The organism is Roseateles sp. P2_H4, from assembly GCF_056403315.1.
In genome coordinates this window covers 1-52,392 of sequence record NZ_JBFUFR010000043.1, presented here as the reverse complement: position 1 = coordinate 52,392, position 52,392 = coordinate 1, and the positions used below count along the sequence as shown (strand labels likewise).

Sequence of the window (52,392 nt, the reverse complement as noted above, 5' to 3'; positions counted from 1 at the left end):
GCTGGGCCTGTTCGGCGGCACGGTGTCCAAGCAGCCCGTCCCGCAGGCCCGGCCGGCACCGGCCTTCGCGCCACCGCCGCCCGCGGCGCCCGCAGCCATGGGCGGCATTCCCGCCGATTGGGACCCGTTCGCCGCCGCGCCACCGGCCAGGCAGGCCCAGGCCGCCCCATCTTCAGCCGGTGCACGCGCCCTCGGCCTGGACCTGGGCGCGGGCGCGCCGACACCGCTGATTCCCGACCTGCCCGCCAGTGGTGGCCGCGGCGGCGCGGCCGGCGATTCGCTGGACGCCCTCTTCGGCCTCGGCGCCCCGACGCCCGCCAGCAACAACCCGCTGGCCCAGTCCCTGCTCGGCGAGGCCGTGGCCCAGCCCAATATGGCCGGCCATGCCGACCCCTTGAAGGCCCTGGGCATGCTGCCCGCAGCAGCGGGCCAGGCCTTGCCGGACACGTCCTCGGAGCTGAACCGGCCCTTCATCCCGCCGAATGCGCCGGCCCCTTCTTCCTCGTCCGCGACGACGACGGGGCAGCGCCCCCGCCCGCCTGCTGCTTCCATGGCGGCCCTGAACGCCCTCGACCCCTCCGGCACGCTGTCAGGGGCCGTCGTGTCCTGGAACGACAGCGCCGGCGAAGGCCGCACCATCATCCGCGCCGGCAAGAAGGCCGAGGCGCCGGAGCAGGTCACCATCGCGCCGCCGATGACGACGATCGCGGCTACGCCGGCACCGCTGATGCCGCCGCCACCGCCCCCGGTGGCGTCGCATGCGCCGGCGGCACCGGTCGCCAGCGCGGCTCCCGCCGTGCCGGCCGACCAGGCCGCCCTGCTGGCCGCCTTCCGCGAGGGCCTGGGCATTCCGACCCTACCGGCCAGCGGCCTGACGCCGGAGTTCATGCGCCTGCTGGGCCAGCTCGTGCACGAGTCGGCCCGCGGCACGGTGGACCTGCTGGTCGCCCGCGCCGCACTGAAGCGCGAGGTGCGTGCCGAGTCGACCATGATCGTCGCCAAGGAAAACAACCCGCTGAAGTTCTCGCCGACGGCCGAGGTCGCCCTGGGCCATCTGCTGGGCCCGTCGGTGCGCGGCTTCATCCCGCCGCAGCAGGCCATGCGCGATGCCTTCGACGACCTGCGCGCCCACCAGCTCGCCTTCCTGGCCGGCATGCGCGCGGCCCTTGAAGGCCTGCTGCAGCGCTTCGACCCGGCCTCGCTGGAGTCGCGGCTGACGCAGAAGTCGGTGCTGTCCAGCCTGCTGCCAGCGGCGCGCAAGGCCCAGCTCTGGTCGGTGTTCCAGCAGGAGTACCAGCAGATCGCCGGCGAACTGTCGGACGACTTCCACCAGGTCTTCGGGCGCGAGTTCCTGCGCGCCTACGAAGCGCAGCTCGACGCGCTTCAAAACGAATCACGATAGAGAGGGCACTCGTGCAGATCGAGCTCGCATTGATGTCCGAACAGGGCGGCCGCGACTACAACGAGGACGCCTGCGGCCATTGGCATTCCGAGCGCTACCTCTGCTGCGTGCTGGCCGATGGCGCCGGTGGCCATGGCGGCGGCGACATCGCGTCCAAGCTCGCCGTCAGCCATGTGCTGCAGGGCTATGCCGGCCTGCCCGCCCACCACCCGCAGGCGCTGGAAGCCCTGCTCATCGACACCAACCGCGAGCTGCTCGCCCAGCGCGCCGCCAACCCGCAGCTGCGCAATATGCATTCCACGGTGGTCGTGCTGTCCATCGACCTGCAGGAGCGCAATGCGCTGTGGGGGCACTGCGGCGATTCGCGCTTCTACGCCTTTCGCGACGGCCGCCTGGCCCAGCGCACGCGCGACCACAGCCTGGTGCAGTCCCTCATCGACGGTGGCCTGCTCGACGAGGCCGGCGCCCGCGTCCACCCCAAGCGCAGCGAGCTCTATTCGGCCCTCGGCACCCAGGGCGAAGACCTGCACATCAGCGTGTCGCCCCAGCCCTGGCCGCTGGTCGGCCGCGAGGCGCTGATGATGTGCACCGACGGCCTGTGGGAATGGATGACCGACGAGKAAATCGCCTCGGCCCTGTCCTTCGCGCCGGACCCTCAGGCCTGGCTGAACGACCTCGCCCAACGCGTGCGACTGGCCGCGGCCGACAAGCCCAACCACGATAACTACACCGCCCTGGCCCTCTGGCTCGGGGCTGATTGAGGAGAAGCGTCATGCCTCAACATGTCTGCAAGGGTGCGCAGCTGATGTGCACCTTCGGCTCCAAGCCCAGCGCGCTGGAAGTGCTGCCGCTGAACAAGATGCAGACCAGCAGCCAGCCGGCGGCCAACATCATGGACAACAAGCCCATGGTGAACATCCAGCCCTTCGGCCCGTGCAAGAGCATGGCCAACCCGGCGGTCGCCTCCGCCACCGCCGCCGCCACGGCCGCGGCCCAGGGCGTGTTCACGCTGACGCCCATGCCCTGCGTGCCGGTCTTCCCCGCGCCCTGGGTGCCGGGCGCGCCGACGGTCATGCTGGCCAATATGCCGGTGCTGAACAACACCTCCAAGCTGATGTGCGCCTATGCCGGCGTCGTCAGCATCGTGTCGCCGGGGCAGGTGACCGAGATGGTGCCCTGAGCGCAGGCGTCGGGAACCGCCCCGCACTGTCGGTCACTCAGCGTCGGTCCAATTCCACCCATCGTTGAGGAGACTTTGAATGGCCGACCTGTCCATGCCCTACCCGCCCGAACTCACCAAGGCCCTGTGGGACCGCAACAAGGGCGTACTGGCCAAGCTCTTCGTCGGCAAGACCGACGTCGGCGCCGCGCTGGCGGCGGTGGAGCTGGAGTTCAAGCGCGGTGGCTATTCCGCCATCAAGCCGCACGACGGCGTGTTCGACCCGGTGGACTTCGCCGAATACAAGAAGGGCCTGCTCAGCGGCCTGACCAAGGCCGAGGCGGCCGTCAACAACAAGCTCGGCGCGCTCAAGATCATCGCCACCGCAGCGCACAGCGACTTCGCCAAGAGCAAGACGGTCCCGAAATCGGCCACCACCTACGTCAAGGGCATCCTGGACGCCATCACCGCCTTCAAGGTCGCCCTCGCGGCATTCCCTGACGACGTCAGCAAGGCGCTGGACAAGGACTTCCGCGAGCGCCTGCACAAGACCAAGGAATACGTCGCGACGATGGCCACGGCCAAGGCGGCGGCCGACCTCGCGGTCAAGATCATCAATATGGTCAAGACGGCCGAGGCCAATCCGACGGTGGCCAATGTGAACAAGGTCTTCGGCGCCGACGGCCCGCACCGCATGCTGACGACCAGCTTCAAGACCTGGGACCAGTTCGTGAAGGCCCAGTTCCCCAAGCTGGCCGCCAAGTTCTATGCGGGCAGCGCCATGTCGGACTACTTCACGCTGCCCCATCTGTCGGACATCGGCAATGAGACCAACAAGGCCGCGTCAGCCAAGCTGGAGGCCAAGGTCAAGGGCGGCGCCGACGAGAAGAAGGTCGTGACCCAGTTCCTGCTGGAATACAGCAAGTCGGTGCTGGAGGCGCAGAAGATGCTCAAGCACTTCGTCGAGATCGGCAAGGTGCTCGGCGGGGTTTAGCCCCTCGTCCGGTCTCGCCGCGCTGGACGCGGGCGCGCCCGACCGGTCCCCCGAGGGGACGGCGATGCATGCGGCGTCGAGCCGCATACACATCGCCACAGCGGGCCGGCTCGGTGAACTGGAGTCGGACACAAGCAGTCCCTGCGGACTGCTTGTGCCTACGGAAGGCCATGGGCCTCTGGCCCATGGCAGGCCCAGCGCTCGGCCCGAAACGCGATTTCCAGCCAGCCAGCACAAAAGCCGCCCTCGGGCGGTTTTGCTGCTTGCTCGCAGTCGGCTTACTTGCGCCCGATCTCCACGCGGCGGTTTTCGTCCGCCTTGGGCTTGGACGGGTTCTTGGGCTCGCTGGCGCCCACACCCTCGATGACCAGCAGCGCCGGGTCGGCCCCCTTGGCGACGAGGTAGTTGCGCACCGACTCGGYGCGCTTGATGGACAGGGCCTGGTTGGCCTGCGGGGTGCCGGAGGCATCGGCGTGGCCGATGACGCGCACCTTGCGCTCGCTGTTCTTCTTGGTCTTGAGCACGTCGGCGAAGACGTCCAGCTGCTTCTTCAGCGTGGCGGGCAACTCGGCCGAGCCGACCTTGAAGGAGGTCGCCGGCAGCGAATACTTGATCGCGGGCTTGAAGCCCATGCACTTGAAGCCCGAAGCCTCCAGTTCCTTGCACTTGTCGTCAGGGAACAGGCCTTCGTTGATGGCATCGGCCGTGGGCACGGTCTTGCCAAGGTCCACGGCCTCGGCGGCCGATGCCGCTGGAGGCGGAATCTCGGGCGTCTGGGCCAACGCGGACACACTCAGGGTGAGACCGCACAAGGAAAGAACCAAGAGGGGGCGAAACTTCTTCATGACGGGCACTCGGTCGGCTGGCGGGATTGAGCCGCAGATTGTGTGACCGCCAGCGCCGATTGGTTCCCGATGGAGCGGGGAACCAAGCGTCGCCGCCAGTCACTCAGTGCCTGATCGCAGGCCGCCGTGGCTGCTTACCGTTGTTTTCTCTTGCTCCCTTGAGGCGATCCCATCCATGACCTGGCGTGACCGAGTGATCTGGACGGAGGGCATGTTCCTCCAGCCGCAGCACTTCCAGCAGCACGACCGCCACTGGGAGCACCAGTGGCGCCAGCGCCTGCAACAGGCCGTGGCCTATGCCTGGGGCTTCGCGGCCCTGAGCCTGGACGATGCCTCCCTGCCCCTGGGCAAGGTCGGCCTCGCCGCCGCCCAGGGCCTGCTGCCCGACGGCACGGCTTTTTCCGCCCCGGGGGGTGACGCCGCGCCCGCGGCCCTGGACATCCCCGCCGACGCCCGCAACGAGATCGTCGTGCTGGCCGTCACCCTGCAACGCCCCGGCGTCGTCGAGACCGACGCCGAAGGTGCCGCCGGCGCCATGGGGCCGCGCTTCATGGCCGCCGAGGTCAATGTCGGCGACAGCAATTCCCAGCTCGACCGCGACGCCGCCCTGCAGATCGGCCGCCTGAACCTGCGCCTGATGCTGCAGCGCGACGCCGGCGAGGGCTATGCGACGCTGGGCGTGGCCCGCGTCGTCGAGCGCCGCGCCGACAACCGCGTCGTGCTCGACCCCAGCTATGTACCGCCCCTGCTGCATGCGCCGGCCCACCCGGTGCTGGACGGCTATGTGCGCGAACTCTGCGGCCTGCTGAACCAGCGCGGCGAGGCCCTGGCCGCCCGCCTGGCCGCCCCCGGCCGCGGCGGCGTCGGCGAGATTTCCGATTTCCTGCTGCTGGAAGCCGTCAACCGCAGCCAGGCCCTGTTCAGCCACCTGCGCGCGGTGTCGGTGCTGCACCCGGAGCGGCTGTACAGCGAATGCCTGACGGTGGCCGGCGACCTCGCCACCTTCCGCGACAGCCGCCGCCCCGCGGCCTATGCCGACTATGTGCACGACGACCTGGCCGCCACGTTCAGGCCCGTCATCGACGACCTGCGCCAGTCGCTGTCCATGGTGATGGAGCAGACCGCCATCCCCATCGAGCTGCAGGACCGTGCCTACGGCGTGCGCGTCGCCCTCATCCCCGACGTCGGCCTGCAGCGCACGGCCACCTTCGTGCTGGCGGTGTCGGCGCAACTGCCCGGCGACGCCCTGCGCGCCCGCTTCCCCACCCAGGTCAAGATCGGCCCGGTCGAGCGCATCCGCGACCTCGTCAACCTGCAGCTGCCCGGCGTCACGCTGCGCCCGCTGCCGGTCGCGCCGCGCCAGATTCCCTACCACGCCGGCCACAACTACTTCGAGCTGGAGACGCGCGGCAACGAGCTGTGGAAGCAGCTCGAAAGCTCGGGCGGCCTGGCCATGCACATCGCCGGCGAGTTCCCCGGCCTTGAGCTGGAGTTCTGGGCCATTCGTGCCTGACATCTTCTGATCGGCCCGCCCCATGAGCGATCCCAACAACGACGACCCCTTTGCCGCCTTCGGGCAGGACCGCACCGTCATCAAGCCGAGCGCGGGCCGGCCTGTCACTGGCCTGCACCAGCCCCAGGCCCCGGCACGGCCTGCCGCCGGCCAAGCGCCCGCCGGCGTTCCCGCCGGCCCGGCCGGCCGCGAGGCACCGATGGCCCTCGAAGCCCTCACCTCGGCCAGCATGAACCCGCTGGTGGCGGCCGCCATGCCGCTGCTGTCGGCTGCGCCCCGCGTGCGCCACAGCGCCCAGCACCCCAACCCCGCCGGGCTGAAGGACGCCCTGTCCGAAGGCATCCGCGCCTTCGAGGCCAAGGCCCGTGCCGAGGGCCTGCCCAACGAGCAGGTCATCGCCGGCCGCTACATCCTGTGCACCCTGCTCGATGAATCCGCCGCCAGCACGCCCTGGGGCGGCTCGGGCGCCTGGGCGGCGCAGAGCCTGCTCGTGCAGTTCCACAACGAATCCTGGGGTGGCGAGAAGGTCTTCGCGCTGATGGCCAAGCTGGCCGAGAACGTGCCGGCCAACCGCAACCTGCTGGAGCTGCTCTACGTCTGCCTGGCCTTCGGCTTCGAGGGCCGCTACCGCGTCGTCGACAACGGCCGCGCCCAGCTCGACGGCGTGCGCGCGCGCCTGGCGCAGATGCTGCGTCAAGGCAGCAACCCCGACCCGGCGCTGTCACCGCGCTGGCAGGGCGCCGAACCCGGCGAGGGCGGCCTGCGCCAGAAGCTGCCGCTGTGGGTGATCTGGGCCGCCATGGCCCTGCTGCTGATGCTGGTCTACATCGGCCTGCGCTTCAGCATCAATGGCGCCTCGGACGCCGTCTTCGCGTCGCTGCGCGGCTTCGACGTGAAGACTGCTGCCGTCGCCGCGCCGACACCGCCGCCCGCCGCGCCCCGCCTGGCCGGGCTGCTGGATCTCGACGTCAAGGCCGGCCTGGTGCAGGTCAATGACCTGGCCGACCGCTCCATCGTCATCATCAAGGGCGACGGCCTGTTCAACCCCGGCAGCGCCGAGGTGTCGTCGGAACTGCGGCCGCTGGTGCTGCGCATTGGCGAGGCGCTGCAGCGCATGAAGGGCCAGGTGCAGATCACCGGCCACACCGACAACCAGCCCATCCGTTCGCTGCGCTTCCCGTCCAACTGGCATCTGTCGCAGGCCCGCGCCGAGGCCTTCCGCAACCTGCTGGCCGAGCGAGTCGAGATCGGCCGATTGCGCGCCGAAGGCAAGGCCGACGCGGAAGCCGTGGCCGACAACGCCACCCCCGCCGGTCGTGCCAAGAACCGCCGAGTCGAAGTTACGCTGATGGTGCAGGACGGCCGCTGATCATGAAGAAATTCCTGTCCATCCTGTTCCACCCGATCACCCTCGGGATCTTCGGCCTGCTCGTCATCTCGGCCCTGGTCTGGTGGGTCGGCCCGCTGATCGCCTTTGGCGAGCACCGTCCGCTGGACACCAGCTTCGCGCGCTGGATCGCGCTGGCCGTCGTCTGGCTGCTGGGCGGCCTGCGCCTGGTCTGGACGCAGATGCGCCGCCGCCGCATCAATGCCGCCCTCGTCAAGGGCATGGGCGGCGGCCCCTCGGCCTCTGCCAAGGAAGAGGCGGTGCTGCAGGAGCGCYTCACTCAGGCCCTGACGTTGCTGAAGAAGGCACCGGGCACCAAGAAGGGCCTGTTCGGCGGCAACTCGCTCTATGACCTGCCCTGGTATGTCTTCGTTGGCGCGCCGGGCTCGGGCAAGACGACGGCGCTGCTGAATGCCGGCCTGAACTTCCCGCTGACGGAGAAGCTCGGCCAGGCCAGCGTGCGCGGCGTCGGCGGCACGCGCAACTGCGAATGGTGGTTCAGCGACGAGGCCGTCCTCATCGACACCGCCGGCCGCTACGCGACGCAGGACTCCGACAAGGAGACCGACGCATCGGCCTGGAACACCTTCCTCGACCTGCTGCGCAAGGCGCGCCCGCGCCGCCCCATCAACGGCGTGCTGCTGACCATCAGCGTGCAGGACCTGCTGGCCCTGCCGCCCGAGCAGCGCAAGGAGCAGGCCTCGCGCATGCGCGGCCGCATGCAGGAGCTGCAGCAGCGCCTGGGCGTGCGCGCACCGGTCTATGTGATGGTCACCAAGTGCGACCTGCTGGCCGGCTTCAACGAGACCTTCGGCCCGATGGGCAAGGAGGACAGAGACCAGGTCTTCGGCTTCAGCTTCCCGGTGGCGATGGCACCCGGCGAGGCCACGCTGGCCAATTTCGGCAGCGAGTTCGCGTCGCTGGAGAAGCGCCTGCGCGAGCGCCTCATCGAGCGCATGGAGGCCGAGAGCGACACCCTCAAGCGCGCCACCATCTTCGCCTTCCCGCAGCAGTTCGGCGGCCTCAAGGGCCTGCTGGGCGGCTACCTGGAAACCGTCTTCGGTGGCAGCGGCGCGCTGGATGAATCCCCGCGCCTGCGCGGCATCTACTTCACCAGCGGCACGCAGGAAGGCACGCCCATCGACCGCGTGCTGGGCGCACTGGCCCGCACCTTCGGCGTCGAGCGGCGCCTGACGCCACCGGCCGCCGCCAAGGGCCGCAGCTATTTCCTCAACCACCTGCTGCGCAAGGTCGTCTTCGTCGAGCAAGGCCTGGTGGGGCAGAACGCCCAGGTCGAGCGCCGCAGCGCGCGCCTACGTCTGGCAGGCTTCGTCACGCTGGCCCTCGTCACGCTGACGCTGGTGGTCGGCTGGGGCTTCAGCTATTTCGGCAACCAGCGCTACATCGCCGACATCGAGGCCAAGCTGCCGGCGCTGAAGGACACCATCACCGCCCTGCCGCCCACCAGCGGCAGCGACCCCTCCGCCCTGCCCGAAGCCCTGGCCGCCATCCGCGACGCGGCCCAGCCCCCGGGTTTCGCGCTGAACGACCCGCCACTGTCGCTGGGCTTCGGCCTCTTCCAGGGTGACAAGCTCGACGCCGGCGCCCAGGTCTCCTACCACCGCCTGCTGCAGCGCGGCCTGGCGCCGCGCGTCGCGGCGCGCCTGGAGGAGAGGCTGCGCACCGCCAACCGCGACAACCTTGAGTTCGCCTACGAGTCGCTCAAGGCCTATCTGATGCTCTACACACCCGAGCATCTGGACAAGCCGGGCCTGCAGGCCTGGGTGGGCCTGGACTGGGACGCCAACCTCGAAGGCAGCCTCGGCGCCGAGAAGGTGGCGCTCTTGAAGAACCACCTCGACGCGCTGCTGTCGCGCGGTGCCTTCGAGGTGGCCCAGCCGATGGACAAGACGCTGGTGGCCAGCGTGCGCGAGATGCTGGGCGCCTACCCGCTCGAGTACCGCATCTTCAGCCGCCTGCGCCGCGCCCAGATCGACGGCGACCTGCCGCCCTTCACGGTGGCCGCCGCCGCCGGCCCGCAGAGCCCCAACGTCTTCGTGCGTGCCAGCGGCCTGCCGCTGACCCAGGGCATCCCGGGCATGTTCACCAAGGACGGCTACAAGAAGGCCTTCCAGACCTCGGTGGACAAGACCGCCAAGCAGCTCGCCGAGGAAGAGGAATGGGTGCTGGGCACCAACCCCGCGACGGCCAAGCGCCAGGCGGCGGACAAGACCCTGGTCGAGCGCGTGCGCCGCCTCTACCTGGAGGAATACGTCAAGGTCTGGGACAACTACCTCGCCGACGTGCGCCTCGTGAAGCTCAACGGCCTGGACCGCGGCATCGCCGTGTCGCGCCTGGTGTCGGCGGTGGACTCGCCGCTGGCCGCCTTCCTGCGCGCCGCGTCCAGGGAGACGACGCTGATCGACCCGGTCACGAACGACAACAGCATCAACAAGGAACTCAACAAGCGCGCCGACGATGCCGTCTTCGCCAAGGGCGGTGAGCTGGCCCGCCTGGCCGGCAACCAGGCCAAGGCGCCGACGTCCATCTCACGCGACGGCCCGCTGGAGAAGATCGTCGACGACCACTTCGCCGCGCTGCGCCGCCTGGTGACCGGCACGCCGCCGCCGCTGGACGACGTGATGAAGATGTTCAACGAGGTCTATGTGCAGCTCAGCGCCGTGCAGGAAGCCTTGAAGAGCAAATCGCCGCCGCCCGCCGGTGGCGGTGGCGGCAAGCTCAAGGCCGCCGCCGGCCAGCAGCCCGAGCCACTGCGCGGCGCACTGGAGGCGCTGGCCGAGGCATCGGACAACCAGAGCCGCCTCGTCGAGCGCCAGAGCCTGACCGGCGAGCTGCAGCCCGTCAGCGAGTTCTGCTCGCGCGCCATCGCCGGCCGCTATCCGGTGGCGCAAGGCTCCAAGGTCGACGTGCTGCCCGAGGACTTCGGCCAGTTCTTCGCCCCCGGCGGCATGATGGACGACTTCTTCACGCGCAAGCTCAGCCCGCTGGTGGACGTCGGCACCAACCCCTGGAGCTTCCGGCCCACGGGGGACGGCAGCAAGCCGGTCTCGCCGGCGGCCCTGGCCGACTTCCAGCGCGCCACCCGTATTCGCGAGGTCTTCTTCCGCGGCGGCGGCAAGGCCCCGGCCTTCCGCGTCGACGTGCGCGTGCTGGAGCTGAACGACGGCCTGAAGGAGTTGACGCTGGACATCGACGGCCAGGTCAGCAAGTTCACCGCCGGCAGCAACCAGGCCGTCAGCCTGCAATGGCCGGGCGCGCGCTTGAGCTCGCAGATCAAGCTCAGCGGCCAGCCCGGTGGCACACCCATCACCTTCGATGGCCCCTGGGCGCTGTTCCGCCTCTTCGACCGCTTCGAGGTGCAGGGCTCGCCCCAGCAGCCCGAGCGCTTCGTCGTCGTCATCAACCTGGATGGCCACCGCGCCCGCCTGGAAGTGACGGCCAGCAGCGTCTTCAACCCCTTCCGGCTGCGCGAGCTGCAGCAGTTCCGCTGCCCGGGGGCGCTGTGAGTGCGGTCGCGGGTTGGTACGGCAAGTTGCCAGCACTCGGTGACTTTGCTTCGCGCCGCCTCACGCCCGAGTGGATCGCGCAATGGGACGGCTGGCTGGCCGCCGGCCTGCACCAGCTGCGCGTGGACGCACCGGACACCTGGCTGAACGACTACCTCGCCAGCCCGGCCTGGCGCTTCGCGCTGCTGCCGGGCTGCCTGCCCGAATCCGCAAATGGGGGCTCGGGCGAAGGCCTGCGCGTCGGCGTGCTCGTGCCGTCGGTGGACCGCGTGGGCCGCTACTTCCCTCTCGTCGTCGTCAGCGCGCCGCTGCCGCGACCGGTCGACGGCGCCCAGGTCGCGGCGCTCTGGCAGTGGGCGGGGCAGTTGGAAGAGATCGCCGTCCAGGCCCTGCAAGACGACTGGAGCGCCGAGGCCCTGGACGCGGCCCTCGCCAACGTGCCTCTGCCGGCTCTGCACGCTGCCGAAGCCGCCGTGCCCGCCGCGTTGGCCGGGCTGCTCAGCCAGGCCGCGTGGGACGGCCTGCAAGGCTGCTCCCTGTGGCTGCACGACAGCACCGATCCCAGCGTGCAGCCCGCCCTGCCCAGCGGCGCTGCGTTCGCTGCCCTCTTTCGACCTCACTGAGTAGCCCCATGCCCCACAGCGACTGGACCCCGAACTACGGCGACCTCGACACCACGCCGCCCAGCTGGGCGGCCAAGCGCCCGGTGCGCGTGGCACTGCTGGGTGACTTCGGCGCGGGCGCCGCGGCCGGCCGCCTGGACAGCGGCGACGACCTGGCGCGCCGCAAACCACGCAGCGTCGAGTTCGACTCCCTGGAAGACTGGCTGGGCCAGCAGGACATCACGCTGAGCCTGCCCATCGGTGCCCACGGTGCCCCCGTCGAGATCGCGCTCAGCGACCTGGAGTCATTCCACCCGGACACGCTGTTCCGCGAGTTGGACCTCTTCAAGAAGCTGGGCGATCTGCGCAAGCGCCTCAACAACACGGCCACGTTCGAGAAGGCCGCGGCGGAGGTCGCCAAGCTCAGCGGCACGAAGAAGAAGGCTTCGCGCGCCGGCCGCGGCGTGCGCGCCCGCGGTGCTGCGCCATCGGCCGGCGCCAAGCTGGACGACTTCGCCCGCCTGACCGGACGCGCGAGCGTGCCCGCGAGCGGTGGCGGCATCGACGCGCTTCTGCGCGATGTCATCGGCCCCTTCGTCGTGCTGTCGGCCAAGCCCGAGAAGGCGGGTCTCTTGAACACGCTGGACGCGGCAATCGCCGACGGCATGCGCGCCGTGCTGCATCAGCCCGACTTCCAAACCACCGAGTCGTTGTGGCGCGGCGTGGACTTCCTGTTGCGCCGCGTGGAGACCGGGCCGATGCTGCAGGTCCACCTCATCGACATCAGCGCCGAAGAGTTTGCCGCCGACCTGAGCGCCGATGACGACCTGACCAACAGCGGCCTGTACCGCCTGCTCGTCGATCAGCCCAGCCAGTCCAAGGATGGCGGCTACACCTACATCGCCGGCCTCTACCAGTTCGAGGCCACGCCGCCGCACACCGAGCTGCTGGGCCGCATGGCCAAGATCGCCAACGCCGCCGGCGCGAGCTTCTTCACCGCGATGGCGGTGGACGATCTCGCCAACCCCAAGAAGCCGCCTCATCCGCTGGTAGCCGAAGCCCTGGAGGCACTGAAGGCGCTGCCCGAGGCCAAGCGCCTCGTGCTGCTGGGCCCGCGCTTCCTGCTGCGCCACCCCTATGGCAAGCGCAGCGACCCGATCTCGTCATTCGCCTTCGAAGAGTTCACGATGGCCGATGGCCTGGGCGGCATGCTGTGGGGGCACCCTGCACTGCTTGCGCTCACCGCGTTGGCCGGTCAAGGCGGCACGCCGACGGTGACCGACCTGCCGTTCCACTTCTACGTCGATGCCGACGGCGACAGCACGGCCCTGCCCTGCACCGAACGCTTCATGTCGACGACTGCAGTGGCGGCACTGAGCAGCTGGGGCATCGGCGCACTGGTGGCCCACAAGGGCGAACCCAGCGTGCGACTGTCGGGTCTGACCGGTATCGCAGCTGCAGGTGCGGCGTCCAAGGCAGGCGCGCGCGCGGGCATCGAGATGAGCGTCAAGTCCAAGCTCGCCGAGCCCGAAGAGCGCAGTAGCTCACGGCGTGCGGCGGCCGGCGATGACGATGCGCCCGGTTCGGGTGACGACAGCAGCGATACCGACGACCTGCTGGCCGGCCTGGGTGGCTCCGGCAGCGATCTCGACGCGCTGCTGGCCGGCCTGGGCGGCGACGACAGCTCTTCTTCAGGCGATGCCGATGTCGCAAGCGACAGCGCCGCATCGTCTGATGACAGTATGGACATCGATCTTGACGCCTTGTTGAAATCATTGGGCTGAAGCCCTGAAAGGGAGACCGTATGGACGCCCTGCTCACCGAAACGAATTGGAAGGCCAAGGGTCTGCCGCTGTGCCTGATCGAGGAGAAGCCCAAGGCCGGGGACAAGAAGCTCCACGCCCTGTGCAAGACCTCGCCGGGCGACATCGCCCAGAACCTGGAAACACCATCCAGCCGCCCTGGAACTCCTGCCGCCCCTGATCTATGGCGGCCCGCTCGCGGGTCTCCAGCACGATGGCGGGGCGCAATGCCCGCCCCTATTTGCCCTCAACTGCAACTTCAAAAGGGACCTCAAAGATGAAAGCCGGATTCAAGCCCAAGCTGTGGACCAAGAAGGAATGGCTGGATGCCGACCCTTCTGACAAGACCAAGGGGTGCGGCGTCGAGGCGGCGCTGGACGAGTGGCAGAAGAACTGCAAGGGCGCGTTCGCGAGCATGAAACCGGAGGAGGCCGCCAAGGCCTCGATGACCGCGCACAAGCTCTCCGAGGTGTTGACCAAGGCCAGCAAGAAGTGCGACCCCAAGGCCCAGAAGGAAACGCTGATGGGCATCAACGAGTACAAGAAGCGCGCCGACGACTATGCCCATCTCGCCAAGCTCGCGGCGGTGGCCTTGGTCAACCGACAAAAGTTCAACTCCAGCATGACAGGCATAGACCCGGTCATGCAGGATAAGGACGCGGCGGCGCTGTTCAAGAAATATGCCGAGAAGGCGCAGATCTGGCCCGCCGCGCACACGCTGCAACTGTTCGAGCAGAAAAAGTACGAGGAGGCCGTAAGTCTGTACGGTGGCAAGAGTGGCAACGACGACGACTTCAACATCTCGCTCAACCACCTTGAGGTCTTGCGCGACACCTTCCGCAAAGAAGGCAAGGTCAGACATGAGCAGAAGGACATCCTGAGCGCCCTCCAAGCTGTTATCAAAAGCCAGAAGCAAATGCTCGGCGACGGGCGCATCTGGGAGAACCTCAAGTCCGGATCGGACTGGAAGAGCATGCTGAGCCAGCGCTTCCCGCTCAAGGAGTATCTGACCGCCTAGCAGCTGCGCGCGGCGGACCCCGGAGCGGGCGCTGCCGCCTCTCCGGCTGCCCCACTTCCATACTACTTGCGCACGTTGTCCAGATCCGGCGGCGGCGTGTAGCCCAGGTCGCGCGCGCGCGCCTCGAACTGCGAGGCCAGCAGCGGCTGGCCGGTGCTGCGGAAATGCAGGGCCAGCTCATAGCTGGCAATGCCGTTGCCCAGGGCCACGGCGAACTGCATCCAGCCCTCGTAGCGCGACTGCGTGGCTGACGCGCCGCCGCCGTAGCCACTGCCAAAGCTGGCACCACTGCCGCCGCCACGGAAGCGCCAGCCCATGCGGGCCGCCGCGTCCTTGTCGCCGCGGCCACAGCGCAGCAGGTCCTGGCGCTGCTCGGCAGGCATGTCGTCACTGAAGGCGAAGGCCGCGCGATACAGGCGCACATCGTTGCGCTGCAAGGCCTTGAGGGCGCTGCGGGCGCCGTCCCGGGCCACCTGCACGCCGGGTGCAAAGGGGCTCTCGGGCTTGGCCTTCAGGAAGGCCTCGGCCACCTGCAGCACCTCGGCCGGCCAGGCCAGCTTCTCCAGCCTCTTCAGCTCGGCTTCCTCGTCGATGTCGGGCACGGCCGGCGCGGGCGCGCCGGCGCGCTTGGGCTCCACGTTCAAGCGCACGCGGGTGTGGTCGGCGATGAAGGGGTCCTGGGCCAGCTGGCGGATGGCGGCCACGGGATGGTTGAGCATGGTCTCGCGCACATCGCTGCGCACCAGCTGCATCAGCTCGGGGAAGGTCGTCTGGTCGGACACGCTGCCCATCAGCTTGACGAGGGACCCCGTGTAGAAGGTGTTCTGCGTCTCGACGGCCGGCGCGATGGCCGGCTTGCCGGCGCCGGTGGAGAACGTGATGAGGCAGCCCGGGGGCGCCTCGACCTGGTTCAGGCCCACCAGCTCACCGGCGCGCAGGCCGGTGCGGCAGGCGTCGACGACGGCGATGACCATGCCGTCGCGGCGCGGTGGCAGGCGGCGCACCACGTCGGTCAGCAGCTGCACGCTGCCGGTCTGCAGCAGCTCGCCCTTGGCGGAAGGGTTGAGGCCGGCAGGCAGCAGCAGGTTGGACGCATCGACCTGCACGCCATGACCGCTGAAGTAGAAGAACACGGTCGCATCCGCCGGGCTGGCGGCGGCTTCGGCGATGAAGACTTCCAGCGCGCGGCGCGCCGCCGGCAGGTCCAGGTCCAGCGCCGACGTGACCTTGAAGCCGCGCCGCTCCAGCACGGCCTCCAGATCGCGCAGGTTCTTCGGGATGGGCGGCAGGTCGAAGGGCTGCGGATAGTTGCGGTTGCCCAGCAGCAGGGCCAGGCGGATCTCGGTGCTCGGCAGCGGCTCGGCAGCGACCGCCTCGGCCATCGGCAGCAAGGGCGCAGCCAGGCCGCCAAGCAGCGAACCGCACAGATGGCGGCGGGGCAGGGAGACGGTGGAGTCGGGAGGGGTCATGGCGCCAACTACTTGCAGCTGAGGACGGGCCGGGATGCGGGATCGCATTGCTCGGGCGGTTTCGCGCCTTCGCTGCCCTGGGTGGACGGCCGGCCGGGGCCGACCTCGGCGATGACGCCGGAACGCAGGCGCACCGTCACGTTCTCGGTGCGCACAGTCTCCTGGAAGCGGGCACGGCGGGCGTCCTCGGCGTCGCCGTTGATGGAGGACAGGGCTCCGGAGGCCGCCGGCGTCAGCGGCAAGACACCGTTATAGACCACCGGGATCTCCGTTGCCTGACTGGCCCCATCGTGGAAGAAGCGATAGGCCGGGCCGCCCGTGCTCGGCTGGCTGCCGACCTTGGGGCCGACGAGCACGACGGCGGTGGACCCTTGCGCGCCGGCCTTGGGCAGCACGGCCACATAGCCGGCGTTGGGGCCCGTCGTTCGGTTGCCGGTTTCGGTGCTGCCGACCTGGATCTGGATGGGCTGGCCGTTGACGGAGCCGAAGCTGCCGGGCGTGCCGAAGGCGCCGGGCGCCAGCTCCAGCGTCATGCCAGGTGCCGACAGGGCCTTGCCGAGCACGATCTCGTCGAAGGGCATGCGGGCGACGAGCTTGGCGTCGCCGGCGCTGGCGAGCTGGTCGGCGCGGATGTAGACGAGGTCGGCCTCGATGCCGTTGCCGCCCACCATCACCTGCTGGCCGGACACGCGCACCTCGGACTGCACGGCCTGTGCGCCCTTCGCGTTCGGCACCCAGGCCGTGTTGAAGCCGGCGCCGCTGAGCACCGAGAGCTGGCCCTTGAAGCTGTTGCCGTCCTGGGCCAGGCGCACCGAGCCGCCGCCGCTGGCCTGCACCTCCAGCCTGGCGCCCTCGGCCACGCTGATGGTGCTGGCGCTGCCCTGCTGCACGGTGGCCTCGGCGATGGCCAGCGGCTGGCCGGCGACCGGCACCTGGGCCGTGCCCAGCAGCGTGGCCTTGGCGTCGTCCGGCGCGGCCTTGGCCACCAGGGCCAGGCTGCCGCCACTGAGCTGCAGCTTGCCATTCAAGGCCAGGCGATCGGCCTCGATGCGACCGCCGCTCGACAGCGTCACGTCGCCGAGCTGCAGGCTGTCCTTGACCGTCACCAGGGCCTGGCCGCCGCTCAGGCCCAGCGGGGCGCCGGCGAACTGGTTGTTGCTGCGGCTGGCGTCGATCAGCGTGCCGGACAGCGTCAGGCCGGCGCCACTGGCCAGCGTCAGGCTGCCGGTGTAGACCTGCTCGGCCTTGGTGGTCAGGTTGCCGGCCAGCTTCACGCTGCCGGCCGCCTGCAGCGAGGCGATGGTCTCGTTGCCCCCCAGCTGCAGCTGGGCGCCGGCGGCGACCTGCACCGAGCTGGCATCGGAGAGGCGCTCGGCCGCCGTCGTGATGAGGCTGCCGCCCAGCACCTGGGTGGCGCCGCTGTAGTTGTTGGCGGCGCTGTTCAGCGTCACCTGGCCCTGGGTGATGACGAGGCTGCCGCGGCCGCTGATGGCCTGGTCCAGCACCAGCGCATCGCTGCGTGACAGCCGCAGCTCGCCCTGGTTCTGGATCTCGCCCGAACCCAGGGCGCCGTTGCCGCTCAGCTGCACGACGCCGGCTTCGATGGCGGTGGCGCCGCTGTTGCTGTGCGCGGCCGTCAGCGTCAGCGTGCCAGCGCCCTGCTTGATGAGGCCGCCACTGCCGCTCACCGCCCCGTCGAAGCGGCTGTCGGCGCCGTCGGCACCGGCGGCCAGGCTGGCGCCATTCAGCACCAGGGCACCGTTGCCGCTCAGCGAGGCGACGGTCTGGCGGGCATTGGCCTGCACCTGGCCCGGAGCCTCGATGACGAGGGCGCTGGCACCGGCCAGTGCCTGCGCCATGTCCAGCACCAGTGCGCCGCCCTGCACCCGCGTGCTGCCGGTGAAGAGGTTGGCGCCGCCCAGCGTCAGGCTGCCGTTGCCCGCCTTGGTGAGGCCACCGCTGCCGGCCATGACGCCGTCGAAGCGGCTGCTGCGGCCACTCGCACCGACGGCCAGCGTGTGGGTGTTGAGCTGCACCTGGCCGCTGCCGCTGAGCGCGCCGAGGTCGATGTTGGTCAGCAGCTCCAGCGTCGCGCCGCCGGTCACGTCGACGCCAGCCGTGGTCGGCACGACGGGCACGACTGCCGCGCCGGCGGCCAGGGGCCGCGCGCCGACGGCACCTTCGAGCTGCAGCGTGCCGGCCTTGCCGGCGAGGTCGCCAGCCAGCGTGTTGTGACCGGCCAGCGTGAAGACGCCCGCGCCCAGCTTGGCCAGGCCGCCGCTGCCGGTGATGTTGCCGTCCCAGCGCGTGCTGCTGCCATTGCTGCCGACGCCGAGCAGGGGCGCCTGCACGTCCACGGTGCCGGCGCCAGCCAGCGAACCGAGGTTGAGGCTCTGCTGCACCGTCAGCGTCGCGCCGCTGTCCACGCTCACGGCCGTGACGCCGTTCAGCGCCGTCGCACTGGCGAGGACGAGCTCGCCGGCGGCCACGCGCGTGGTGCCGGTGTGGCTGCTGTCGCCGTTCAGCGTGAAGCGGCCGCTGCCGAGCTTGGTCAGGCCGCCGCTGCCGACGAGGCTGCCGCCGAAGCTGGTGCTGCGGCCATCGGCGCCGGTGGCGAGGGTGAAGCTGCCGAGTTCGACACGACCCGCACCGGCCAGCGAACCGGCGGTCTGGTCCGTGCCCAGGGCCAGCACCGCACCGGCGGCGAGTTGCACGGCACTGGTCGACGACAGCGCCCCCGCGCCGTTCGCGCGCAACGTGCCGGCGCTGATGTCGGTGACGCCGCTGTAGTGGTTGCTGCCGGTCAGCGTCAGCGTGCCGCTGCCGCCCAAGCCCAGGCCGAAGCCGGCGCCGCCGTCGCTGATGGCGCCGCTGACGGTCAGCCCGCCCGCGCCGGGCAGGAAGCGGGTGAAGGCCTGCAGCGTCAGCGCGCCGGCCAGCGTGCCGCTGCCCGAGCTGTTCAGCACGCTGCCGCCCAGGGCCAGCAGATCGGCGCTCATCGCGGCACCGTCGCGCAGGTCCAGTTGGCCCGCCGCGCCCAGTTGCACGGCGCCCGTGCCGGCCTGGGCCGCGGGCCCCTGCAGCACGACGGTGCCCGATTCGATGCGGGTGCCGCCGCTGTAGCTCTGCGCCGTCGTCATCGTCAGGCTGCCGCTGCCGTTCATGACGAGCTCGCCATTCCCAGACAGCGGCCCCAGCAGGCTGATGGCGCCGGCGCCGCCGAGTTCGAGCCGCGTGGACACGCTGCTGGCGTTGATGGTGTAGTCGCCCAGGCTGGCCAGGCTGGCGGTGCCGGCGCTGGCGATCGTGAAGCTGGGCAGCTGGTTGTCGGGGTGGGTCAGCGTGATGTCGCCGCTGCCGGCCTTCAGCGTCGTCAGGCCCGACACGATCAGCGCGCCGCTCTGCTTGATGGCAGCGCCCGTCGCGGCGGTATCGGCCATCAGGCCGCCATAGTTGCCACCGCCGAGGTCCAGCGTGCCGGCGGCGGTGATGTCGAGCTGGGCCGCATCGCCGCTGACCTGGATGCCGTCGTGGCGCGTGGCATCGCCATCGCGCAGCTGCACGCGGCCGAAGCTGCCGCCGCCTTGCGCCTTCAGCTCGACGCGATTGAAGTCGTTGCCCGCGCCCTTGCTGGCCATGTCGACGGGCACGGCCGTGCCGCCATTGGCGATCAGCGTCATCAGGCCGCTGACCTCCAGCGGCCCGGTCAGCACGATGCCCTTGGCCGCGCCAGCGGTCAGCGTCGTGCTGTGGCCGCCGCCCAGCGTCAGCACGCCGCCGCTGTTGAGCGTCAGCGTCTTCACATCGCCGCTGAAGCTCAGGTCCAGCGCGCTGCTGATGTTGGCGCCGGTGAAGCTGCCTCCGTTCACGCCGCGCATAGTGATGCCACCCAGCAGCTGGTTGCCCGACTGGTCCAGCACCAGCGTCGCCTGGCCGCCGTCGGCGACGAAGTTGGCGATGCCGTTGACCGTCATCACCGCGGACTGGCTGATCTTGCTGCCGCGCGTGGTGGCCGTGAGCTCGCCGCTCGCCGTGCCGCCGCCCAGGTCGAGATCGCCGCCGGCACTGACCTTGAGGTCGCGCACCGCGAAGCTGCCCAGGTGCAGCGCGCCGCCGTTGGCCAGCGTCGCGTCGCGGCCCACCAGGCTGACCGCGCCGGTGAAGGCGTTGCCCGCCTCGGCGAGATCGATGTTGGCGCTGCCGGCGTTCAGCGTGGACACGCCGGCCACGCTCAGGCCGCCGGACGCTTGCGTGATGCCGGCGCCGCTGGCATTGAGGTCGCCGCCCACCGACCCCGTGCCCAGGCGCAAGCCACCGCCGGAGGAAGCCGACAGCCCCGCCACATTGAGGCTGCCCAGGTTCAGCGCCGCGCCGCTGGCGATGACGGTGGCGCCACCCCGCAGGTCCACGCTGCCGGCGAAGCTGTTGCCGGCCGAGCCCAGCGAGATGGGCGCACTGCCGGCGTTCAGGTTGGTCGTGCCGGTCACCGACAGCGCGCCCGACTGGCTGATGGCACCGCTGCTGACGGCCGTCAGCGTGCCGCCAACGGCGCCGCTGCCGAGGTCCAGCGTGCCCGTGACGCTCAGCGTCAGGCCCGCGGTGGACAGCGTGCCCAGGCGCAGATTGCCGGCGTTCGTGATCGAGCTGGTACCACCACTCAGGTTGACGCTGCCGTTCAGGTGATTCGCCTGCGTCATCGTGATGCCGGTGCTGGCCTGCAGCGTCGCATTGCCCGCGACGGTCAGGCCACCGGCGATCTGCGTGATGGAGCCGCCCAGGGCCTTGGCGGTCAGGGCACCGCTGAGGGTGCCGCTGCCCAGCACGATGCTGCCGTTGCTGGTGGCGTCCAGGCTGTTGAAGCTCAGCGTGCCGAAGTTCAGGCTGGGCTGGTTGAAGATGGTCACCACATTGCCGGTCAGGCTCAGGGCGCCAAGAAGCTGGTTGCCGCTGTTGGACAGCGTGATGTTGCCGCTGCCCGAAGTGAAGGCCGCCGCGCCGTTCACGTGCAGGGCCCCGGTCTGGCTGATGGCGCCATTGCCGCTGTGGGCGACGAGATTGCCGGCCACATTGCCCTGGCCCAGGTTCAGCGGACCGGAGGCGTTCACGGTCAGCTGGCTGACCGCCATATTGCCCAGGGTCAGGCCGGCCGAGGTCCGCACCTGCGCAACCCCGCCCTTCAGCGTGACGACGCCGCCCAGCTGGTTGCCGGCATGGCTGAGATCGATGTCGCCCGTGCCCGCGTCGACCTTCAGGGCGCCGCTCATGCTGAGGGCCGAGGTCTGGCTCACATTGCCGCTGGCCTTCAGGTCCAGCGAGGTGACGGCGACGCTGCCGAGCGCGAGATTGCCGTTGCCGCTGAGCTGGCTGACCCCGCCGGTCAGGCTGACCGCGCCGCCCCAGCTGTTGCTGACATTGGCCAGCGTGATGGCCGCGCCGCCGGCATTGAAGTTGGCGGTACCGCTCACGCTCACCGAGCCGGCGACCTGGTTGATCAGGCCGGTGCTTTGCGCGCTCAGGTTGCCGTTGATGCCGACCGCGCCCAAGGACAGCGCGCCCAGGGTGCGCAGTTGCGTCGTGCCGCCGGTCAGCTCGACCGTGCCGCCCAACTGGTTGCCGCTGTTGCTGAGGTCGATGGTCGCGCTGCCGGCATTCACCTTCAGGGCGCCGCTCATGACGAGGGCCGAACTCTGGCTCACCGCGCCGTTGGACTGAAGCTCCAGCGAATTGACATTGACGCTGCCCAGCGCGACGGCACCGGCGCCGCGCAGCTTGGCCGTGCCGCCGGTCAGGCCGACCGCGCCGCCCCAGTTGTTGGTCGATTCGTCCAGCGTGATGGCCGCGCCGCCGGCACTGAAACTCGCGTTGCCGCTGACGTTCAGGCCCGCCGCGGTCTGCGTGATCGCACCGCCGCTGTGGACGACCAGGCTACCCGTGATGTTGGCCAGGCCCAGGCCGACGCCATGCAGGGTGGTCAGCTGCGTGTCACCGCCGCGCAGGGTCACATCGCTCCGCAGGTCGTTGCTCGCCCCCATCAGCGTGATGGTCTGGCCACCGGCGTTGAAGTTGCTCGCGCCCAGCACGGTGATGCTGCCGAGGCTCTGGTTGATCGTGCCGCCGGTGCTCTGCACGTCGAGGCTGCCGCTGGCGGTGATGTCATGGCCCAGCGTGACCGACTGGCCGCGCAGCGTGACGTTGCCGCCGTGCAGCGTACCGAAGGTCGCGAACGGTCCGCTGCGGCTGGACAGCGTCAAGGCGGCGGTGCCGGTGTCGATGTCGCCCGTGCCGCTGGGCAGGTAGAGCACGCCGCCGGCATCCAGCACCAGGGCCTGGTTGGGCAGCACCTGGTTCAGCGAGAAGAGACGCAGGTCGTGCAACGTCGTCAAGGTGACGGCCGTGCCCGTGACCGTGACATCGCCCTGCAGGTCGTTGTTCGGATCGCCGAGGGTGATGACCGCGCTGCCCGCGTTCAGCGTCGTCGTGCCGGCCACGGTCAGCGCGCCGGTCTGGGTGATGGCGCCCTGAGTGGTGATGCTGAGATTGCCCGTGCTCGATGTACCGAGCGTCAGGGCGCTGTTGCCGAACAGCGTGCTGTCGGCGCCCATGAGGCTGACCGCATTGCCGAAGTGATTGGCCGGCTGGTTCAGCAGGATGGTCGAGCTGCCGGCCGAGACCGTGGTCGTGCCGGCGACGCTGAGGCGGCCACCGGTCTGGGCCACACCGCCCGAGTTGGTCGTCAGCTTGAGCCAGCCGCTGGCGGTGACGTCGTGGCCCAGGCTGAGACCGGTGTCGGCCGTCAGCGAGATGTTCTTGCCGTTCAGCGTGCCGAGCACGCTGAAGCTGCCACCGCTGGCCAGCGTCAGGTCGGCACTGCCGGTGTCGAGATTGACGGAGGCGCCGAGGTTGAGGTTGCCCTGGGCCTGCAGGCTCAGGGCCTGGTTGGCCGCCAGCGTCAGGCCGGTGATGCTGAGGTTGCCCGCCGAGCTCAGGTCCAGCGATTGGCCAGTGATCTGGACGCCACCGATCCAGACGTTGCTGGCGGCGCTCAGGTTGACGGCTCCGCCGACATGGATGTCGGTGGTGCCGTTGACGGTCAGCCCCCCGGTCTGGCCCAGTGAGCCGCTCGTGCTGCTGACCAGCAACTGGCCCCCGACGCTGCCGGGCCCCAGCGTCACATCGCCACTCGTGGTGCTGATGTCCAGCTTGCCGACAGGGCTCAGGTTGCCCAGCGTGACGCTGCCGGTGCCCGAACTGAGCAGGGCATCGCCGCCCACTGCGAGCAGGGTCGCCCCCTGCACGATGTTGCCGCCCGCCGTGGTGGCCGCATCGACCGAAGCGACGCTGCCATGGCCCAGATCGAGTTGACCGCTTGCCGTGCGCGCCTTCAGCGTGCCGGTATTCAGCGTGCCCAGCGTCAGCGGGTTGCTGCCGCCATTGCGCAGGTCGGTGGCACCGGCCGTGATGTCCAGCGTGCCGCCCAGGTTGTTGCCGCCGTTGTTCAGCGTGACATTGCCGCCGGTGTTGAGGTCGGCACCACCCGTGACGCTCAAAGCGCCGGTCTGGCTCAGCGAGCCGCTGGTGCTGCTGAACTTGAACTGGCCGCCGACACCAATCGCGCCCAGCACGGCATTGCCGCTGCTGCTGGTGATGTCCAGATTGCCCGTGGTGCTGAGATTGCCCAGCGTGACGCTGCCCGCACCCGAACTGAGCAGGGCGACGCCACCCACCGCGAGGGCGGTCGCGCCCTGCACGATGTGGCCGCCCGCCGTGGTGGCGGCGTCCAGCGACGCGACGCTGCCCTGGCCCAGCGTGAGTTGGCCGCTGGCCGTGCGGGCCTTCAGCGCACCGGTGTTCAGCGTGCCCAGCGTCAGGTTGTTGCCGCCGCCGTTGCGCAGGTCAACGGTGCCCGCCGTGATGTCGAGGGAGCCACCCAGGTTGTTGCCGGCGTTGTTCAGCGTGACGTTGCCGCCGGTGCTGAGGTCGGCGCCAGCCGTCACGCTCAAGGCGCCGGTCTGGACCAGCGAGCCGCTGGTGCTGGCGAACTTGAGCTGGCCGCCCACGCTGCCCGCCAGCGACACATCACCACTGCTGGTGCTGAGGTCCAGCTTGCCCGTCGGGTTCAGGTTGCCCAGCGTGATGGCGCCTGCGCCCGAGCTGAGGATGGCATCGCCCCCGACCGCCAGGCTGGTGGCACCCTGCGCGATGTTGCCGCCCGCCGTGGTGGCGGCGTCCAGCGACGCGGCGCTGCCCTGGCCCAGCGTGAGCAGGCCGCTGCCGGTGCGGACCTTGAGGGTGCCGGTGTTCAGCGTGCCCAGCGTCAGCGGGTTGCTGCCGCCATTGCGCAGGTCGGTCGCGCCGGCGCTGATGTCGAGCGTACCGCCCAGGTTGTTGCTGGCGTTGTTCAGCGTGACCGTGCCGCCGGTGTTGATGTCGGCACCGCCCGTCACGCTCAGGGCGCTGGTCTGGCTCAGCGCGCCGCTGGTGCTGGCGAACTTGAGCTGGCCGCCGACGCTGACCACGCCCAGCGCGGCGTTGCCGCTGCTGCTGGCAATGTCCAGCTTGCCCGTGGTGCTGAGGTTGCCCAGCGTGACGCTGCCCGCCCCCGAGCTGAGGAGGGCGACGCCGCCGACTGCCAGGCTGGTGGCGCCCTGCACGATGTTGCCGTTTGCCGTGGTGGCCGCGTCCAACGAAGCGACGCCGCCCTGGCCCAGCGTGAGCTGGCCGCTGGCCGTGCGGGCCTTCAGCGCGCCGGTGTTCAGCGTGCCCAGCACCAGGTCGTTGCCGCCGCCGTTGCGCAGATCGGTGGTGCCGGCCGTGATGTCGAGCGTGCCCCCCAGGTTGTTGCCGGCGTTGTTCAGCGTGACGTTGCCGCCGGTGCTGAGGTCGGCACCAGCCGTCACGCTCAAGGCGCCGGTCTGGCTCAGCGCGCCGCTGGTGCTGGCGAACTTGAGCTGGCCGCCCACGCTGCCCGCCAGCGACACATTGCCGCTGCTGGTGGCGAGGTCCAGCTTGCCGACGGAACTCAGGTTGCCCAACGTGATGGTGCCGGCACCTGAACTCAGGACGGCATCAGCGCCGACCGCCAGGCTGGTGGCGCCCTGCGCGATATTGCCGCTCGTCGTGGTGGCGGCATCCAGCGACGCGACGCTGCCCTGGCCCAGCGTGAGCAGGCCGCTGCCGGTGCGGACCTTGAGGGTGCCGGTATTCAGCGTGCCCAGCGTCAGCGGGTTGGCGCCGCCATTGCGCAGATCGGTCGCGCCGGCGCTGATGTCGAGCGTGCCGCCCAGGTTGTTGCTGGCGTTGTTCAGCGTGACCGTGCCGCCGGTGTTGATGTCGGCACCGCCCGTGACGCTCAAGGCGCTCGTCTGGCCCAACGAGCCGCTGGTGCTGGCGAACTTGAGCTGGCCGCCGACGCTGACCACGCCCAGCGCGGCGTTGCCGCTGCTGGTGCTGATGTCCAGCTTGCCCGTGGGGCTGAGGTTGCCGAGAGTGACGTTGCCGACGCCCGAGCTGAGGGTGGCGGCGCCGCCGACCGTGAGGCTGGTGGCGCCTTGCGTGATGTTGCCGCCGCCGGTCGTCACGCTCAGCGCGCCGCTCAGGCTGCCGGAAGGCAGCGAGACATTGCCGCTGCCGCCGCTGGCATCGATGGTCAGCTTGCCGCTCTGCACCGTGCTCAGCGAGACGGTGCCCGAGCTGGTCACCGTCATGTCGCCACTGGTCACGGCGCCCAGCGAGACCGCGCCGGTGGCATTCACGTCCAGCTTGCCACCGTGGGTGTTGATGGTGCCCGCCGTGGTGTCGACGCTGGCCGCCTGCAGGCTGACGTCGAGCACCGTGCCGGTCGCGCGGATCTTGCCGTTGCTGGTGAAGCTGATCGCGTTCTGGGCGATCAGACTGAAGCTCGTGGCGGCGGTGGCGTGGATGTCACCATCGATGGAGATATTGCCGGCCTGGCTGCCATTGCTGCCGGTCTGCACGATGACGTTGCCGATGGCCAGCGCGTTGTTGAGCACGGTGACATCCAGCACCGCGCTGTTGTTGGCGGGCTCGAAGGGCGAAGGCCCCGTCACGTCGCCGCCGCCGCCGGCGGTGTCGGTGATGGTCAGGTTGTAGGGGTCGAGCAGCCACTGGCCGGCACGGCCGCGCGGCGCACTGACATCCACGCCGCCGCGCGGCATGTTGAGCAGCTCACGGCCCGAGGTCTCGACAAAGCCGCCGTTGCCGCCCAGTTGGCCACCGCGGGCCCAGACCTGGCCCAGCATGTCGGTGCGCTGATCGGCCCAGATGGCGACGCGACCGCCGTCGCCTTGTTCGGTGGCATCGGCACGCAACTCGACGCCGGCGCCGACGAAGGTGCGCTGTGCGTTGTGCGCCGTGCCCTCGCCATGGAAGCCACCGCCGACCTGGATGTCGCCGCCGCCGAGGCGACCCGATGCGTCCAGCCGGGCGCCGTCCAGCAGGCCCACGCGCTGGCCCAGCACCGTGATGCTGCCGCCCTGGTCGCCGCTCGCGTCCAGGCGGCCCTTCACCAGGGTGTCGCCCGCCGTGCCGCCGTCGATGACGATGCGCCCGCCCTGCTGGCTGAAGCCGCGGGCCTGCACGATGCCGTCCATGTTCAGCACCTGGCCGGCCGCGCCGGCGCGGGCCTGGGCGCGCAGTTCGGCGCTGCTCTCGGCCTGCACGCGGCCGTTGAACTTCAGTGCGACGTCGCGGTCGTCGTCGTTGCGCAGATTGAAGAGAACGAGGCCATCACCTTCGACGTCCACCTGCACCGTGCTGGCCGCACCCAGGCCGACGCGCCGCGCCGCGACGCTGCCGCCGACATGGAGTTGGGGTGCCACGAGGGCGACCGTGCCACCGGGCGCATTGATGCTGCCGTCGGCCTGCAGCGCGCCGGCAACCGGGCCGGCCGAGAAGCGGTAGCTGCCGGCCAGGAAGTGGGTGTCGGAAAGGTCCAGCGTGGACGCGACCAGGCCGCCGGCGTCCACCTGCGAGCCGCGGCCGAAGACGATGCCGCGCGGGTTGACGAGGAAGACGCGGCCGTTGGCCTGCATCTGGCCGAGGATGAGCGACGGGTCGCCGCCGACGACGCGGTTGAGCAGCACCGCGTTGACGCTGGGCTGCTGGATGCGCAGCGTCTCGCCCGCGGCGATGGAGAAGCTCTGCCAGTTGACGATGGCCTTGTCGCTGCCCTGCTGGATGAGCCCGGGGCTGAGTGCGACCTGGCCCTGCACGATCTGCGCGCCCTGCGGCAGCGCATGGGCCGCCGGATAGGCGGCCGCGAGGCATAGGGCAAGGGCCAAGGGCTGCAGACGGCGCAAGACCCCCGCGGGCCGCTCCCTAGCCGGCCCGCTCTGGCGATGTGCTTGCGGCTCGACGCCGCAAGCATCGGCGTCCCCTCGGGGGACCGACAGCACTCGCTCGCGTTCAGCGATGCGAGGTTGGGCGAGGGGCTGCATCATTTCAGAAGCTCCAAGACCCTTGCGCGTAGAAGCGCAGCTTGCGGGCCTGGCTCTCGCTGCTGGTATGGCCGTGCGTGGGCGTCGCCAGGCTCATGCGAAAGGAGTACTCGCTGCCACGCGCCCAGACCATCGACAAGCCGGCGCCGCCCAGCCAGATGCGGTTCACATAGCCGGGCTCGCGCACGACGAGGTTGGGGTCGTGGCGGTACTGGATGAAGGCGCCGTCGTAGAAGGCCGCCAGCACCAGCTCGCTGGCCCATTTGCCGAACAGGCTGAACGGCGGCAGCCAGCGCAGCTCCAGGCTGGCGACGGCGCCGCTGTCGCCCGTGCCCTCGCCCGGCGCATAGGCACGCACGCCATTCGGGCCGCCGGCGCGGAACTGCTCGGTGGAATCGAGATTGGACAGCGCCCACTGCCCGCGCACCGTGAGGTAGGCCAGCAACCGGTTGCTGAGGACGTTCTGCAGCCGCGAGGCCGTGAAGCCGACCTTGCGAAAGCTGGCCGCATCGTCACCGCCGCTGGGCGCGCCGGCGGGAAAGTTGAGCCGGCCCTGGGCCAGGTTGAACTCGAAGGTATTGACGCTGCCGGTCAGCAGGCTGTCACGGAAGTCGCCGCTGATGCCGAGGCTGGCATCGTCGACGCGCTTCCTCGTCGACAGCGCCGCGACGTTGTCGACATAGCGCTTGGCGTCGACGGCGCCCAGCGCAAAGAGGTTGAGGTTGCGCGAGCGCACCCAGGGGTAGAGGGCGAAGACGTTGAGCGTCGTGCCGGTACCGTCCAGGCCGAGGGGGAATTCCTTCTTGTCGAGCTGGTAGCGCACCGCCGACAGCGAGACGCCAGCCTTGAAGCCGTCGGCGCCGATGGGGCTGGTGTAGCCCAGCAGCGCAAACATCAGGCCCCGGCTGACGGAGCTGAGCGCCGAGGCCGAGAGGCCGTCGCCGCGGCCCAGCGGGCTGGCCATGATGACCTGGGCACCGAGGCGCTGCAGGCCGATGAAATGCGAGCCGTTGAGGTCGCCGTCGACGCTGCCGCTGTAGCGCGCCTCGGCGCGCGGCGTGAACTCCAGGACGGCGGTGCCCGGCGTCGAGCCGGCCTTGACCTCGGCCCGTGTGACGATGCCGCGCAGGTCGTTGATGAGGAAGACGGTGCGCTCGACGGCGTCCACCGTCAGCACGTCGCCCGGCTTCAGGCGCGCGAGATAGGCCTGGACGATCTCGCGGTCGACCGGCAGGCCCTCGCTCCAGTTCAGCACCACGCGATCCAGCCGCCCCTCCAGCACGGCGATGCGCACCGTCTGGCCGTCGAAGACCTGCTCGGGGATGTAGGCATAGCCGAGGTAGTAACCGAGGTCGCGCTGCAGGAAGCGGGTCACCTCGTTGGCGGCGTTGACGAGGTCCTCGAAGCCACGCTCCTTGCCGACGAAGGCCGCCGTCAACCGCGGCAGGGCCTCGCGCAGGGCAGCCGGGGCATCGGGCGCCAAGCTGTAGGCGGGGACGTCGATCTTCAGTTCGTCGTCGGGCTTGCCGAGTTCGCGCGCCACCGGCGGGCGCTCGGGTGGCAGTTCGGCATTGCGAGTCACTTCCAGGGGCCGGGCCAGCTCGGCCGGCGTCGGCACGACCGGCGGCGTGCCGGCCGCCCAGGCCGACGCCCCGGCCAGCAGCTGCAAGGCCAGCAGGCTGAGGCGCAGGGACGAGCGTCGGCGGAGGCGGGAATCGGGCAGCAAGGTCGGGTCCGGAGCAGGGGGCGGCGGGCATGACCTGGCGGTCGCACCGTTGGTGAGTCACGGCGGCGGCGTTTGAGTTCCGCGCGAGTCCCGCAAATGAGCGGATGCCGTCCGACAGCGGGGTCAAGCCGGCCTGGGCACACTGGGCCCCATGTCGAGTCGCGCTGACCTGATCACCCGCCGCCCCGAAGGCCTGTACTGCGAGGCGGGCGGCTTCTACATCGACCCCTGGCGGCCGGTGGACCGCGCCGTCATCACCCATGCCCATGCCGACCATTGCCGCGAGGGGCACGGCGCCTATCTGGCGCATCGCGACGCCGAGGGGCTGATGCGCTCGCGGGTCGGCCCGGAGATGGCCTTCCAGGGCCTGAGCTACGGCGAGCCGTTACAACTGGGCGAGGTGACACTCAGCCTGCATCCGGCCGGGCATGTGCTGGGCTCGGCCCAGGTGCGGGTGGAGCACCGCGGCGAGGTCTGGGTGGTGTCGGGCGACTATTTCGTCAGCGGCGCAGGCGACGCCAACACCACCTGCGCGCCCTTCGAGCCAGTGCGCTGCGATGTCTTCATCACCGAAGCCACCTTTGCGCTGCCCATCTACCGCTGGGCGCCGCAGACCGAGGTGCTGGCCGAGATGCGCGCCTGGTGGGCCGATTGCGCGGCCCAAGGCAAGCACGCCCTGCTGATGGGCTACAGCCTGGGCAAGGCGCAGCGGCTGGTGGCAGGGCTGGCGACGGCCGACGCGCCAGGGCCGGTCCTGGTGCATGCGGCCGTCGCCCGGCTGAACGAGGCCTACCGCACAGCCGGCGTCGCTCTGGCCGACGTGGAGACCGTGACGCCGGAAACCAACTTCAAGGCCCTGCGCGGCGCCCTTGTCATTGCGCCGCCGGCCGTGCAGGACAGCCGCTGGGCCAAGGCCCTGGGCCCGCACAGCGATGCCTTCGCCAGCGGCTGGATGCGGCTGCGCGGCGCGCGCCGACGCCGCAGCGTGGACCGCGGCTTTGTCTTCAGCGACCACGCCGACTGGCCGGGGCTGCTGTCCGCCATCACCGCGACCGGCGCCCAGCGCGTCATCGTCACGCATGGCGACGAAGGCGCCCTGGTGCGCTATCTGGGCGAGCTGGGCTTGCAGGCCGAGACCTTCGCCACCGAATTTGGCGACGAGGGTGAGACATGAAGCGCTTCGTGGCCTTGTATCTCGCACTGGACGCCAGCACGTCGACGTTGGCCAAGGTGGCGGCGCTGAAGCGCTACCTGGCCGAGGCACCGCCGCGCGACGCGGCCTGGGCCGTCTATCTGCTGGCGGGCGGCACGCCGCGCCGGGCGGTGCCGACCGCCGAGTTGCGCGCCCTGGCCTGCGAGGCGGCCGCCCTGCCGGAGTGGCTGTTCGAGGCGGGATATGCCGTGACCGGTGACCTGGCCGAAGCGATTGCCTATGTGCTGCCCGACCCCGAGGACAGGCTCGACGAGCCATTGAGCGAGTGGATGGAGGGCCGCATCCTGCCGCTGCGCACGCTGGATGCAGAGGGCCGGCGCGAGGGGGTGCTGGCGGCCTGGCGCGGGCTGTCGGCGGACGAGCGCTTCATGTTCGTCAAGCTCGTCGGCGGCGGCTTTCGCGTCGGCGTCAGCAAGCTGCTGGTGCAGCGCGCGCTGGCCGAGTGGTCGGGGCAGGACGCCGCTGGCATCGCCCAGCGCATGATGGGCTACACCCACATCGACACGCCACCGACGGCCGAGCGCTTCCAGGCGCTGTTGACGGCGGACACGAGCGGCGCGCGCGGCGGCCAGCCCTACCCTTTCTTCCTGGCGCATGCACTGGCGGCCGAGCCAGCGACGCTGGGCGAGCGCGGCGACTGGCTGGCGGAGTGGAAGTACGACGGCATCCGCGCCCAGGTCGTCAAGCGCGACGGCCAGGTCTGGATCTGGTCGCGCGGCGAGGAATTGATCACCGAGCGCTTCCCCGAAGCGGTGGCCGCGGCGAGCACCTGGCCGGACGGCACCGTCGTCGACGGCGAGTTGCTGGCCTGGTTGCCGGACGAGGCCGAGCCGGCGCCGTTCGCGTTGCTGCAAAAGCGCATAGCCCGCACCAAGCTGTCGAAGGCCATCCTCGCGGAGGCACCGGTGCGGCTGCTGGCCTATGACCTGCTCGAAAGCGAGGGCGTGGACCGGCGCCAGGAGCCCATGCACATCCGCCGCGCGCGACTGGAGCAGTTGGGCATTGCGACGTCGCCGCTGGTCGACGCGACGGACTGGCCCGGCCTTGCTGCTGCGCGCGAAGGCTCGCGAGAGCGGCGCGTCGAAGGCCTGATGCTCAAGCACCGCGAGTCGGCCTATGGCATCGGCCGCACCGTCGGTGCCTGGTGGAAATGGAAAGTCGCGCCGCTGAGCGTCGACGCCGTGCTGATCTACGCCCAGGCCGGCCATGGGCGGCGGGCCAATCTCTACACCGACTACAGCTTTGCCGTCTGGAACCGCGCACCGCGCGATGCTGCGGAGGCGGAAGCTGCATTGGACGCGACGGGCGGCGAGCTGATGCTGGTGCCGTTTGCGAAGGCGTATTCGGGGCTGACGGACGAGGAGATCAAGCGCGTGGATCGCGAGATCCGCAAGACGACGGTGGAGAAATTCGGGCCGGTGCGGCGCGTGCGGCCGACCATGGTGTTCGAGCTGGGTTTCGAGGGCATACAGGCCAGCACGCGGCACAAGAGCGGCATCGCGGTGAGGTTTCCGCGGATGTTGCGCATCAGGGATGACAAGCCGCTGTGGGAGGCGGATACGCTGGAGTCGCTACGGACGTTGATGGAGGTGGTGAGTTGAACGGGGTTGCTTTGACGGCTGTCCTTTCGACTCGGTGCAATGCCGCGGGAATCTGCCCCGCGAGGGCGGGTAACTTTTCTCTGACGCGCCAGAGAAAAGTCACCAAAAGAGGAGCGCTCAATGCAATCCGCACTCGAGCGGGATCAGGCGCTCGCGACGCTCGAACTGGAGCGCGCCCCGACGCGAGCCGCTGCGCTCTCGCCCACCACTTGTGCCGAGCACCAACGATCGGATCTTCACGCCGCTTAAGTCGCGGCTGCACGCCGACGCCCGACAAATACCGAACAGCCGCGTCGCTCGGGCGACGCTGCATTTGGTTTTCTGGTGAGCACGGCGTGCAGCCGCGCGTCGGACGGGCAGCTGGTGCGATGGATGGTGCGCGTGACAAGTCAGACGCGAGAGCGCAGCGGCTCGCTTCTTGTCGCAATGACAGCGGATGTTTTCGCGCGCCGCTGATGGCGTCGTCGCGGTGGTGTGCGGTTCAGCGCCTCTTCTTTGGTGACTTTCTTCTGGCGCCGCAGAAGAAAGTTACCCCGCCGCCGGGCGGGACTCCCGGCACGGCACTGGCCCATCAAGCCACCGCTCCGAATGCCTAACCCCACCACCACCGAGTGGCTCCAAACCAAAGGATGGAAAGCCTTCCCCTTCCAGAAGACTGTCTGGAAGGAGATGAAGCAAGGCCACTCCGGCCTCCTCCACGCCACCACCGGCTCAGGCAAGACGCTGGCCGTCTGGCTCGGTGCGCTGCATGCGCTTGGCGATGCCGAGGCGCCGTTGACAGTCCTGTGGGTGACGCCCATGCGAGCCCTCAGCCACGACACCCTGCTGGCCCTGCAAGGCGCCGCATCGGCACTCGCGCCGGATTGGACGTTGGCCGCACGCACGGGCGACACATCGACGAGCGAGCGCGCCTCGCAGCAACGCCGCTGGCCGACCGCCCTCGTCACCACGCCCGAATCGCTCAGCCTGATGCTGTCCCGCGCCGATGCGCCGGACGTGCTCAAGCGCGTGCGCCTGGTCGTCGTCGATGAGTGGCATGAGCTGCTCGGCAGCAAGCGTGGCGTGCAGCTGCAACTCGCCCTCGCCAGGCTCAGACACTGGAACCCGGCCCTGATGACCTGGGGCCTGTCCGCCACGCTGGCCAATCTCGACGAAGCGCGCGACGTGCTGGCGCCCGATGCCGTGCTGGTGCGTGGCGCCATGGACAAGAAGATTGACATCGCCACCCTGCTGCCCAAGCGCATCGAGCGCTTCGCCTGGGGCGGCCATATGGGCCTGACCATGCTGCCGGCCGTCGTCGCGCAGATCGACCAGGCCGCCAGCAGCCTGGTGTTCACCAACACGCGCTCCCAGGCCGAACGCTGGTTCCAGGCGCTGCTGGACGCGCGCCCCGACTGGGCCGGGGCCATCGCCCTGCACCATGGGTCCATCGATGCCGAGCTGCGCCGCTGGGTGGAGGCGGCCATGAAGGCCGGCCAGCTCAAGGCGGTCGTCTGCACGGCGAGTCTCGACCTGGGCGTGGACTTCCTGCCGGTGGACCAGGTGCTGCAGATCGGTTCGGCCAAAGGTGTGGCCCGCTTGCTGCAACGCGCTGGCCGCAGCGGGCACGCGCCCGGGCGTCGATCGAAGGTCACCATGGTGCCGACGCACAGCCTGGAGATCGTCGAGGCGTCCGCGTTGCGCGCCGCCGTGCAGGCCGGCCGCATCGAGCCGCGTCATGCGCCGGCGGCACCGCTGGACGTGTTGGTCCAGCACCTGGTGACGGTGGCGCTGGGCGGCGGCTTCCGGCCCGAGGAGTTGCTGGCCGAGGTACGCACGGCGCCCAGCTATCGCGGCCTGAGCGACGAGGCCTGGCAATGGGCGCTGGCCTTTGTCCGCCACGGCGGCGAGAGCCTGCGCGCCTACCCGGACTTCCAGCGCGTCGTGCCCGACGAGGAAGGCGTTTGGCGCGTGCCCGATGTGCGGCTGGCGCGGCGCCACCGCAGCAATATCGGCACCATCGTGTCGGACGCCATGATGAGCGTGCAGTTCCTGACCGGCGGCCGCATCGCAACGGTGGAGGAGAGCTTCATTGCGCGGCTCAAGCCCGGCGATGTCTTCCTGCTGGGTGGCCGCGCGCTGGAGTTGGTGCGCGTCGAAGGCCTGACCGCCTATGTGCGAGTGGGCAAGCCAGGTCGCGCCTTGCTGCCGCGCTGGAACGGCGGACAGTTCCCGATCTCCGACACGCTGGCCGATGCAATGCTGGAGCGCTTCGACGAAGCGGCGCAGGGTCGCTATGCCGACAAGGAAATGCGCTTCGTCGCGCCGCTGCTGAAGCTGCAAGCCGAGTGGTCGGCTCTGCCCGGGCCGCAGCGGCTGCTGGCCGAGGTGCAGACTTCGGCGGACGGCCATCACCTCTTCCTCTACCCCTTTGCCGGCCGCACGGTGCACCTGGGCCTGGCGTGGCTGCTGGCCTGGCGCGTGGGCCGCGACACACCCGCCACCTTCACCGTCGCCATCAACGAGTACGGCATGGAGCTGCTCAGCGCCACCGAGATCGACTGGGCCGCGCGCCTGCCGCAATTGCTCGCTGCGGTGGACCGCGACACCTTGCGCCAGGAGGTGCTGGCCAGCATCAATGCCAGCGAGCTGGCGCGCCGGCGCTTCCGACAGATCGCGCGCATCTCGGGCCTGATCTTCCAGAGCCACCCCGGCGAGGTGCGCAGCCAGCGCCAGTTGCAGGCATCCAGCTCGCTCTACTTCGATGTCTTCCGCCAGCACGACCCGGGCAACCGGCTGCTGCACCAGGCCGAGGAGGAACTGCTGTCGGCCGAGCTGGACGAGGATTCATTGGCGCGCACGCTGGACCGGCTGGCTTCGTTGCCGCTGGACCTGCAGCGCCCAGCGCGGACCTCGCCGCTGGCCTTCCCGCTGTTGGTGGAGATGCTGCGCGAGCGCGTGACGACGGAGTCGCTGGCGCAGAGGCTCACGCGCATGCTGGCGGAGCTGGAGGTGGCAGCCGGTGGCGGCGCAGCGCCGCAGGACGTGGGGGAGCGGCTGGCCTTCGGGCAGGAGAGTGACAAGGCCGCCAAATCCGGCAAACGCGGTAGTGCTCGTCGGAGGCGGCGATGAGCCTGAGCATCGAGGCCGCTGGCGAGACCCTGTGGCTGCTGCCGGAAGGTGCGGTCTGGTGGCCCGCCGCGCGCACGCTGTTCGCCGCCGACCTGCATCTGGGCAAGGGCGCCGCCTTCCGCGCCCAGGGGCAGGCGGTGCCGGCCGGCACCAGCGCGCGAACCTTGGCGAAGCTCGAGGCGCTGATGGCGTCGTACGCTGCCGAGCGGCTCATGGTGCTTGGTGATTTCTGGCACAGCGCCGAGGGCCTGACACCCGCCCTGCTGGCTGACGTTGACGGCTTCGCACGCCGCGTGCCAACCACCCTCGTGCTGGGCAACCACGACCGACACATTCATCCGGCCGAGCTGCCGCTCCAGACAGTCAGCACGGCATTGGCGTTAGGCCCACTGACTGCCGCACATGAACCGCCGCCACCCGCGACGCCGGGCTTCACGCTGGCGGGACATTGGCATCCCGCCGTCGTCATCGCCAGCCGTGCCGGCGACCGCCTGCGGCGGCCCTGCTTCGCCCACTACCCGCACGCGCTGGTGCTGCCGGCCTTTGGTGGCCTGACGGGCGCGCTGACCCTGCGGCGCGCCGAACTCGCACGCCATGGCGCGCAGATCGCGGTGCTTGGCGACGGCGAACTGCATTGGCTGCCGCTGCGTCGCTGATGCGAGCCCTTGTCAGACCTTGTGCTGGGGCGGGCCCTTGGGCGCTTCACGCGCGGTGCCGTCATCCTGGCGCGCCGGCGCCTTGGCCTGCCTGGTCAAGGTCTGACCTTGGGTCGATTTGGTGGTGGCGAAGTCGCTGACCTTGTGTTCGACCGCGCCGCCGCGGTTACCGTGGGTCTTGGGCATGGGGACGTCCTTTCATGGAAGCGCCGTCCACTGTGCGCTCGCGGTCGCTGACATGCCGTCGGGCCGGGCGAGCCGCTGGCGTAGGCGGAGGCCGACGGCCCCAAAGAAAAAGCCCGCTCGAAGCGGGCTTTGCAGATCAGCAGAAGCTGAACTTATTCGACGGCTTCGCCAGCGGTCTCGCCTTCGGCGCGGTCCACCAGTTCGACGAAAGCCATGGGCGCGTTGTCGCCGACGCGGAAGCCCATCTTCAGGATGCGGGTGTAGCCGCCCGGGCGATTCGCGAAACGCGGGCCCAGTTCGTTGAAGAGCTTGCCGACGATGTCGCGGTCGCGCAGGCGGTCGAAAGCCAGGCGGCGGTTGGCCAGCGTGGGTTCCTTGGCGAGCGTGATGAGGGGCTCGACAACGCGGCGCAGTTCCTTGGCCTTGGGGACCGTGGTCTTGATGGCTTCGTGCTGCAGCAGCGAAACGCACATATTGCGCAGCATGGCAGCGCGGTGGGCGCTGGTGCGGTTGAGTTTACGGAGGCCGTTACGGTGACGCATGGTGCTATTCCTTTTTCACTTTGTTAATGCCAGCAGCCGGATCAGGTACTGCTGGTTGCACGATCAAACGCGCCAGAGCGCGTTTGTCATCCGATGACGGCCTTCAGGCCGTCTTTTCTGTTCGAGCGAAGCGGATTAACGCTTGTCCAGGCCTTGCGGGGGCCAGTTTTCCAGGCGGGCGCCGAGGGTGAGACCGCGGGAAGCCAGAACTTCCTTGATCTCGTTGAGCGACTTGCGACCCAGATTCGGGGTCTTCAGCAGCTCGGTCTCGGTACGCTGGATCAGGTCGCCGATGTAGTAGATGTTTTCGGCCTTCAGGCAGTTGGCCGAACGCACGGTCAGTTCGAGCTCGTCGACCGGGCGCAGCAGGATCGGATCGAAGCTGCTGGAACGCTGGGCCGGCTGGTCGAAGGCGTCGACCAGGTCGGTGCCTTGCAGCTGGGCGAACACGGCCAGCTGTTCAACCAGGATCTTGGCCGAAGCACGGATCGCTTCCTCGGGCGAGATAGCGCCGTTGGTTTCGATTTCCATGACCAGCTTGTCCAGGTCGGTACGCTGCTCGACGCGGGCGTTTTCGACGGCGTAGCTGACGCGCTTGACGGGCGAGAACGAGGCGTCGAGGACGATGCGGCCAATGCTCTTGGTCGGCTCGTCGCCGAAGCGGCGCATCGTGCCGGGCACATAGCCGCGGCCCTTTTCAACCTTGATCTGCATGTCCAGCTTGCCGCCTTGCGACAGGTGGGCGATGACGTGCTCGGGGTTGATGATCTCGACGTCGTGCGGAGTCTGGATGTCGGCCGCGGTGACGGGGCCTTCGCCTTCCTTGCGCAGGACCAGGGTCACTTCTTCACGGTTGTGCAGGCGGAAGACGACGCCCTTGAGGTTCAGCATGATGTGAACCACGTCCTCTTGCACGCCGTCGATGGCCGAGTACTCGTGGAGCACGCCGGCAATCGTCACTTCCGTCGGCGCATAACCCACCATCGACGAGAGCAGCACACGGCGCAGGGCATTGCCCAGGGTGTGACCGTAGCCGCGTTCGAACGGCTCCAGCGTGACCTTGGCGCGATGACCGCCCAGGGGCTCCACGTTGATGGACTTGGGTTTGAGCAAGTTGGTTTGCATGAGGTCTTTCTTTCAATACCCTCGGTTCGTTACACCGATAAGGCTGAGGACCAGCCGGGCAGAGCCTACGAAGGGCAAAAGCCCGGACGAGGAAACGCCGACCGCGCCCTTGCGGGCGTGGTCGGCGGGGGAAATCATTAACGCGAGTACAACTCGACGATCAGCGATTCGTTGATCTCGGCGCCGAACTCATCGCGGTCGGGAGCCTTCTTGAACACGCCTTCGAGCTTGGTGCCGTCAACAGCCACCCAGGCCGGCAGGCCGATGGAGTCGGCGAGCTTGAACGACTCGGTGACGCGCAACTGCTTCTTGGCCTTTTCGCGCACGGCGACGGTGTCACCGGCCTTGACCAGGTAGGAAGCGATGTTGACGACTTCGCCGTTCACCGTCACACCCTTGTGCGAAACCAGCTGACGGGCTTCTGCGCGGGTGGAGCCGAAGCCCATGCGGTAGACGACGTTGTCCAGGCGCGATTCCAGCAGTTGCAGCAGGTTCACGCCGGTCGAGCCCTTGCGGCGCTCGGCTTCGGCGAAGTAGCGGCGGAACTGACGCTCCAGCACGCCGTACATGCGCTTGACCTTCTGCTTTTCGCGCAGCTGCAGACCGAAGTCGGACGTGCGCTGGCCGGAGGTGCGGCCATGCTGGCCGGGCTTGCTGTCGAACTTGACCTTGTCGCTGATGGCGCGGCGGGCGCTCTTCAGGTAGAGGTCGGTGCCTTCACGGCGGGAAAGTTTGCCCTTGGGGCCGAGGTAACGTGCCACTTTGCGTGTCCTTGTTCAATCTGACGCCAAGCCTCATGGAGAGGTTTCCTGACGCGAGTCCAGCCGGTGTTTTTATGGGCTTGGACGGTGGGCTTGTGAGTCGTCGCTGAATCAGCTCGACTCAAGACTGAAGCCGGCGCGGCACAAAGTGCCCGCCGGCTCCGGGAAAACGCGCGATTATCGCACTGTCATCCGCTTCTGCAATATCCCTGTCACCTGAGGGTGAATAGGTGGGCTGCAGCGATTAGATGCGACGGCGCTTCTGCGGACGGCAGCCGTTGTGCGGCACCGGCGTCACGTCAGAGATCGAGTTGATGCGGATGCCGAGCGCAGCCAGGGCGCGCACCGACGATTCGCGACCCGGGCCGGGGCCCTTGATCTTGACGTCGAGGTTCTTGATGCCCTGCTCTTGAGCAGCGCGACCAGCCACTTCAGCCGCCACCTGGGCTGCGAAAGGCGTCGACTTGCGCGAGCCCTTGAAGCCTTGGCCACCCGACGAAGCCCAGGACAGGGCGCCGCCTTGGCGGTCGGTGATCGTGATGATCGTGTTGTTGAACGAAGCGTGGACGTGCGCAATGCCGTCAGCAACGTTCTTGCGAACCTTCTTGCGAACGCGCTGAGCCGCCGAATTGTTGGGAGCCTTTGCCATATTGACCTTCTTTCAGTTCGGGCAGCTTACTTCTTGCCGGTCGCAGCCGACTTGCGCGGACCCTTGCGGGTGCGGGCATTCGTACGGGTGCGTTGACCGCGCATCGGCAGGCCACGGCGGTGACGGAAGCCGCGGTAGCAACCGAGGTCCATCAGACGCTTGATGTTGATGGACTGCTCGCGGCGCAGGTCACCTTCGATGGTCAGCTTGTTGACTTCATCGCGGATCTTTTCGAGATCGCTATCGGTCAGGTCCTTGACCTTCTTGTCGAACGGAATGCCGCTGTTCGTGCAGATCTTCTGGGCGGTCGTACGGCCAATGCCGTAGATCGAGGTCAGACCGATCTCAGTGTGCTTTTGCGGCGGAATGTTGATACCAGCAATACGTGCCATGGTTGTCCTCTAGTCCTGTCGTGCGTGCTTGAGGGCTTAGCCCTGGCGCTGCTTGTGGCGCGGGTCGGTGCAGATCACACGCACCACGCCCTTGCGGCGGATGATCTTGCAATTGCGGCACATCTGCTTAACGGATGCCGAAACTTTCATGGTCTGCTCCTTGGCCTAACTTCTTTTGCGCTCACACGCGTCCGGGGGTTCAAACAGCTCACTTCGCCCGGAACACGATGCGAGCACGACTCAAATCGTAGGGTGTCAATTCCACAGTCACTTTGTCGCCGGGAAGGATACGGATGTAGTGCATCCGCATCTTGCCGGAGATGTGCCCGAGGACGACATGCCCGTTCTCCAACTTGACTCTGAACGTAGCGTTGGGGAGGTTCTCAAGAATCTCGCCCTGCATCTGAATGACGTCGTCTTTCGCCATGCCGTACGTTCAGGAGTGTGGTTGGAATCAATCTTGGTTAACGATCAGCTCCTCGCCCTCAGCTGGGCTTGAAGCTGGCCTTCTTCAGCAGTGATTCGTACTGCTGACTCATGATGTAACTCTGAACCTGAGCCCAGAAGTCCATCGTCACGACGACGATGATCAACAGGGAGGTGCCACCGAAGTAGAACGGAACGTTGTACTTCAGCGTCAGGAACTCGGGCAGCAGACAGACCAGCGTGATGTAAATCGCACCAGCCAGCGTCAGCCGCGAAAGGATCTTGTCGATGTGCTTGGCGGTCTGCTCACCCGGGCGGATACCCGGAATGAACGCACCACTCTTCTTCAGGTTGTCTGCAGTCTCACGGCTGTTGAACACCAGGGCCGTGTAGAAGAAGCAGAAGAAAATGATGGCTGTCGCATACAGCAGCACATAGATCGGCTGACCCGGGCTGATCATGCCCGCCAGGTCCTTCAACCAGCGCAGGCCATCACCCGTCGCGAACCAGCTCACCACCGTGGTCGGCAGCAGGATGATCGACGACGCGAAGATCGGCGGGATCACGCCCGACATGTTCAGCTTCAGCGGCAGGTGCGACGACTGGCCGCCGTAGACCTTGTTGCCGACCTGGCGCTTCGCATAGTTCACGAGGATCTTGCGTTGGCCACGTTCGACGAAGACCACGGCATAGGTCACCAGCACGACCAGCGAGATCACGACCAGCGCAGAACCGTAACCCATCGCACCGGTACGCACCAGCTCGAACAGGCCACCGATCGCACCCGGCAGACCCGCGGCGATACCGCCGAAGATCAGGATCGAGATGCCATTGCCCAGGCCGCGCTCGGTGATCTGCTCACCCAGCCACATCAGGAACATCGTGCCGGCCACCAGGCTGGACACCGCGGTCAGGCGGAAGCCGAAACCAGGGTTCAGCACGAGGCCGGCAGAGCCTTCCAGCGCCAGCGCGATCGACAGACTCTGGAACAGAGCCAGCCCCAGCGTCGCATAACGCGTGTACTGGGTGATCTTGCGGCGGCCGGCTTCGCCTTCCTTCTTCAGCTGCTCCAGCGTCGGCACGACGTAGGTCATCAGCTGCAGAACGATGGACGCCGAGATGTAAGGCGTGATGCCCAACGCGAACACGGTGAAGCGCGACAGCGCGCCGCCCGAGAACATGTTGAACAGGCTCAGGATGCCACCCGCCTGACCCTTGAAGAATTGGGCCAGCTGGTTCGGGTCGATACCGGGCACGGGGATATGCGCCCCGATGCGGTAGACGACCAGAGCCAGCAGCAGGAACACAAGCCGACGACGCAGGTCGCCGAACTTGCCGCTCTTGGCCAGCTGATTCGCGTTGGTAGCCACGCTGAGTCAGTTCCTTGTGGACTGGATTTAAGCGACCGAGCCGCCCGCCGCCTCGATGGCCGCCTTGGCGCCCTTCGTGACGTTCACGCCCTTCAGCGTGACCTTGCGCTCGATGGCGCCGGACAGGATGACCTTGACCGACTTGGCCAGCTGGGGCACCAGGCCGACAGCCTTCAGCGTCGACACGTCGATCTCTTCACCGGCCAGACCTTGCAGGTCCGACAGGTTGATCTCGACGCTGTACTTCAGCGTCAGCGACTTGAAGCCACGCTTGGGCAGGCGACGCTGCAGCGGCATCTGGCCGCCTTCGAAGCCGACCTTGTGGTAGCCACCAGCGCGGGACTTCTGGCCCTTGTGGCCGCGACCTGCGGTCTTGCCCAGGCCCGAGCCGATGCCACGGCCGACACGGCGCTTGGCATGCTTGGAGCCCTCTGCGGGCTTGATCGTGTTGAGTTCCATCGTCTTGTCCTTTGCGTGCGGTGCTTAGAGCACCTGCACCAGATAGGCGATCTTGTTGATCATGCCGCGCACTGCGGGCGTGTCTTCCAGGGTGCTTTGGCTGTTCAGCCGACGCAGACCCAGGCCGACCACGGTGGCACGGTGCGAGGCGCGGCAGCCGATGGGGCTACGCACCAGCTTGACCGTCACGGTTTTCTTGTCAGACATGTTGTGCTCCGCGATCAGTTGAAGATTTCTTCAACCGTCTTGCCGCGCTTGGCAGCGACAGAGGCCGGCGTCGTCGAACGCTTCAGAGCGTCCAACGTGGCGCGAACCATGTTGTAAGGGTTGGTCGAACCGTGGCTCTTGGTCACGATGTCGGTCACGCCCATCACTTCGAAGACAGCGCGCATCGGGCCGCCGGCGATGACGCCGGTACCGGCAGGAGCCGGAGCCATGATGACGTGAGCTGCACCGTGCTCACCCACCACGTTGTGGTGGATGGTGCCGTTCTTCAGGCTGACCTTGACCATGTTGCGGCGAGCCGACTCCATGGCCTTCTGCACGGCGACCGGCACTTCCTTGGCCTTGCCCTTGCCCATGCCGATGCGGCCATCGCCATCACCGACCACGGTCAGAGCGGCGAAGGACAGCGTACGGCCACCCTTCACAACCTTGGTCACGCGGTTGACCGCGATCATCTTTTCCTTCAGGCCGTCGTCGTTGCCTTCAGCCTGCGCGCCGCGGGGTTGAAACTTTGCCATTTCTTATTCCTTGATGCGTCAGAACTGCAGGCCGGCTTCGCGGGCTGCTTCGGCCAGGGCCTTGACACGGCCGTGATAGGCGAAGCCCGAGCGGTCGAAAGCGACCTTCTCGACGCCAGCAGCCTTGGCCTTCTCGGCGATCAGCTTGCCGACCAGCGTAGCCGCAGCGACGTTGCCGCCGTTGCTGTTCAGCTGTTCGCGGACCGACTTCTCGGCCGTGGAGGCTGCAGCCAGCACCTTGCCGCCATCTTCCGAGACGACTTGGGCGTAGATGTGCAGATTGGAGCGGAACACCGTCAGACGGGCCACGCGCTGGATCGCAATGCGAACGCGGGTCTGGCGCGAACGACGCAGGCGTTGTTCTTTCTTGGTCATCATGGCGCTGCTCCTTACTTCTTCTTGGTCTCTTTGATGGTGACCTTCTCATCCGAATAACGGATGCCCTTGCCCTTGTAGGGCTCGGGGGGGCGGAAGGCACGCACCTCAGCGGCGATTTGGCCGACGACCTGGCGGTCAGCACCCTTGATGACGATTTCCGTCTGGGTGGGGCACTCGACCTTGATGCCGGCCGGCATGTCCTTCACCACAGGGTGAGAGAAGCCGATTTGCAGGTTGAGCTTCTGGCCCTGGGCTTGGGCACGGAAGCCCACGCCGACCAGGTTCAGCTTGCGCTCGAAGCCCTTGCTGACGCCGTTGACCATATTGGCCAGCAGCGCGCGCATCGTGCCGCTCATCGCATCGGCTTCAGCCGATTCGTTGGCGGGCACGAAGCTCAGCTTGCCGGCTTCGTTCTTGACGGTGACGAGCTTGTTCGCGGGACGCACCAGCGTACCCAGCGAGCCCTTGACGCTGATCGAGTCAGCGGCGACGGTCACATCCACGCCTTGCGGGAGGTTGACCGGCATTTTTCCAACGCGGGACATTGTTTCGACTCCTTCGCTTAGGCGACGTAGCAGAGGACCTCGCCACCGATACCGGCAGCGCGGGCCTTGCGGTCCGTCATGACACCTTGCGGGGTCGTCACAATCGCCACGCCCAGGCCATTCATGACCTGAGGAATGTCGTGGCGGCCCTTGTAGATGCGCAGGCCGGGGCGGCTGACGCGCTCGATACGTTCGATGACCGGACGGCCAGCGTAGTACTTCAGCGCGATTTCCAGCTCCGGGCGGGCAGCTTCGCCGCGAACGGCGAAGTCGTCGATATAGCCTTCGTCCTTCAGGACTTTGGCAATCGCCACCTTCAGCTTGGACGACGGCATGGCAACGCTCGTCTTTTCGACGATCTGCGCGTTGCGGATGCGGGTCAGCATATCGGCGATGGGATCACTCATGCTCATTTGCGATTACTCCTATCAGCCGATTACCAGCTGGCCTTGACGACACCGGGGATGTCGCCCTTGAAGGCCAGTTCACGAATCTTGTTACGGGCCAGGCCGAACTTGCGGAAGGTGCCACGCGGACGACCGGTCAGTTCGCAGCGATTGCGCAGACGGGTCGGGTAGGCGTTACGGGGCAGCTTCTGCAGCTCGAGGCGAGCGACATAGCGCTCTTCATCCGACTTCTTGCTGTCGTTGATGATGGCCTTCAGTTCTGCGTACTTCTTCGCGAACTTGGCGACGAGTGCTTCGCGCTTCAGTTCACGTTGCTTGATGGAAGTTTTAGCCACAGATCACCTCAGTTCTTGAACGGGAACTTGAACGCAGCCAGGAGAGCCTTGGCTTCGTCGTCCGTCTTGGCAGTCGTCGTGATGCTGATGTTCAGACCACGCAGAGCATCCACCTTGTCGTATTCGATTTCGGGGAAGATGATCTGTTCTTTGACGCCGATGTTGTAGTTGCCACGGCCGTCGAACGAGCGACCGGAGATACCCCGGAAGTCGCGAACGCGCGGCAGGGCGATCGTCACGAAGCGGTCCAGGAATTCATACATCTGGACGCCGCGCAGGGTCACCATCGCGCCGATGGGCACGTTGTCGCGGATCTTGAAGCCGGCGATGGCCTTCTTCGACTTGGTGACCACGGGCTTCTGGCCAGCGATCTTGGTCAGGTCGCCAACGGCGTGGTCCATGACCTTCTTGTCGGCGACGGCCTCGCTCACGCCCATGTTGAGCGTGATCTTGGTGATGCGGGGCACCTCCATGACCGACTTGTAGCCGAACTTCTCGACCAGGCCGGGCACGATTTTTTCGCGGTAATGCGTTTGCAGACGAGCCATGACGGACCTCTTAAGCCTTGATCTCTTCGCCGGTCGACTTGAACACGCGCACCCGCTTGCCGTCGACGAGCTTGACGCCCACACGATCGGCCTTGCCGGAGGCGGCGTTGAAGATCGCCACGTTGGATTGATGGATAGGCATGGTCTTGTCGACGACGCCGCCGGTGGTGCCCTTCATGGGGTTGGGCTTGACGTGCTTCTTGACGACATTGATGCCGTCAACGACCACGTGGTCGACGTCGGTGCGGGCGGACACGGTGCCGCGCTTACCCTTGTCGCGGCCGGTCAGCACAATGACCTGGTCGCCGGTACGAATCTTGTTCATGGCTTACCTCAGACAGTGGGGGCTCAAAGCACCTCAGGTGCCAGCGACACGATCTTCATGAAGCGCTCGGTACGCAGTTCACGCGTCACCGGGCCGAAGATGCGGGTGCCGATCGGCTCCAGCTTGGCATTGAGCAGCACGGCGGCATTGCCGTCGAACTTGACGAGCGAGCCGTCCTGGCGACGAACACCCTTGGCGGTACGAACCACCACGGCGCTGTAGACCTCGCCCTTCTTCACGCGACCACGCGGGGCAGCTTCTTTGATGCTGACCTTGATGATGTCGCCAATGTGCGCATAGCGGCGCTTGGAGCCGCCCAGCACCTTGATGCACTGAACGGACTTGGCGCCAGTGTTGTCCGCGACATCAAGCCGCGATTGCATTTGGATCATGTCTGTCCCCAACTTGCCCCGAGTTGCAGCGAGCTGCGCGTCGGTCAGTCTTGGGCCCGTAAGTCAGTCAGCTTGGGCGTTGCGCCTGGGCTGCCCAACGGTTGAGGGCGGATCCGAAGCCAGCGTGGGCTCTTGCGTAGCAGGAGCACTGGCGTTCGGCGAAGCTGCGCATTATGCAGTGAGAACCCTTGGGCCGTCAATGCCTGTCGCAGAAGTTTTTGCTGAGGCCGGTTTGCCAGCCCCAGCGGCCTTCAGATCAGCCGGCCTTGGCCTGGCTCAACATCGTGGCCGCATCGCTGACCTCGAACTTGCCGGGGCCTTCGATGTTCAGCGTCTTGACGACGCCATCCTTGACCAGCATCGAATAGCGCTGCGAGCGCACGCCCATGCCCTTGGCCGTCAGGTCCAGCGTCAGGCCGGTGGCCTGGGCGAACTGGGCGCTGCCGTCGGCCATCATGCGCACCTTGCCAGCTGTCTTCTGATCGCGGCCCCAGGCGCCCATGACGAAGGCGTCGTTGACCGACACGCACCAGATCTCGTCGACGCCGGCAGCCTTGAGTGCCTCAGCGGATTCGACGTAGCCAGGCACATGCTTGGCCGAGCAGGTCGGCGTGTAGGCGCCCGGCAGGGCAAAGATGGCGACGGTCTTGCCGGCCGTGGCCTTCTCGATGTCGAAGCTGTTGGGGCCGAGCGTGCAGCCCTCGCCTTCCACTTCGATGAATTCCTGCAGGCTGCCTGCGGGCAGCTTGTCGCCAACCTTGATCATGGTGTCGCTCCTGATTGAGTGTTCTGAAAATGAAAAACCGGCGCGCCAGTTACCCAGCGTGCCGGTTGTGCAGCGGTCATGCGACCGGTGCTTCTTTAGACGATCTCGGCCTTCTCGACCAGGCGGGTCACAACCCAGCTCTTGGTCTTGGAGATCGGACGGCCTTCGCTGATCTCGACGACGTCACCCATCTTGTACTCGCCCTTTTCGTCGTGGGCGTGGTACTTGCGGGAACGGGCCACGATCTTGCCGTAGAGCTCGTGCTTGGCGCGACGCTCGACCAGGACGGTGACCGTCTTGGCGCGCTTGTCGCTGACCACGCGACCGACGAGGGTGCGCGTGTTCTTGGCTTGGACTTGGGCCTCAGTCATTTCGTGGCCTCCTTCTTCTTTTGTGCCAGAACGGTCTTGGCACGCGCGATGTCGCGGCGGGTCTTGCCCAGCTGGCTGTGGTTGGTCAGCTGCTGGGTGGCCTTTTGCATGCGCAGGCCGAAGTGGGCCTTCAGCAGGTCGGTCACTTCCTTCTCGAGGGCAGCGACGTCCTTGGTGCGGAGTTCAGTTGCTTTCATGGTGTCTTCCTCAGGTACCGACCTGGCGGGCCACGAAGGTGCAACGCAGCGGCAGCTTGGCAGCGGCCAGCGTGAACGCCTCGCGAGCCAGTTCTTCCGGCACGCCGTTAACCTCGTAGATCACCTTGCCGGGCTGGATTTCAGCGACGTAGTACTCGGGGTTGCCCTTGCCGTTACCCATCCGAACTTCGGCGGGCTTTTGCGAGATGGGCTTGTCCGGGAACACGCGGATGAAGATCCGACCGCCGCGCTTGATGTGGCGCGAGATCGCGCGGCGAGCCGCTTCGATCTGGCGGGCCGTCAGACGGCCGCGCTCGGTGGCCTTGAGGCCGAAATCACCGAAAGACACCGCGGCGCCTCGGGTCGCAACACCAGTGTTGCGGCCCTTCTGCTCCTTGCGGTATTTACGACGAGCGGGTTGCAGCATGCTTATTCTCCTTTGGCCTCACCACCGGCTGCGGGGACCTTGCGGACCACGCGCTTGGCAGCGGGCTTGGCTGCGTCACCCGTCGGGGCGGCGGCAGCGGGCTGATCTGCTCCGTCACGCGGGCCACGGTCGCCACCCGGGCGGCCACGGCCACCAGGAGCGCCCGGACGAGCGTTACGGCGCGGGCGACGATCGTCTTCGGCGCCTGCGGGGGTGTTGATGACCGGAGCCTCGCCATTGGCAAGACGGTCACCGCGGTAGACCCACACCTTGACGCCGATGACGCCGTAGGTGGTCTTGGCTTCGGAGAAGCCATAGTCGATGTCGGCCTTCAGGGTGTGCAGGGGCACACGACCTTCGCGATACCACTCAGTACGAGCGATTTCGATGCCGTTCAGGCGACCAGCGCTCATGATCTTGATGCCCTGGGCACCCAGACGCATCGCGTTCTGCATCGCGCGCTTCATGGCGCGGCGGAACATGATGCGCTTTTCGAGCTGCTGGGTGATCGAGTCGGCGATCAGCTGGGCATCGACTTCAGGCTTGCGCACTTCTTCGATGTTGACGGCGACGGGCACGCCCAGACGCTTGGTCAGCTCAGCCTTCAGCGCTTCGATGTCTTCGCCCTTCTTGCCGATCACGACGCCCGGACGAGCCGAGTAGATCGTGATGCGGGCGTTCTTGGCGGGGCGCTCGATCAGGATGCGCGAGACGGCAGCGTTCTTGAGCTTGGTCTTCAGGTAGTCACGAACTTGCAGATCTTCGGCCAGCATCGTGGCGAAGTTCTGGTTGTTCGCGTACCAGCGCGAAGCCCAATTGCGGGTGACAGGCAGGCGGAAGCCGGTCGGATGGATTTTCTGTCCCATGTTCTTCCTAACGCCTTAGTTGCCGACAGCCACGAAGATGTGGCAGGTGGGCTTGCTGATGCGATTGCCGCGGCCCTTGGCGCGAGCGGAGAAACGCTTCAGCGTGGCACCCTGCTCGACGTAGATCGAGGTGACCTTGAGTTCATCAATGTCAGCGCCGTCGTTGTGCTCGGCGTTGGCGATGGCGCTTTCCAGCGCCTTCTTGATGATCACGGCCGCCTTCTTCTGGGTGAATTCCAGGATGTTCAGCGCTTGGTCCACCTTCTTGCCGCGGATCAGGTCAGCCACGAGGCGACCCTTGTCACACGAGAGGCGAACGCCACGAACGATTGCTTTGGTTTCCATCGTTGGCATCCTTACTTCTTCCCGGCCTTCTTGTCGGCCGGGTGGCCCTTGAAGGTGCGGGTCAGTGCGAATTCACCCAGCTTGTGACCAACCATCTGGTCAGACACATAGACCGGCACGTGTTGCTTGCCGTTGTGCACGGCGATCGTCAGACCGATGAACTCGGGCAGGATCGTCGAGCGGCGCGACCAGGTCTTGATGGGCTTCTTGTCTTTGATGGCAACTGCCTTGTCGACCTTGGCCATCAGATGGTGGTCAACGAAGGGGCCCTTCTTCAGCGAACGAGTCATGGCCTAGCCCTTACTTCTTGCGACGCGAGACGATGAACGTCTGCGTGCGCTTGTTGTTGCGAGTGCGGTAACCCTTCGTCAGGGTGTTCCACGGCGACACAGGGACCTGGCCCTCGCCAGTGCGGCCTTCGCCACCACCGTGCGGGTGATCCACCGGGTTCATCGCCACACCGCGAACGGTCGGACGGATACCCTTCCAGCGGATCGCGCCAGCCTTGCCGTATTGACGCAGGCTGTGCTCTTCGTTGCTGACTTCACCGATGGTGGCGCGGCAGTCGATGTGCACGCGGCGAACTTCGCCGGAGCGCAGACGGATCTGGGCGTAGACACCTTCACGAGCCATCAGGACGGCAGAGGTGCCGGCCGAACGGATCATCTGGGCACCCTTGCCAGGCTGCAGCTCGATGCAATGGATGGTCGAGCCCACCGGGATGTTGCGGATCGGCAGCGTGTTGCCAGCCTTGATCGGGGCTTCCGCGCCGCTCAAGATGGTCGAACCCACTTCGAGACCGCGCGGGGCGATCACGTAGCGGCGCTCACCGTCGGCGTACACCACCAGCGCGATGTGGGCGGTGCGGTTCGGGTCGTACTCGATGGTCTCGACCTTGGCCGGAATGCCGTCCTTGTTGCGCTTGAAGTCGACGACGCGGTAGTGGTGCTTGTGACCACCGCCCTTGTGGCGAATCGTGATGTGACCGTTGTTGTTACGGCCCGAATTCTGGATTTGCGGCTCAAGCAGGGCTGCATGGGGCGCGCCCTTGTGCAGGTGCTTGTGCACCACCTTGACGACGCCACGGCGACCGGGCGAGGTAGGTTTGACTTTGACGATGGCCATTTACGCGGCCTCCCCGGAGAAATTGAGCTCTTGACCGGCCTTGAGGGCCACATAGGCCTTCTTGACGTGGTCACGGCGGCCGGCACGGCCACCAAAGCGCTTCGTCTTGCCCTTGACCTGGACGACGTTGACCGACTCGACCTCGACCTTGAACATCAGTTCAACGGCGGCCTTGATCTCGGGCTTGGTGGCGTCGCGCAGGACCTTGAACAGGACCTGGTTGTGCTTCTCGGCAACTTGCGTGGCCTTCTCGGACACGATGGGCGCGAGCAGCACGGAGGCCAGACGGCCTTCGGAATACTTGGGGGCGCTCATGCCAGCATCTCCTTGAGTTGCTCGACCGCAGCCTTGGTCACCAGCACCTTCTTGTAGAAGACCAGCGACAGGGGGTCGGCGTAGCGCGGCTCGACAACCAGCACGTTGGCCAGGTTGCGCGAAGCCAGCAGCAGGTTGTCATCCACGACGTCGGAGATGACCAGCACCGAGTCCAGGCCCATGGCCTTGAACTTGGCGGCCAGCAGCTTGGTCTTGGGGGCTTCGACCGAGATCGAGTCCACCACGGCCAGGCGGCCTTCGCGGGCCAGCTGCGACAGGATCGCAGCCATGCCGGCGCGGTACATCTTCTTGTTCAGCTTGTGCGAGAAGTTCTCGTCAGGCATGTTCGGGAAGATGCGACCGCCCCCGCGCCACAGCGGCGACGAGGTCATACCGGCGCGAGCGCGGCCGGTGCCCTTCTGGCGGAAAGGCTTCTTGGTCGAGTGATGGACCTGTTCACGGTCCTTCTGGGCACGGGTGCCTTGGCGGGCGTTGGCCTGGAAGGCCACGACCACCTGGTGCACCAGGGCTTCGTTGTAGTCGCGAGCGAAGATGGTGTCAGGCGCGTCCACCTTGGCGGTGGCCTGACCCTGCTCGTTCAGGAGCTCGAGCTGCATCAGTTGGCTCCCTTCTTGACTTTGACCTTGACGGCCGGGCGAACGACGATGTGGCCGTTCTTGGAACCCGGGACCGCACCGCGGACCAGCAGCAGTTGACGAGCTTCGTCAACGCGCACGATGTCCAGGTTCTGGGTGGTGACGGTTTCGTCGCCCATGTGGCCGGTCATCTTCTTGCCCGGGAACACACGGCCCGGGTCTTGCGCCATCGAGATCGAGCCCGGCACGTTGTGCGAACGGCTGTTACCGTGCGACGCGCGCTGCGAGCTGAAGTTGTGGCGCTTGATGGTGCCTGCGAAGCCCTTGCCGATGGACGTGCCCTGCACGTCGACCAGCTGGCCGGCGGCGAACAACGTCACCGGAACGGTCGCGCCAGCTTGGTACTGGGCGGCGACGTCGGCTTCGACGCGGAATTCCTTGAGGATTTCACCGGCTTCGACACCTGCCTTGGCAAGGTGGCCGGCTTCGGGCTTGGTGACGCGCGAAGCTTTGCGCGTACCGAACGCCACTTGGATGGCGCTATAGCCGTCGGTCTCTTGGGTCTTGACCTGGGTCACGCGGTTGTTGGACACGTCCAGCACCGTCACAGGGATGGCATCGCCATCGTCCGTGAAGATGCGCATCATGCCCACCTTGCGGCCCAGCAAACCGAGACGGTTGCTCAGACTCATGTTTTTCTCCAGCCCCGTCGGCTTGCGCCTCGGAAGCTATTGCGAACACCCGACATCGATTGGCCGGGCTGACCTGTGCAGCGCCTTCAAGAAGAGAACCTCTTGCGAAGCGCTGCGCGAATATCCGAGCAGGCATAGGCCAACCCGGAAAAGCTGGCGAGTATAGCCTGCGGGATAGTCCCGATGCAAGCGTTTGCCCTCGCCGGCGCAAAGAACAAGGCCCCGACCCTGTTGAGACAGGGTCGGGGCCTTGGGTTCACAAGCCCGAAGGCCTGGAATTACTGCAGCTTGATTTCGACGTCGACGCCGGCGGGCAGGTCGAGCTTCATCAACGCGTCAACCGTCTTGTCGGTCGGGTCGACGATGTCCATCAGGCGCTGGTGGGTGCGGATCTCGAACTGGTCGCGGCTCGTCTTGTTGACGTGGGGCGAACGCAGGATGTCGAAACGCTCCATGCGCGTCGGCAGGGGCACGGGGCCCTTGACGATGGCGCCGGTGCGCTTGGCGGTCTCGACGATTTCGAGGGCCGACTGGTCGATCAGCTTGTAATCAAACGCCTTCAGGCGGATGCGGATCTTTTGCTTTTGCATGACAGTTCCTTAAAGAGCAGGTGGTGAGCACCGGGCGGCAGCCGCCCAGCGCACGTCACGCATGGATTAAGCGAGGATCGTGGCGACGACGCCCGAGCCGACGGTACGACCGCCTTCACGGATGGCGAAGCGCAGGCCGGTTTCCATCGCGATCGGAGCGATCAGCTTGACCGTGATGCCGACGTTGTCGCCCGGCATGACCATTTCCTTGTCCTTCGGCAGCTCCACGGCACCGGTCACGTCCGTCGTGCGGAAGTAGAACTGGGGACGGTAGTTGTTGAAGAACGGGGTGTGGCGGCCGCCCTCTTCCTTGGACAGAACATAGATTTCTGCCGTGAAGTGGGTGTGGGGCTTGATCGAGCCGGGCTTGGCCAGCACTTGGCCGCGCTCGACGTCTTCACGCTTGGTGCCGCGCAGCAGGATGCCGACGTTGTCGCCCGCTTGACCTTGGTCCAGCAGCTTGCGGAACATTTCGACGCCCGTGACCGTGGTCTTCTGGACTTCGCGGATGCCCACGATTTCGATTTCTTCGCCGACCTTGATGATGCCGCGCTCGACGCGACCGGTCACGACGGTGCCGCGGCCAGAGATCGAGAACACGTCTTCAACCGGCAGCAGGAAGGCGCCGTCAACGGCACGGTCCGGCTGGGGGATGTAGGTGTCCAGCGCRTCRGCMAGRCGCATGATGGCTTGCTCGCCCAGGTCGCCCGTGTCRCCTTCCAGCGCCAGCTTGGCCGAACCCTTGATGATGGGGGTGTCGTCGCCGGGGAAGTCGTACTTGGACAGGAGCTCGCGCACTTCCATTTCGACCAGCTCGAGCAGCTCGGCGTCGTCGACCATGTCGCACTTGTTCAGGAAGACGATGATGAACTTCACGCCGACCTGGCGAGCCAGCAGGATGTGCTCGCGGGTCTGGGGCATCGGGCCGTCAGCGGCCGAGCACACCAGGATSGCGCCGTCCATCTGGGCGGCACCGGTGATCATGTTCTTGACGTAGTCGGCGTGGCCGGGGCAGTCAACGTGCGCGTAGTGGCGGTT

At 67.6% G+C, this 52,392-nt stretch carries 51 protein-coding genes; 15 read left to right on the top strand and 36 right to left on the bottom strand.

Annotation, left to right across the window (positions count from 1 at the left end; translation table 11 throughout):
* The 4 genes from tagH to AC1DW3_RS25400 all read left to right on the top strand — a co-directional run.
* Window positions 1-1,402, top strand: a 1,402-nt coding sequence (gene tagH / locus AC1DW3_RS25415; RefSeq protein WP_477936119.1) for a type VI secretion system-associated FHA domain protein TagH, incomplete at its 5' end; no start/stop codon positions are given.
* Window positions 1,403-1,413: 11 nt separating this feature from the next.
* On the top strand, window positions 1,414-2,163 hold the full coding sequence (locus AC1DW3_RS25410) for a PP2C family protein-serine/threonine phosphatase (protein WP_477936117.1): 750 nt from the start codon (window positions 1,414-1,416) through the stop codon (window positions 2,161-2,163).
* 11 nt (window positions 2,164-2,174) lie between these two features.
* The gene (locus tag AC1DW3_RS25405) at window positions 2,175-2,582 is read left to right on the top strand and encodes a DUF4280 domain-containing protein (RefSeq protein ID WP_477936115.1); all 408 of its coding nucleotides are present in this window, start codon (window positions 2,175-2,177) and stop codon (window positions 2,580-2,582) included.
* Window positions 2,583-2,661: 79 nt separating this feature from the next.
* Window positions 2,662-3,555 carry a hypothetical protein gene (locus tag AC1DW3_RS25400; RefSeq protein WP_477936113.1) on the top strand — a complete coding sequence of 298 codons (894 nt, stop codon included), beginning with the start codon at window positions 2,662-2,664 and terminating at the stop codon, window positions 3,553-3,555.
* A 278-nt stretch (window positions 3,556-3,833) separates the two neighbouring features.
* Here AC1DW3_RS25400 and AC1DW3_RS25395 read toward each other — a convergent pair whose 3' ends face one another.
* Window positions 3,834-4,337, bottom strand: coding sequence for an OmpA family protein (locus tag AC1DW3_RS25395; RefSeq protein WP_477936111.1), 504 nt, complete (start codon window positions 4,335-4,337; stop codon window positions 3,834-3,836).
* Between the two features lie 238 nt (window positions 4,338-4,575).
* On the opposite strand from AC1DW3_RS25395, the gene tssK reads away from it, so the two are divergent.
* Genes tssK through AC1DW3_RS25360 form a run of 7 tightly spaced genes read left to right on the top strand, consistent with a single transcriptional unit; the run spans window position 4,576 to window position 14,249 of the window.
* Window positions 4,576-5,913 (top strand): type VI secretion system baseplate subunit TssK, encoded by a 1,338-nt coding sequence (gene tssK, locus AC1DW3_RS25390; protein WP_477936109.1) that lies wholly within the window; start codon window positions 4,576-4,578, stop codon window positions 5,911-5,913.
* Between the two features lie 22 nt (window positions 5,914-5,935).
* Entirely contained in the window at window positions 5,936-7,282 is a 1,347-nt protein-coding gene (locus tag AC1DW3_RS25385; protein WP_477936107.1) for a DotU family type VI secretion system protein, read from the top strand.
* A gap of 2 nt (window positions 7,283-7,284) precedes the next feature.
* Window positions 7,285-10,827 carry a type VI secretion system membrane subunit TssM gene (gene tssM, locus AC1DW3_RS25380; RefSeq protein WP_477936105.1) on the top strand — a complete coding sequence of 1,181 codons (3,543 nt, stop codon included), beginning with the start codon at window positions 7,285-7,287 and terminating at the stop codon, window positions 10,825-10,827.
* On the top strand, window positions 10,824-11,450 hold the full coding sequence (tagF, locus tag AC1DW3_RS25375; RefSeq protein WP_477936103.1) for a type VI secretion system-associated protein TagF: 627 nt from the start codon (window positions 10,824-10,826) through the stop codon (window positions 11,448-11,450). The genes tssM and tagF overlap by 4 nt, the downstream gene beginning before the upstream one ends.
* A gap of 8 nt (window positions 11,451-11,458) precedes the next feature.
* A complete protein-coding gene (locus AC1DW3_RS25370) occupies window positions 11,459-13,213 on the top strand; it encodes a type VI secretion system contractile sheath domain-containing protein (protein WP_477936101.1) in 1,755 nt (584 codons plus the stop codon).
* A 20-nt stretch (window positions 13,214-13,233) separates the two neighbouring features.
* Window positions 13,234-13,512 carry a hypothetical protein gene (locus AC1DW3_RS25365; RefSeq protein ID WP_477936099.1) on the top strand — a complete coding sequence of 93 codons (279 nt, stop codon included), beginning with the start codon at window positions 13,234-13,236 and terminating at the stop codon, window positions 13,510-13,512.
* Window positions 13,509-14,249, top strand: coding sequence for a hypothetical protein (locus tag AC1DW3_RS25360; RefSeq protein ID WP_477936097.1), 741 nt, complete (start codon window positions 13,509-13,511; stop codon window positions 14,247-14,249). The genes AC1DW3_RS25365 and AC1DW3_RS25360 overlap by 4 nt, the downstream gene beginning before the upstream one ends.
* A 62-nt stretch (window positions 14,250-14,311) precedes the next feature.
* Here the strand turns inward: AC1DW3_RS25360 and AC1DW3_RS25355 are convergent, their stop codons facing one another.
* The 3 genes from AC1DW3_RS25355 to AC1DW3_RS25345 form a co-directional block, all read right to left on the bottom strand.
* The gene (locus AC1DW3_RS25355; protein WP_477936095.1) at window positions 14,312-15,718 is read right to left on the bottom strand and encodes a caspase family protein; all 1,407 of its coding nucleotides are present in this window, start codon (window positions 15,716-15,718) and stop codon (window positions 14,312-14,314) included.
* Window positions 15,719-15,726: 8 nt separating this feature from the next.
* Entirely contained in the window at window positions 15,727-27,018 is an 11,292-nt protein-coding gene (locus AC1DW3_RS25350) for a two-partner secretion domain-containing protein (RefSeq protein ID WP_477936094.1), read from the bottom strand.
* A 160-nt stretch (window positions 27,019-27,178) separates the two neighbouring features.
* A complete protein-coding gene (locus AC1DW3_RS25345) occupies window positions 27,179-28,900 on the bottom strand; it encodes a ShlB/FhaC/HecB family hemolysin secretion/activation protein (protein ID WP_477936092.1) in 1,722 nt (573 codons plus the stop codon).
* Window positions 28,901-29,051: 151 nt separating this feature from the next.
* On the opposite strand from AC1DW3_RS25345, the gene AC1DW3_RS25340 reads away from it, so the two are divergent.
* The 4 genes from AC1DW3_RS25340 (at window position 29,052) to pdeM (ending at window position 35,481) form a co-directional block, all read left to right on the top strand.
* On the top strand, window positions 29,052-30,074 hold the full coding sequence (locus tag AC1DW3_RS25340) for a ligase-associated DNA damage response exonuclease (RefSeq protein ID WP_477936090.1): 1,023 nt from the start codon (window positions 29,052-29,054) through the stop codon (window positions 30,072-30,074).
* On the top strand, window positions 30,071-31,714 hold the full coding sequence (locus AC1DW3_RS25335) for an ATP-dependent DNA ligase (RefSeq protein WP_477936088.1): 1,644 nt from the start codon (window positions 30,071-30,073) through the stop codon (window positions 31,712-31,714). The genes AC1DW3_RS25340 and AC1DW3_RS25335 overlap by 4 nt, the downstream gene beginning before the upstream one ends.
* A 588-nt stretch (window positions 31,715-32,302) precedes the next feature.
* Window positions 32,303-34,825 (top strand): ligase-associated DNA damage response DEXH box helicase, encoded by a 2,523-nt coding sequence (locus tag AC1DW3_RS25330; RefSeq protein WP_477936086.1) that lies wholly within the window; start codon window positions 32,303-32,305, stop codon window positions 34,823-34,825.
* Window positions 34,822-35,481, top strand: coding sequence for a ligase-associated DNA damage response endonuclease PdeM (gene pdeM / locus AC1DW3_RS25325; protein WP_477936084.1), 660 nt, complete (start codon window positions 34,822-34,824; stop codon window positions 35,479-35,481). The genes AC1DW3_RS25330 and pdeM overlap by 4 nt, the downstream gene beginning before the upstream one ends.
* A gap of 12 nt (window positions 35,482-35,493) precedes the next feature.
* Here the strand turns inward: pdeM and AC1DW3_RS25320 are convergent, their stop codons facing one another.
* The 32 genes from AC1DW3_RS25320 to tuf all read right to left on the bottom strand — a co-directional run.
* Window positions 35,494-35,667, bottom strand: a complete 174-nt coding sequence (locus AC1DW3_RS25320) for a hypothetical protein (RefSeq protein ID WP_477936082.1) — start codon at window positions 35,665-35,667, stop codon at window positions 35,494-35,496.
* A gap of 152 nt (window positions 35,668-35,819) precedes the next feature.
* Window positions 35,820-36,209 (bottom strand): 50S ribosomal protein L17, encoded by a 390-nt coding sequence (gene rplQ, locus AC1DW3_RS25315; RefSeq protein WP_477936080.1) that lies wholly within the window; start codon window positions 36,207-36,209, stop codon window positions 35,820-35,822.
* A 135-nt stretch (window positions 36,210-36,344) separates the two neighbouring features.
* Window positions 36,345-37,334 carry a DNA-directed RNA polymerase subunit alpha gene (locus AC1DW3_RS25310; RefSeq protein WP_056194188.1) on the bottom strand — a complete coding sequence of 330 codons (990 nt, stop codon included), beginning with the start codon at window positions 37,332-37,334 and terminating at the stop codon, window positions 36,345-36,347.
* Between the two features lie 137 nt (window positions 37,335-37,471).
* Window positions 37,472-38,095: a 30S ribosomal protein S4 gene (gene rpsD / locus AC1DW3_RS25305; protein ID WP_477936078.1), complete on the bottom strand. Its 624-nt coding sequence runs from the start codon at window positions 38,093-38,095 to the stop codon at window positions 37,472-37,474.
* A gap of 244 nt (window positions 38,096-38,339) precedes the next feature.
* Window positions 38,340-38,744 (bottom strand): 30S ribosomal protein S11, encoded by a 405-nt coding sequence (rpsK, locus tag AC1DW3_RS25300; RefSeq protein WP_056194196.1) that lies wholly within the window; start codon window positions 38,742-38,744, stop codon window positions 38,340-38,342.
* Window positions 38,745-38,770: 26 nt separating this feature from the next.
* Complete coding sequence (gene rpsM / locus AC1DW3_RS25295; protein WP_119046648.1) at window positions 38,771-39,136, bottom strand: 30S ribosomal protein S13; 366 nt, start codon at window positions 39,134-39,136, stop codon at window positions 38,771-38,773.
* A gap of 36 nt (window positions 39,137-39,172) precedes the next feature.
* Entirely contained in the window at window positions 39,173-39,286 is a 114-nt protein-coding gene (gene rpmJ / locus AC1DW3_RS25290; protein ID WP_056194202.1) for a 50S ribosomal protein L36, read from the bottom strand.
* 58 nt (window positions 39,287-39,344) lie between these two features.
* The gene (infA, locus tag AC1DW3_RS25285; RefSeq protein ID WP_009855680.1) at window positions 39,345-39,563 is read right to left on the bottom strand and encodes a translation initiation factor IF-1; all 219 of its coding nucleotides are present in this window, start codon (window positions 39,561-39,563) and stop codon (window positions 39,345-39,347) included.
* 58 nt (window positions 39,564-39,621) lie between these two features.
* Complete coding sequence (secY, locus tag AC1DW3_RS25280; RefSeq protein WP_477936076.1) at window positions 39,622-40,932, bottom strand: preprotein translocase subunit SecY; 1,311 nt, start codon at window positions 40,930-40,932, stop codon at window positions 39,622-39,624.
* Between the two features lie 27 nt (window positions 40,933-40,959).
* Window positions 40,960-41,391, bottom strand: a complete 432-nt coding sequence (rplO, locus tag AC1DW3_RS25275; RefSeq protein ID WP_477936074.1) for a 50S ribosomal protein L15 — start codon at window positions 41,389-41,391, stop codon at window positions 40,960-40,962.
* Window positions 41,392-41,415: 24 nt separating this feature from the next.
* On the bottom strand, window positions 41,416-41,598 hold the full coding sequence (rpmD, locus tag AC1DW3_RS25270) for a 50S ribosomal protein L30 (protein WP_056194210.1): 183 nt from the start codon (window positions 41,596-41,598) through the stop codon (window positions 41,416-41,418).
* A gap of 14 nt (window positions 41,599-41,612) precedes the next feature.
* On the bottom strand, window positions 41,613-42,134 hold the full coding sequence (gene rpsE / locus AC1DW3_RS25265; RefSeq protein ID WP_056194212.1) for a 30S ribosomal protein S5: 522 nt from the start codon (window positions 42,132-42,134) through the stop codon (window positions 41,613-41,615).
* Between the two features lie 18 nt (window positions 42,135-42,152).
* Window positions 42,153-42,512 (bottom strand): 50S ribosomal protein L18, encoded by a 360-nt coding sequence (gene rplR / locus AC1DW3_RS25260; RefSeq protein ID WP_477936072.1) that lies wholly within the window; start codon window positions 42,510-42,512, stop codon window positions 42,153-42,155.
* A gap of 11 nt (window positions 42,513-42,523) precedes the next feature.
* On the bottom strand, window positions 42,524-43,057 hold the full coding sequence (rplF, locus tag AC1DW3_RS25255; protein ID WP_477936070.1) for a 50S ribosomal protein L6: 534 nt from the start codon (window positions 43,055-43,057) through the stop codon (window positions 42,524-42,526).
* Window positions 43,058-43,074: 17 nt separating this feature from the next.
* Complete coding sequence (gene rpsH, locus AC1DW3_RS25250) at window positions 43,075-43,470, bottom strand: 30S ribosomal protein S8 (protein WP_056194221.1); 396 nt, start codon at window positions 43,468-43,470, stop codon at window positions 43,075-43,077.
* 23 nt (window positions 43,471-43,493) lie between these two features.
* Entirely contained in the window at window positions 43,494-43,799 is a 306-nt protein-coding gene (gene rpsN / locus AC1DW3_RS25245) for a 30S ribosomal protein S14 (RefSeq protein WP_477936068.1), read from the bottom strand.
* A gap of 8 nt (window positions 43,800-43,807) precedes the next feature.
* Entirely contained in the window at window positions 43,808-44,347 is a 540-nt protein-coding gene (gene rplE, locus AC1DW3_RS25240) for a 50S ribosomal protein L5 (RefSeq protein WP_056877729.1), read from the bottom strand.
* Between the two features lie 10 nt (window positions 44,348-44,357).
* A complete protein-coding gene (gene rplX / locus AC1DW3_RS25235) occupies window positions 44,358-44,672 on the bottom strand; it encodes a 50S ribosomal protein L24 (protein ID WP_056264780.1) in 315 nt (104 codons plus the stop codon).
* Window positions 44,673-44,695: 23 nt separating this feature from the next.
* Window positions 44,696-45,064 carry a 50S ribosomal protein L14 gene (gene rplN, locus AC1DW3_RS25230; protein WP_056194233.1) on the bottom strand — a complete coding sequence of 123 codons (369 nt, stop codon included), beginning with the start codon at window positions 45,062-45,064 and terminating at the stop codon, window positions 44,696-44,698.
* Window positions 45,065-45,320: 256 nt separating this feature from the next.
* Window positions 45,321-45,830 (bottom strand): redoxin family protein, encoded by a 510-nt coding sequence (locus tag AC1DW3_RS25225; protein WP_477936066.1) that lies wholly within the window; start codon window positions 45,828-45,830, stop codon window positions 45,321-45,323.
* Window positions 45,831-45,925: 95 nt separating this feature from the next.
* Window positions 45,926-46,201 carry a 30S ribosomal protein S17 gene (gene rpsQ / locus AC1DW3_RS25220; RefSeq protein ID WP_056194239.1) on the bottom strand — a complete coding sequence of 92 codons (276 nt, stop codon included), beginning with the start codon at window positions 46,199-46,201 and terminating at the stop codon, window positions 45,926-45,928.
* Window positions 46,198-46,398, bottom strand: coding sequence for a 50S ribosomal protein L29 (rpmC, locus tag AC1DW3_RS25215; protein WP_056194241.1), 201 nt, complete (start codon window positions 46,396-46,398; stop codon window positions 46,198-46,200). Before rpmC ends, rpsQ begins: the two co-directional genes overlap by 4 nt.
* A gap of 10 nt (window positions 46,399-46,408) precedes the next feature.
* Window positions 46,409-46,825, bottom strand: a complete 417-nt coding sequence (rplP, locus tag AC1DW3_RS25210) for a 50S ribosomal protein L16 (RefSeq protein ID WP_119046639.1) — start codon at window positions 46,823-46,825, stop codon at window positions 46,409-46,411.
* A gap of 2 nt (window positions 46,826-46,827) precedes the next feature.
* Window positions 46,828-47,691: a 30S ribosomal protein S3 gene (rpsC, locus tag AC1DW3_RS25205; RefSeq protein ID WP_477936063.1), complete on the bottom strand. Its 864-nt coding sequence runs from the start codon at window positions 47,689-47,691 to the stop codon at window positions 46,828-46,830.
* A 15-nt stretch (window positions 47,692-47,706) separates the two neighbouring features.
* Window positions 47,707-48,036 (bottom strand): 50S ribosomal protein L22, encoded by a 330-nt coding sequence (rplV, locus tag AC1DW3_RS25200; RefSeq protein ID WP_233374577.1) that lies wholly within the window; start codon window positions 48,034-48,036, stop codon window positions 47,707-47,709.
* A gap of 11 nt (window positions 48,037-48,047) precedes the next feature.
* Window positions 48,048-48,326, bottom strand: coding sequence for a 30S ribosomal protein S19 (rpsS, locus tag AC1DW3_RS25195; RefSeq protein WP_056194250.1), 279 nt, complete (start codon window positions 48,324-48,326; stop codon window positions 48,048-48,050).
* Between the two features lie 10 nt (window positions 48,327-48,336).
* Complete coding sequence (rplB, locus tag AC1DW3_RS25190; protein WP_477936061.1) at window positions 48,337-49,161, bottom strand: 50S ribosomal protein L2; 825 nt, start codon at window positions 49,159-49,161, stop codon at window positions 48,337-48,339.
* Entirely contained in the window at window positions 49,162-49,476 is a 315-nt protein-coding gene (rplW, locus tag AC1DW3_RS25185) for a 50S ribosomal protein L23 (RefSeq protein ID WP_056194256.1), read from the bottom strand. It abuts the gene before it with no gap.
* Window positions 49,473-50,093, bottom strand: coding sequence for a 50S ribosomal protein L4 (gene rplD, locus AC1DW3_RS25180; RefSeq protein WP_119046635.1), 621 nt, complete (start codon window positions 50,091-50,093; stop codon window positions 49,473-49,475). The genes rplW and rplD overlap by 4 nt, the downstream gene beginning before the upstream one ends.
* Window positions 50,093-50,764 carry a 50S ribosomal protein L3 gene (gene rplC / locus AC1DW3_RS25175; RefSeq protein WP_439467392.1) on the bottom strand — a complete coding sequence of 224 codons (672 nt, stop codon included), beginning with the start codon at window positions 50,762-50,764 and terminating at the stop codon, window positions 50,093-50,095. Before rplC ends, rplD begins: the two co-directional genes overlap by 1 nt.
* A 278-nt stretch (window positions 50,765-51,042) precedes the next feature.
* Window positions 51,043-51,354, bottom strand: a complete 312-nt coding sequence (gene rpsJ, locus AC1DW3_RS25170) for a 30S ribosomal protein S10 (protein ID WP_056194266.1) — start codon at window positions 51,352-51,354, stop codon at window positions 51,043-51,045.
* A gap of 66 nt (window positions 51,355-51,420) precedes the next feature.
* On the bottom strand, window positions 51,421-52,392 hold a 972-nt coding region (tuf, locus tag AC1DW3_RS25165; protein WP_477936058.1), incomplete at its 5' end, for an elongation factor Tu.

Excerpts from the sequence above, each read along its gene's own strand:
- AC1DW3_RS25405 (WP_477936115.1), top strand. The coding sequence starts at position 2,175 with ATGCCTCAACATGTCTGCAAGGGTGCGCAGCTGATGTGCACCTTCGGC.
- AC1DW3_RS25400 (WP_477936113.1), top strand. The coding sequence starts at position 2,662 with ATGGCCGACCTGTCCATGCCCTACCCGCCCGAACTCACCAAGGCCCTG.
- tssK (WP_477936109.1), top strand. The coding sequence starts at position 4,576 with ATGACCTGGCGTGACCGAGTGATCTGGACGGAGGGCATGTTCCTCCAG.
- AC1DW3_RS25385 (WP_477936107.1), top strand. The coding sequence starts at position 5,936 with ATGAGCGATCCCAACAACGACGACCCCTTTGCCGCCTTCGGGCAGGAC.
- AC1DW3_RS25370 (WP_477936101.1), top strand. The coding sequence starts at position 11,459 with ATGCCCCACAGCGACTGGACCCCGAACTACGGCGACCTCGACACCACG.
- AC1DW3_RS25365 (WP_477936099.1), top strand. The coding sequence starts at position 13,234 with ATGGACGCCCTGCTCACCGAAACGAATTGGAAGGCCAAGGGTCTGCCG.
- AC1DW3_RS25360 (WP_477936097.1), top strand. The coding sequence starts at position 13,509 with ATGAAAGCCGGATTCAAGCCCAAGCTGTGGACCAAGAAGGAATGGCTG.
- AC1DW3_RS25355 (WP_477936095.1), bottom strand. The coding sequence starts at position 15,718 with ATGACCCCTCCCGACTCCACCGTCTCCCTGCCCCGCCGCCATCTGTGC.
- AC1DW3_RS25340 (WP_477936090.1), top strand. The coding sequence starts at position 29,052 with ATGTCGAGTCGCGCTGACCTGATCACCCGCCGCCCCGAAGGCCTGTAC.
- AC1DW3_RS25335 (WP_477936088.1), top strand. The coding sequence starts at position 30,071 with ATGAAGCGCTTCGTGGCCTTGTATCTCGCACTGGACGCCAGCACGTCG.
- AC1DW3_RS25330 (WP_477936086.1), top strand. The coding sequence starts at position 32,303 with ATGCCTAACCCCACCACCACCGAGTGGCTCCAAACCAAAGGATGGAAA.
- pdeM (WP_477936084.1), top strand. The coding sequence starts at position 34,822 with ATGAGCCTGAGCATCGAGGCCGCTGGCGAGACCCTGTGGCTGCTGCCG.
- AC1DW3_RS25320 (WP_477936082.1), bottom strand. The coding sequence starts at position 35,667 with ATGCCCAAGACCCACGGTAACCGCGGCGGCGCGGTCGAACACAAGGTC.
- rplQ (WP_477936080.1), bottom strand. The coding sequence starts at position 36,209 with ATGCGTCACCGTAACGGCCTCCGTAAACTCAACCGCACCAGCGCCCAC.
- AC1DW3_RS25310 (WP_056194188.1), bottom strand. The coding sequence starts at position 37,334 with ATGCAAACCAACTTGCTCAAACCCAAGTCCATCAACGTGGAGCCCCTG.
- rpsK (WP_056194196.1), bottom strand. The coding sequence starts at position 38,744 with ATGGCAAAGGCTCCCAACAATTCGGCGGCTCAGCGCGTTCGCAAGAAG.
- rpsM (WP_119046648.1), bottom strand. The coding sequence starts at position 39,136 with ATGGCACGTATTGCTGGTATCAACATTCCGCCGCAAAAGCACACTGAG.
- rpmJ (WP_056194202.1), bottom strand. The coding sequence starts at position 39,286 with ATGAAAGTTTCGGCATCCGTTAAGCAGATGTGCCGCAATTGCAAGATC.
- infA (WP_009855680.1), bottom strand. The coding sequence starts at position 39,563 with ATGGCGAAAGACGACGTCATTCAGATGCAGGGCGAGATTCTTGAGAAC.
- rplO (WP_477936074.1), bottom strand. The coding sequence starts at position 41,391 with ATGGAACTCAACACGATCAAGCCCGCAGAGGGCTCCAAGCATGCCAAG.
- rpmD (WP_056194210.1), bottom strand. The coding sequence starts at position 41,598 with ATGTCTGACAAGAAAACCGTGACGGTCAAGCTGGTGCGTAGCCCCATC.
- rpsE (WP_056194212.1), bottom strand. The coding sequence starts at position 42,134 with ATGGCAAAGTTTCAACCCCGCGGCGCGCAGGCTGAAGGCAACGACGAC.
- rplR (WP_477936072.1), bottom strand. The coding sequence starts at position 42,512 with ATGATGACCAAGAAAGAACAACGCCTGCGTCGTTCGCGCCAGACCCGC.
- rplF (WP_477936070.1), bottom strand. The coding sequence starts at position 43,057 with ATGTCCCGCGTTGGAAAAATGCCGGTCAACCTCCCGCAAGGCGTGGAT.
- rpsH (WP_056194221.1), bottom strand. The coding sequence starts at position 43,470 with ATGAGCATGAGTGATCCCATCGCCGATATGCTGACCCGCATCCGCAAC.
- rplE (WP_056877729.1), bottom strand. The coding sequence starts at position 44,347 with ATGGCTCGTCTGCAAACGCATTACCGCGAAAAAATCGTGCCCGGCCTG.
- rplX (WP_056264780.1), bottom strand. The coding sequence starts at position 44,672 with ATGAACAAGATTCGTACCGGCGACCAGGTCATTGTGCTGACCGGCCGC.
- rplN (WP_056194233.1), bottom strand. The coding sequence starts at position 45,064 with ATGATCCAAATGCAATCGCGGCTTGATGTCGCGGACAACACTGGCGCC.
- AC1DW3_RS25225 (WP_477936066.1), bottom strand. The coding sequence starts at position 45,830 with ATGATCAAGGTTGGCGACAAGCTGCCCGCAGGCAGCCTGCAGGAATTC.
- rpsQ (WP_056194239.1), bottom strand. The coding sequence starts at position 46,201 with ATGACTGAGGCCCAAGTCCAAGCCAAGAACACGCGCACCCTCGTCGGT.
- rpmC (WP_056194241.1), bottom strand. The coding sequence starts at position 46,398 with ATGAAAGCAACTGAACTCCGCACCAAGGACGTCGCTGCCCTCGAGAAG.
- rplP (WP_119046639.1), bottom strand. The coding sequence starts at position 46,825 with ATGCTGCAACCCGCTCGTCGTAAATACCGCAAGGAGCAGAAGGGCCGC.
- rpsC (WP_477936063.1), bottom strand. The coding sequence starts at position 47,691 with ATGGGACAGAAAATCCATCCGACCGGCTTCCGCCTGCCTGTCACCCGC.
- rplV (WP_233374577.1), bottom strand. The coding sequence starts at position 48,036 with ATGGAAACCAAAGCAATCGTTCGTGGCGTTCGCCTCTCGTGTGACAAG.
- rpsS (WP_056194250.1), bottom strand. The coding sequence starts at position 48,326 with ATGACTCGTTCGCTGAAGAAGGGCCCCTTCGTTGACCACCATCTGATG.
- rplB (WP_477936061.1), bottom strand. The coding sequence starts at position 49,161 with ATGGCCATCGTCAAAGTCAAACCTACCTCGCCCGGTCGCCGTGGCGTC.
- rplW (WP_056194256.1), bottom strand. The coding sequence starts at position 49,476 with ATGAGCGCCCCCAAGTATTCCGAAGGCCGTCTGGCCTCCGTGCTGCTC.
- rplD (WP_119046635.1), bottom strand. The coding sequence starts at position 50,093 with ATGCAGCTCGAGCTCCTGAACGAGCAGGGTCAGGCCACCGCCAAGGTG.
- rplC (WP_439467392.1), bottom strand. The coding sequence starts at position 50,764 with ATGAGTCTGAGCAACCGTCTCGGTTTGCTGGGCCGCAAGGTGGGCATG.
- rpsJ (WP_056194266.1), bottom strand. The coding sequence starts at position 51,354 with ATGCAAAAGCAAAAGATCCGCATCCGCCTGAAGGCGTTTGATTACAAG.